Raw genomic sequence first — 57671 nt, forward strand, 5'->3', positions numbered from 1 at the left:
TGCAACAAGTGCATCCTTTACTTCATAAGCGCTCATTTCTGGCTTGAGGTCATAGGTTGCCACATCTGGAGAATTGATCAAGATACGGTCTTCACCAGGAAATTCTTCTTCACGTCCACCGCTCATAAAGAACGTCACGTGAGGATATTTCTCTGTTTCAGCAATCCGCAGCTGTTTCAATCCATTTTGCGCTAGCACTTCTCCTACTGTGTTATCCAAATTCACTGGTTTGAAGGCAACATAGCCATCAACCGTTTCACTGAAGTGTGTGAAGCAGACGAAGTGTAAATTCTTCGGATGTGCTTCTCCGCGATCAAACGAGCGGAAATCTTCATTTGTGAAAGTGTTCGAAATTTGGATCGCACGGTCTGGGCGGAAGTTATAGAAAATCACAGAATCGCCGTCGTTTACTTTGGCAACTGGCTCACCATTTTCTCTCGTGATGACAGATGGAATAACGAATTCATCGTAGATTCCATTTTCATAGGAGTCATCAACGACATCATAGATGTTTTGATAACTTGGGCCTTCACCATACGCCATCGCGCGATATGCTTTCTCCACACGATCCCAGCGTTTGTCACGGTCCATTGAGTAATAGCGTCCAGAAAGTGTTGCCACTTCTCCGACACCGATTTCTTTGATTTGTTCTTCAAGCTGTTTTAAGTACACTTTAGCTGTCTTTTGACCAACATCACGTCCGTCCAAGAAGCCATGAATGTATACTTTTGTTAAGCCTTCTTTTTTCGCTAGTTTCAGCAAGGCAAAAAGATGCTGGATGTGGCTGTGCACACCGCCGTCTGACAGAAGACCGAATAAATGAAGGGCCTTGTCATTCTCTTTTGCATAAGTCATTGCCTCTAGGAACGTTTCATTTTTCTCAAATTCCCCATCACGAATGGCAACATTCACTCTTGTTAAGCTTTGATACACAATGCGTCCTGCACCGATGTTCAAATGCCCAACTTCAGAGTTCCCCATTTGACCTTGCGGGAGGCCTACTGCCTCACCTGAAGCCGTTAAGGTTTGATGCGGGAATTCGTTCCAGTAGCGGTCGAAGTTCGGTTTCTTTGCTTGGGCAACAGCGTTACCGACTGTTTCGCCTCTTAAACCGAATCCATCTAAGATGATTAATGCAGCTGGTTTCTTACTCATATTGACCTTCCTCCAATAATTGAACGAAAGACTGAGGTTCTAAGCTTGCGCCGCCTACCAAAGCACCGTCAATATCGGATTCTGCCATATATTCTTTAATATTCGCAGGTTTCACGCTTCCGCCATATTGAATGCGAAGGCTGTCTGCCGCTTCTTGACCATATTCGCTTGCAACCGTTTGACGGATATGCGCGCAAACGTCGTTTGCATCTTTCGCTGTAGAAGATTTCCCTGTACCAATAGCCCAAATTGGCTCATATGCGATAACAGATTCAGCGACTTGCTGAGTTGTGAAACCAGCTAGTGCTTTCTTCACTTGATCAGCGACAAGTTCATTTGTTTTGCCAGCTTCACGCTCTTCAAGCGTTTCACCTACACAGATAATTGGAACGATGCCATGCTTGAATGCAGCATGTGCTTTTTTGTTCACTGTTTCATCTGTTTCAGCAAAGAACTCCCGGCGCTCTGAATGACCGATCACTGAGTAGCCGATGCCAAGATCTTTTAGTGCAGCAGGGCTGATTTCACCAGTGAATGCACCGTTTTCTTCAAAGTGCATGTTTTGTGCACCAATTTTAAGGTCTGTTCCGTTAGAAAGGCTGTTGAGCTTTTCAAGGAAAAGGGCTGGCGCACAGACAATTGCTTCCACTTTGTCAGGAGATGGAATGGATGACTTGACTTCTTCAACGAAGCTAACCGCTTCGCCAAGTGTTTTGTTCATTTTCCAGTTCCCAGCTATAATTGGTTTTCTCATGATTGACACTTCCTTATAGCAGTTTTGGTCTTATTTATCGTTTAATGCAGTAACACCTGGAAGCTCTTTGCCTTCCATAAATTCAAGTGAAGCGCCGCCGCCTGTAGAAATATGGCTCATCTGATCGGCAAGACCAAATTTCTCAACAGCTGCTGCTGAATCTCCACCGCCAATGACAGAATATGTATCTTTTGCTTCTGCCAGTGCTTCTGCGATTGCTTTTGTTCCTTTAGCGAATGCATCGATTTCAAATACACCCATTGGTCCGTTCCAAACAACAAGTTTGCTGTTTTTAATGACATCAGCATACTTCTCTCTTGTCTCTGTTCCAATATCAAGTGCTTCTAGATCACTTGGAATTTCAGAGATTGGCACAATGCTTGTATTCGCATCATTTGAAAAGTCGTCGGCTACCAGAACATCTGTTGGAATCAGGAAGTTCACGCCTTTTTCTTTTGCACGGTCCATAAAGGATTTCGCTAAATCTACTTTGTCTTCTTCTAATAGAGATTTCCCTACTTCGTGGCCAAGTGCTTTTACAAATGTATAAGCAAGTCCGCCGCCGATGATGAGGTTGTCCACTTTATCAAGAAGACTTTCAATCACACCGATTTTATCCTTTACTTTTGCGCCACCAATAATCGCTGTAAATGGGCGATCAGGGTTTGAAATGGCTTTTCCTAGAACCTCAAGCTCTTTTTGCATGAGGAAGCCCGAAACAGCCGGAAGATATGCTGCAATTCCAGCAGTGGATGCATGTGCACGGTGTGCAGCACCGAACGCATCATTGACATACACATCAGCTAAATCAGCAAATGCTTTTGATAGTTCAGGATCGTTCTTTTCTTCACCAGGATAGAAACGAACGTTTTCAAGCACTAGCACATCTCCATCTTTTAAGTCAGAGATTTGCTTTTTCACGTTGTCGCCGTAAGCTTCATCCGCTTTTTTCACTTCTTGTCCAAGAAGCTCTTGCAGACGTTTCGCTACAGGTGTCAGACGCAATTCTTCAGTAACTTGACCCTTCGGACGACCCAAATGACTAGCTAGTAGTACCTTTGCGCCTTGTCCTGTTAAATACTCAATCGTTGGTAATGCTGCGCGAATACGAGTATCATCCGTCACTTTTCCGTCTTTCATTGGAACGTTAAAATCTACGCGGCAGAACACAACTTTACCTTTTACGTCAATGTCTTTTACTGATTTCTTATTCATGCTCGTCAGGAGATCCTCCTTTATTCTGGTTTCCTTACGCATTGGACAAGTCTCTCTTTATCCTTTTCCCATTTTGCCCTCATCAAAACGAGAAATCGTGCAGAACGGATAAAAACAGAGAAAAAGGGAAAGGGATGCTTCCCCTTCCCTTGTCCGTCTTCATTATATCGTGTCTCTAGGAAAGAACCAAGTGAGTTCCTTCAGTGTGACAAATTAAAGACCTTGTTTTGCAATGTAAGCTGCAAGGTCAACAACGCGGTGAGAATATCCACTCTCGTTATCGTACCAAGAAATGACTTTCACCATGCTGCCTTCCATTACCATTGTAGAAAGAGCATCGATTGTTGAAGAGTTTGCATTACCATTATAGTCACCAGATACTAATGGCTCTTCGCTGTAGCCAAGGATTCCATTAAGTTCTCCTTCAGCTGCTTCTTTAAGTGCTGCATTTACATCTTCAGCCGTTACATCTTGGTTTAATTCAGCTACAAGGTCAACTAAAGAAACGTTAGGTGTTGGAACACGCATAGCGCCACCGTTTAATTTACCTTTAAGTTCAGGCAATACAAGTGAAACAGCTTTTGCAGCACCTGTAGAAGTTGGGATGATGTTTTCCGCAGCTGCACGAGCACGACGGTAGTCTTTGTGCGGAAGATCAAGAATTTGTTGGTCATTTGTGTATGAGTGAACTGTTGTCATCATACCGCGTTTAATACCAAATTTATCGTTAAGTACTTTTGCAAATGGAGCTAAGCAGTTTGTTGTACAAGATGCATTAGAGATGACATCGTGGCTAGCTGCATCGTATTTGTCTTCGTTTACACCCATAACGATTGTGATATCTTCTTCGTTAGCAGGAGCAGAGATGATGACTTTTTTAGCGCCAGCTTCTAAGTGTTTAGCAGCGTCTGCACGTTTTGTGAAGAATCCAGTAGATTCAACAACGATTTCTACGCCTTGTTTACCCCAGCTTAATTTCGCAGGGTCACGCTCAGCTGATACTTCGATTGTTTTACCGTTCACTACTAAGTTCGTACCATCTACAGAAACCTCTGCATCTAGTTTTCCGTGAACAGAGTCATATTGTAAAAGGTGTGCAAGCATGTTAGCGTCTGTTAGATCGTTAACCGCTACTACCTCAACTTCAGGATTGTTTAATGCTGCACGAAATACGTTACGTCCAATACGTCCAAATCCGTTAATACCGACTTTTACTGCCATGATGTTTCCTCCTTTTATAGGTCACAATGTTTTATATTGAGGGATCAATTGACTCCCTTAATAACTCTTTTGCGGCTCCTTCGTCTGTGACAAGAACCGTTCGGCGGGGTTTTTTGAAATAAGCTTCAATGGCCCCTGCCTTTGATGATCCACCTGCAACAGCAATGATGTGTGGAATGCTTTCTAAATCATCTAGCTGCATGCCGACGGAGTGCACTTTGTGGACGACCTCACCATCACGGTTAAAGTAATAGCCAAAGGCCTCTGTCACTGCGTCATGCTCATCAATCTTTTTTAAATCTTCAGCTGGTGTGTTTCGTCTCATCGCCATTGTTTTTGCTTCACCGATTCCATGAATGAGCATCGTGGATGATTTAATCGTTTGAAGCACTTCTTTGACGGACGGCTCTTCAATAATGGAAGAGTAAGCACCTTCTGACAACTGTCCTGGAACAAACAGCAGTTTGTAAGTACCGGAAGCTTTTTCAGCCATGTGGGCACAAATGGTGTTTGCCTGATTTTTTACATTCTCCCCAAGACCGCCTCTTGCAGGGACAAACATCATGTCTCTGTTTTTAGCATCAGGGGTCATCATTTCGGCAACGGCTTCCATCGTCGTTCCGCCAGTGACGGCGACGATATTATTTCCAGTAAACCTTTTTTTCATACATTGCACAGCAGCTCTTCCCATCTCTTGCTTCACCCACGGGGATTCGTCACTGTCACCAGAAACGATCATGACTTCTTCTAGGCCTAACTTCCTCTTTAATGTATTTTCCAAAAAGGTTAAACCTAAAACGTCCTTCATCATTCCTTCAAGCATTTCAAGCAAAGCGTGACCTTCACTCGTCAGCATCATGCCGCTCGTTTTGACATCCAGCAAATTTTGCTCTTTTAAAAACTGAACTTCAGCTCTTAAGATGCGTTCACTGAGACCTAGACTCGTCGCAAGGCTTCTGCGGCCGATTGGTTCAGCTAACCTGATGTATTGCAAAATGTCGTAGCGTTTTTGCATAACTGTGAGAAGATCTGGCAATAATTTTTTTTGAGCTTCCAATAAACGATTCATGGCTAACGACCCTTTCTTTTCACGTTGGACTAAAAACGTCCCACTGTGACAAAAAACGTCCCGCCACAGCCAAAAAAAATCAATCCCTGCTTTCTTTAATTATTTTAACAGGATAATCTTGCATTTTCAACTCCTACAAACACATTTAGACAAAAAATAGACACATTTTCACCGATAACCTGCTTGTCATCAAGGTTCTTGCTATGATATTTCTTTTCAAAATATTTTATTTTCTTCTATATTGAATGAATTCATCCATGAAAGTGTGCATGCGTAAGAGGTCCGCATGCACATTTTTTGTATAGTCGGTCTTTTATGTTTTTGGAATTCCTTCCTCTTCGGCGAAACGCTTTGCCTCTTCCTTCGGTTTGATTTTGAGATAATAAATGATGTAGCAGGCGGCCATAAACGGTACGCCGCAATAAAGGCCAATCCGCTGTTCCTCAATAAAGAATAAGCTGATAAGCACGATGCCAAAGGCAATGAAGCCTGCTAGTGGGACAAATGGATAGAGCGGTGTACGGAAGACGAGATCCTTTACATCTCCACCGTCTTTTATGAATTGTTTTCTAAAGAAATATTGAGACAAACAAATGGACATCCACACGACAACAAGAACCATTCCAGAAATTGAAATAAGCCACACATACACCGTTTTTGGTGCCACGACACTTGTAAGCAGAGATAGAGCAGATACACCCATTGTCACCAATAATGCATTGATCGGGATTTTACGCTTGGACAGTTTTTTCGTAAAGTCGGGTCCTTTTCCGTCCTTTGAAAGTGACCAGAGCATACGTGATGATGCATACAATCCAGAGTTTGCTACAGATAAGACCGCTGTGATGATAATAAAATTCATGATATCTGCAGCATATGGGATGCCGACCTTGTCCAGCACGACCACAAACGGACTGTCGACTGCGCCTGCTGTCTGCCATGGAAGAAGTGCGGCTAGAACCGCAATGGATAAAACGAAAAAGACCATTGTTCTCCAAATAATATTTCGTATTGATCGAGGCAATGTTTTTTCAGGGCTTTCACTCTCACCTGCTGCGATCCCTACAAGCTCTGTTCCTTGAAAGGAGAAATTGACCGTGACCATGGTTAATAAAATAGCAAAAACACCATTAGGAAATAGTCCGCCATGATCCGTCAAATGATGAAATAAAGGGGCTGGTTCTCCGCCTTTTAAATGAATCATTCCGAAAATTGCGCCAATTCCGATGATAATAAACAATAGGATGGCCGCAACCTTGATGGCTGAAAACCAAAACTCCGTTTCAGCGAAGCTGCGAGCAGAGATGGCATTCACGGCAAATAATATGACGCTAAATGCTAGACACCAAAGCCAAACCGGGATATCTGGAAACCACCTTTGGAGCAATATGCCTGCTGATGTAAACTCCAGACCAATTGTACACGCCCAGCTAAACCAATACAGCCAGCCGATCATAAAACCTGTGGACGGGCCGATATATTTGGTTGCATATTCCTGAAAGGAACCGGCGGTCGGCATCGCCACTGCTAATTCTCCAAGACACAGCATGACCAAATACATTAAAAATCCGCCAATGATAAACGATAGAATGGCTCCCCCTGGTCCTGCCTGATGGATAATCAGTCCTGATCCAAGGAAAAGACCCGTACCGATGACCCCGCCTAGGGCAATCATAAAGAGATGTCTGCTTTTCATGGAACGCTCTAATTCATTATGCTGTTCTTGCATCAAATCCACTTCCCCACTTTCTCTCTTCTATTCAGCATCCTTTGACAAAATTCGCTGTTTGTTGAAAAAGAAAGGGAGAAAGTGAAGCCTTCTCCCCCTTTGCCATTTAAGCTTGAAACAATGCTTCAATATGACCAATCGCCCAGTCTAAATCTTCTTTTGAAATGGTCAGCGGTGGTGCAAAACGGATGACGGTTTCATGGGTTTCCTTACATAACAAACCTGCTTGTTTTAGCTTTTCACAATAAGGTCTAGCTGCCTCTGTCAGCTCCATGCCTATAAATAGTCCGCGTCCACGCACTTCTTTAATCATAGGACTTTGAATGCGTGACAATTTGTCTTTGAAGTATTCACCAAGCTCCATAGAGCGTGCTGCAAGTTTTTCGTCGATTAAGACATCCAGTGCAGCAAGCGACACCGCACATGCAAGTGGATTTCCTCCAAAAGTAGACCCATGAGAACCGGGGTTAAACACACCTAAAATATCACGGTTTGCTACGACACATGAGATTGGGAATACTCCGCCGCCTAAAGCTTTCCCAAGAATCAGCATATCTGGCTCAATGTCTTCCCAATCACAAGCAAACATCTTACCTGTTCGTGCTAATCCCACTTGAATTTCATCTGCAATGAACAGCACATGGTTTTGTTCACAAAGCGCTTTTGCATCTTTCAAGAATCCTTCTGGTGGCATGACAATACCTGCTTCACCTTGAATCGGTTCTATGAGGAAAGCCGCTGTCTGTGGTGTGATTGCTTCACGTAACGCTTCAATATCTCCGTAAGGAATCAGCTTAATTCCAGGAAGCATTGGACCGAAACCTCTTTGATATTCTGCTTCTGAGGAAAGAGACACAGCCGTCATCGTTCTCCCATGGAAATTGCCAACACACGCAATGATTTCTGCACGGTTCTCTTCGATTCCCTTTACATCATAGCCCCAGCGTCTTGCGGCTTTTATGGCTGTTTCTACAGCCTCAGCACCTGTATTCATTGGGAGTGCCATGTCTTTATTCGTCAGTTTGCAAATTTTCTCATACCAAGGGCCAAGCTGATCATTATGAAAGGCTCTCGACGTGAGTGTCACACGGTCTGCCTGTTTTTTTAGCGCTTCAATGATGCGAGGGTGGCGATGTCCTTGGTTCACTGCAGAATACGCACTTAGCATATCCATATATCGATTGCCTTCAGGGTCTGTCACCCACACTCCCTCAGCCTCTGAAATGACAATTGGCAGTGGATGATAGTTTGCCGCTCCATATTGTTCTGTTTGTTGAATCAATTCTTTTGTCTGTGTCATCATCTATTCCTCCTTCTATCAGGTAGCTTCTTTCATTTGGATACATCTTCATCCATATGTTATGCAAGGATCGTGCCAACTTTCTGACCGCTTGATCACAAGGATCTAAATCACTCATTGAGCAAAATTTCTTTGCACATGCCAAATTTTTTAGAGGAAACCGCAAAATTTTTCATGTAAAATAGAAGTAACGTCAGGAGGTGGCGCAAGTGAAAAAAGATCTGCATACCGCAAAGCTTGAAAATGAGATTGATTTATATAAACAAATGCTCGATTTAATTGATGTCGGGGTTCATGCAATTGATGAGAATGGACATACGGTTGTTTATAATAAAAAAATGATGGAGATTGAGTCTTTAAAACGCTCTGATGTTCTCCATAAAAATGTACTCGATTTCTTCGCCTTTCAAGATGAAATGCACAGTACACTTGTCCAAGCGCTGCGTACCGGAAAACAAACCGTACATGCCAAGCAGACGTATCATAATTACAATGGAAAAGAAATTACAACGATTAACCATACATATCCGCTCGTTCGAGACGGTCTCATTCAAGGGGCTGTTGAAATTTCGAATGATGTCACCAAGCTGGAACGGCTGATTCATCACAATATGAAGAAAAAAGGAAGCACTCGCTTTACCTTCGAATCCATTATTGGACAAAGCCCTGCATTTTTAGAGGTGATTGAGCATGCGAAACGAGTGACACGCACCTCTTCTTATGTGCTCATTGTTGGCGAAACAGGGACTGGGAAAGAACTGTTTGCTCAAAGCATTCATAACGGCAGCAGCCGGTCATCTGGACCATTTATTACCCAAAATTGTGCGGCACTGCCTGATAATCTGATTGAAAGCCTGCTTTTTGGTACACAAAAAGGAGCTTTTACGGGAGCAGCTGATCAGCCTGGCTTATTTGAGCAGGCGCAAGGAGGAACCTTGCTTTTAGATGAGATCAACTCATTAAATCCTCATCTTCAAGCAAAACTACTGCGCGTCTTACAGGAGAAACGCGTGAGAAGGCTTGGCAGCACAAAGGAAATCGCTGTTGATGTAAGAGTGATTGCCAATATGAACGAGGACCCTGTGGATGCCATCGCAGGTGGACGCATGCGTAAAGATTTATTTTATCGTCTCGGTATTGTCACCTTATTTATTCCGCCGCTTTCTGAACGAAAAGAGGACATTCCTACGTTTGTGAATCATTTTATTCAAAAATATAATGAGCTGTTTCAAATGAAGGTGAAGGCAGCTGATGAAGAGGTACTTGCCCTTTTTAAGGCGTATGATTGGCCAGGCAATGTAAGAGAACTGGAGCATGTGATTGAGGCGGGGATGAATATGATGATGGATGAAGACGAATTAAGTATGCATCACCTTCCCTATCATTTTCGATTTAAGCAAATGGAAGGCCGTCCTCCTGCGCAATTGCAAACTAATTCTTTGCAGCAAACCGTAGCTGCTGACACCTTTGTCTATACAAGCCCTGAACAAACGACTGATTTTCAAACCCAAATGGAACGATTCGAAAAACAATACATCGTCCATTACTTAGAAAAAATGGACGATAATATTTCACAGACTGCTAAGTTATTGGGCATGAGCAGGCAAAGTCTGCAATATCGAATGAAAAAGCTACATATTTCTCGTCAATAATAGAGCTGTGCCATCATTCGGCACAGCTTATTGTGTATCTGACTGTTCTGCTGGTTTTTGTAGCACATCACCGAGCAAGGTTTCTACATTTTTCAAATGCGTAAGCATCGCTTTCTCTGCTTCTTCTGGCTGCCTGGCCATGACGGCTTTGTAAATTTGTTCATGTTCTTCGTAAAGCTTCCGAATCGAGGCTTTCGTTGAGAATAACACAACTTTTCTCGTTTCCCGCATCGTTTCGACTAACAAGGTTGAGACTTGATTCATTAACACCTTTAATATGTCATTCTTCGAGGCTTTGGCTAATGCAAGATGGAAGGTGAGATCTGCCTCTTCACCAATTTCTTCACGGGCTTCTGCTTGCTTCATTTGTTCGAGTGCATCACGCAGCTGATGAAGGTCATCGTCCGTCCGAAGCAGCGCCGCCTTTTTGACAGCACCTGTTTCAATAATCGTTCTCACTTCAAGGAGCTGTCTGACATCATGCTGCTTCATTAAAAATGCAGGAGATAAAGAAAATGCGAGCTGTTCCGGATCGAACTGCTTCACATATGTGCCTTCCCCTTGTTTCATTTCTATTAATCCGATTGCCTTGAGAGCAGACAGCGCCTCTCTCACAGCGGAACGGCTGACTTGAAAGCTTTCTGAAAGCGCTTGAACCGAATCTAATTTTTCTCCCGGAAGAAGCTCACCAGTACGAATGGATTCGATTAATGCATCCGCAATTTCTTCATATATTTTTTTGGTTTTTATTTGTTTATATTTCAATTGGTCTCACCTCATCACTGTTGTCTACCCTTCTCGGCTCATGCCCTATCTTATACTTTACCCCAAAATTTCCGTTCACACGTCTCCCCGATTTAATTTTCAAAAAATCTTCTGCGTACCTCGCTTCCAACTAAAAAAAGCACCTGCCATGTTTCTGGCAAGTACTTCATTTTAATCATAGCGCTTCCGCAGTGTAGATGATGGAAGATTCATTTGTTCACGGTATTTCGCAATGGTTCTGCGCGACACTCGGATGCCAAAGGTTTGCTGTAGTTTCGTCATCATTTGCTGATCTGAATACGGTTTTTTCTTATTTTCCGTTTGGATCAGCTCTGTGATGTACGTCTTGACTGTATAGCTAGATGCCTCTTCCAGCGAGGGTCCTTCTAGCTTTGCTTGGAAAAATTGTTTCATTTCCATGAGACCATAAGGGGTTTGCACCATTTTCCCTTTCACTGTTCGGCTGACTGTGGACTCATGCACTTGCAAGATATCTGCGATCCGCCTCATCGTAAGCGGTTTCATTTTATGTTTCCCTGTAAGGAAAAAATCTGTCTGGTGTAAGATAATCTCACGAACGACATGGGTCATCGTTTGTTTTCTTTGCTTCAGCGCTTGGACAAGCCAATTGTACTGCTGCTCTTTTTCCTTTAGATACACATATGCTTCATGACGCTTTTGGTCTTGAATCATGGCGAAGTATCTTTCATTCATTTCAACATCTGGGAAAGCGCGCTGATTCAGCTCAAATGTAATGTGATCCTGCACGACAGTAATTGTTACATCTGGCTCTATATACATATGATCTTCTTCGTATGAGAAATGGATGCCTGGTCTTGGTTCAAGCTGCGACACCTCATCTTGTACTGCTTGTAGTGTTTTCATGGAAATGCCTGTTTTCGCCGCGATTTCCTTCCAAGCCTTTCTTGCAAAGAGAAAAAAGTGCTCATCGATGATCAGCTCGGCTTCGTACCAGCGTTCCTTTTTTCTTCTTAGTTGAAGCAGGATGCATTCTTGTAATGATCTCGCCCCAATACCAGCAGGCTCTAGTGATTGAAGCTGATGAAGGACGGCTTCTACTTCTTCAGCTGACACCTTTAAGACAGCTGCCATTTCGTCAACCGGTTCATTTAAATAGCCGTTGGAATCAATGGACTCGATCATAAAATGAAAGATTTTTTGATTCTTTTCATTTAGATTTAAATCAATGGCTTGTTTCTTTAAATACATTTGCAGGCTTTCTTTTTGATGCGTTCGATACGGCTCTGTCATTCGGTCTTGAGATTTTTTATGATAAACTGGTTGATAGCTGTCCGTGTCTTTCCGCTCAATCAGAGGGTTCTCAAGCGCTAACTGGTCAAGATACTCGCCAAGCTCAGTGCTATTCAGCTGGAGCAATGTAATGGCCTGCCTGAGTTCTTGTGTGAGCACCTGCTTTAATACTTGTTCTTGTTGCAGATTAAGGCTCATTGTCTCCCCTCCCTCTCATCATTTTACATGAAGATTGACGGACCGTATATACGAAATAGGAGTGATTTCCATGTCTGAACTTTTTTCCGTTCCATACTTTGTTGACAACTTGAAACAGCACATCGCCATGAATCAAAATGAAGACAAAATTCATGCGATGAATGCCTATTACCGCTCAGTGGTGTCAACACTTGTACAAGATCAGCTGACCAAAAACGCTGTGGTTTTGAAGCGTATTCAGCATCTTGATGAGGCGTATCAAAAGGTGAAAAAAGAAAGTGAATGATTGAATAAGCACACCCTTTGTCATAATGGCAAAGGGTGTTTTTCTTTTGCAAAAAGTTTCTGATCAAGCCTTGATTTGTACATCATCAAAAAGCCAGACCGTCCAACTGTATAGATGATAAAGGAAAACCATAAACCATGATTGTGCCAAATAGGCGTAACTGCTGCTTGAACAACGATAAACAAGACCATCGCAAACAGCATCGAATTTCTGACAGGGGCAATTTCTGTTGCACCTGTAAATACGCCGTATATGACCAAACCGAAACAAGCGGCAAACGGATAGAGAACGAGCCAGTCTGCATAGCCTAATGTCACATCTAGAAGACGCGGAAGATTTGTAAACAAGCCCAAGATCGGCTCTTTTAAGAGAAAATAAACCGACGCAATGAGGCATGCCATAACAAGTGCCCACTGCCTTGAAAGGGTTAAAGTTCTCTCATAAAGGGTGCGGTCATTTGCTCCAACTGATCTGCCCACAAGGATGCTGGATGCATTGGCAAAACCATCGAACAAATAAGCCATGATGTAGTGAATTTGAAATAAGATGGCATTGGCCGCCAGCATCTCTGTTCCAAAAGAAGCTCCTTTTGCTGTAAACATGTTAATCACGACGAGCAGACAAATCGTTCGAATAAACAAATCTTTATTCACATGAAACATTTTCTGCACTGCCTGTGTATCCATGATTTTTTTAAGAGACGGCATTTGGAACCCGTTTTTTGAATGCTTCATGATGATCCATGCGCCTAGCACAAAGGCGGTTAATTCAGATATCAATGTCGCAGCCGCCACCCCTTTGACTGCAAACGAAAACACATGAACAAGCAGAAGGGCAAGTACCATATTCATGACATTGATCAAGATTTGTAAAGAGAGGGCTTCTTTCATTTTTGCCATTCCCATCAGCCAGCCTAATATCACATAATTCATCAAGGTAAACGGCGCACCCCAAATTCGAATATGAAAGTAATCTGCTGCAAATTGCCGAACATCCGCAGCGGGAGAGATCACGAGAAAAGCAGATTGAATAATAGGCCATTGCAGAGCAATAAAACAAAGGCCGACAATGATGGCGATTAAAAAGGGTCTTAGAAAAGCAAGTACGCCCTGCTCTTCACTCTGCGCCCCGTTTGCCTGAGCGGCAAACGCAGATGTACTCACCCGCAAAAAACCAAAGAGCCAATAGAGTGTACTGAAAATAAGACTGCCAACCGCGACGCCTCCAATATATGCGGGATTGGCAAGCTGACCGACAACAGCTGTATCAACAGCTCCAAGTAATGGAGTGGTCATCGTTGAGATGGTTAAAGGAATGGCTAAAGCTAAATACGCTCGATGGTTCACGATGCCACCTGCCTTTCATGAAAAATAGCCTCTTCTAAAAGAGGCATTGCTGAAATAAAGAATTATCGAAACGGTCTACCAATTGTTCGGGACAAAGGATGGTCTGCGAGCATTGCATCTCTCATTTTTTGCACCGCTTTCTCTTCTGATGAAAAGAAATCATCCTTTGATTGAAATTGAGCAACAAGTTCACCTTGATCCAATATCGCCAATTGATCACTTAAGTGATAGGCTGCTGTCATATCATGTGTAATAAATAAGTAAGCGACACCTAGTTCCTTCTTTAATTCTACTAATAAATCTAAAATGACACCCTGTGTGACCATGTCTAGACTGCTGACGGATTCATCCAGTACGACGAGCTTTGGCTGCAGCAATAAGGCTCTAGCAATGTTGATCCTTTGCAGCTGACCACCGCTGAATTGATGCGGATATTTAGACAAATCCTTTTCACTGAGCCCGACTCTTTCCAGCCAATGGATGAGCACGCTTTTACGTTCTTTTCGGCTCATGGTTTCATAGTTTTCAAGCGGCTCGGATAAAATTTGTTCGACTGTCCACCTTGGATTGACCGCCGAGTACGAATCTTGAAACACCGCTTGCACATGCCGGCGATAATGTTTGCGTGTTCGTTGATCTGCACAATATATATCCTGCCCTTCAAAGAGAACCTGACCGGCTTTTGGCTTCTCTAGACCAAGTATGATACGGCCTAGCGTGCTTTTCCCTGCGCCGCTTTGCCCCAGCAATCCGACGCACGTGCCTTCTTCAATGATTAAATCGACGCCGTTTAAAACTTGGTCTGCGCCTTTTTTTTTCATCAGAAACGACCGGTTGTTGTATGAATGACTAACTGCTTTCACTTCTAATAAATGCAAGGGTCTTCTCACCTCAAATCGGGCAAACAGCTGGGATGGATGGACGAGCTGCTAATAGTTTCTTTGTATAATCATGCTTTGGGTTTTCAAAAAGCTCCAGCACTTCTGCTTTCTCTACCATTTCTCCCTGCCTCATGACAACAACCTGATCTGCCATTTCTGCAATGACGCCAAGGTCGTGAGTAATGAGCAAAATGGCGGTTCCATACTCATGACGAATGTGGTTCAGATGCTCCAGCACCAGTTTCTGCGTGTGTACATCTAAAGCAGTTGTTGGTTCATCTGCTATGAGGAGAGGCGGGTGCATACAGGCAGCCATGGCAATCATGACACGTTGCAGCATGCCGCCGCTTAGTTCAAAAGGATACTTGTTTAATAGCTTGTCTGGCTGCGGCAGATTCATCTGCGCTAACGCATCCATCGCCTTCGCTTTTGCCTGCCTTTTACTAACAGTGGTATGCCGGCGGATGGTTTCAATCAGCTGATGACCGATCGTCCATACAGGAGTAAAGCTGTTCATTGGATTTTGCATAATATACGAGATGTCCTTACCCCGAATAGAACGCATATCCCTTTCACTCATACCGATCAATTCTCGTCCTTGTAATGTGATGCTGCCAGTAACATCCGTTGTTTTCCGGTCAAGCATATGTAAGATCGACATACTTGTGACTGTTTTCCCGCAGCCGCTCTCACCTATTAATCCAACGATTTGACCACGCCCTACTTCAAACGATACGTCCTGAATAAGAGAGGTTGTCCCATGAGGCGTTTTCGTCTGCACATGCAGGTTCTCTATTTGTAAAATGGACTCTTGCACATTGATCATTCCTTTACACTCGGCGTTTGATACCATATTTCTCTGAAAGGGCTTCTCCTAGTAAATTAAAAAGAACGACGACAGCCATGATGACAAGACCTGGATACAGCATCAACTGCGGATTCGTTTGAATATACGATTTTCCTTCATGGATCATCGCTCCCCATTCTGGCATAGGAGGCTGAACGCCTAATCCGAGAAAGGACATTGCTGAAATGTCCATAATCGCCCAGCCCATTTCAAGTGTGCCAATGACAGCGAGTGGCGGCAAGACATTTGGAATCATATGCTTTCTCATGATATTCCAGTGGGATGTCCCGCTAATTTTCGCCGCGGCAATAAAGTTCTGTTCCTTTAAACTCAGTACCATTCCTCTGAAGACGCGAGCATAGTATACCCATTGTACAAGCATCAAAGCCAGCACAACTTGAGACAGTCCAGGACCGAAGATGCCGACTAGTCCGAGGATCAGCACTAGGTTCGGGAATGCCATGATCCCGTCGCAGATTCTCATTAAGACGTGATCGATCCAGCCGCCTTTATAACCTGACAACACCCCAACGATTAACCCAATCAATAAAGAAGAGAGAAAGATTAATAACGCACAGCCTAGTGAAACACGGGCACCATATAAAATTCGTGATAAATTGCACCGGCCTAATTGATCTGTCCCAAGAGGATACTCCCACGAAGACCCCTTTAGCTTCATCGCTAGATTGACAGCCGCCGGATCATGCGGGGCAATCCACGGTGCACATATTGTGACAATCAGCAATAGACCAAGGAACACCACGCAGATCGAGATCATCTTTTGATGAGAGAAGAGATATTTTCCTTTTGTCATCATGACTGGCGGCCTTCCTTTCTGGAAATACGGGGGTCAATGATCAGCTGAAGTAAGTCCACAATCAAGCTGCTCAAGATAAAGATACATGCTGCCATGAGGACATAGAATTGAATGACCGGCAGATCCCGGTTAAAGATCGCTTCAATAAAGAAGCGTCCAAACCCTGGCCATGAAAAAACTGCCTCGACGATAATGGTTCCTGTGAGCAGCTTGCCAAGATTCACCCCAAGCCCTGTCAGCATGGGCGATATCGCAATTCTCAATACATGCTTGAACATGATTGACCGTTCCTTTAATCCTCTGATTCTCGCATATTGAACAAACGGCTCTTGTAGCGCCTCACTCACACTTGATCGTAATAGCCTTGTATACATCGCAATTAAAGGGACGGCCAGTGTGACCGACGGCAGGATGAGATGCGCCCATGTTCCGACCCCTTCAACCGGTAGAAGATCGAGCTTCACGGAAAAAAAGAAGATGAGCAAATACCCCAAGACAAACGTCGGGATAGATGCTCCTAAGAAAGAAACGAGCCGGCTCACATGATCAACAATTCCATTTTTCCTCATGCCGCTGAAAAATCCGAGTGGAATGCTGACACAGATAGCGATCAGTAGACTAGTCAGCGCCAACTGAATCGTCGCGGGTATTCTATAGATCACCTCATGAAGCACAGGCTGGTTAGACATATATGACTTACCAAAATCAAGGTGAATGACTTTTTCAATGGTGTGAAGATATTGCATATAAAACGGTTGGTCTAATCCAAATTCACTTCGTTTTTGCGATAATATTTCATCCGTTGGCTGGATATGAGCCGCTGCTAAATATGCCTCCGCCGGGTCAACTGGAGAAAGGTGAATCATACCAGTCGTGAAAAGAGTGGCTAATAAAAATACAGGGATGATTGATAGCATGCGTTTGACGATATAGCGGCCCATTTCCTAACCTTCCTTCTATTACTTCAGCTTAATACCTGTGAATGGATGTTCATCGCGATTTGCTGGGAACTCAAAGTCCTTCACATTTTTTTGATAAACGGCTGTCTTTTTAAAATAAGAGATTGGCACAATCGCTCCTTGATCCTGTAATGAAGATAAGACAGACGAATAAAGTGCTTTTCGTTTGTTTTCATTGGTTGTTGATGGAATTTCGCTCATTTCTTTGATCAGCTTGTCCTTATTTGGATAGGCTGAGATGGCTTCTTTGAATCCAAAACCATCTGATGAGACGACGTTCATAAATGTATGCGGATCATATGGCGCTCCGTAGTTGCTAAAGAAGTTCATATCAAACTTGTTGGCTTTAAAGCGCTGCACCTGTGTTGCCAGCTCCACACCTTCAAGTTTGACGCCAACACCGATGGCACCCCATTCTGCTTGAAGCGTCTCCGCCATCGCTTTTTGAATTGATTCTGCTGAATCATACATCATACTAAATTCAAGCGTTTTTCCATCTTTTTCACGAACGGTTTTTCCTTTTGGAAGTGTCCATCCTGCTTCATCCAGCAATGCTTTCGCTTTGTCTACATCATATTGGAACGACTTCACCTTAATATCGGATGTGTAAGGCATGTTGGTCGGCAATATGTGATCTGCTTCATCCTCTAAGCCAGAGGTGACACCTTCTACCATTGATTTCTTATTGATCGCATATTGAAGGGCGTGTCGCACTTTCTCATCTGACAGCTGATCGACTTTTGTGTTCATGACAAGCTGTCTCGTTGCTACAGGCTCTGACATTTTTGTTTCATACTTGCCGCTTGCCTCTAACTGTTTGTAGGCATCTAAGCTAATGGTTCCTTCTCCATAAAGGACATCTACATCACCTTTTTCAAATGCCATAACTCTCGTTTCCGCATCTGGGATGACCTTGACTTTGATTTCTTTGATCTTTGGTTTTTCTCCCCAATAATGATCATTCCGTTCAAAAATGGCATAGTCATCTTTTTGATATGTTTTTAATACCCAAGGGCCTGTCCCTACTGGTTTTTCAATTCCTTTTGATGTATCTCCGTTTTTAGGGAAGCCTGCTTCGCCTAGAAAACGAACCGGGCGGACAACGGCTAATTCTTGAACAGTTGGATAATATGGCTCTGTTAATGTGAGTTTAAACGTTTTCTTGTCTACTGCTTCTGTTTTTTTGATTTTTTTTATCACACCTAACCAGCTATGTATATCCTTGTTTTTCAAGATGGAATCAAAGTTCTTTTTCACAATGTTTGCATTAAACTCAGATCCATCTGAAAATGTCACTTTGTCTCTTAGATGGAACGTGTACACCTTGCCATCCTTTGACACATCCCATGATTTCGCTAATTCAGGTTTTAGCTTTCCATTCTTTTGATAGCTGACCAATGGCTCGTAAATCATTGATTGCGCGAACAATTGTGATGGGTTGTATACGTGCGGATTCATTTCGCCAATATCTCTCGGCCAGGCCATCGTGATCATGTCAGGATGATCCTTATCTCCACCTGCTCCATTGTTTGCTTGAGAGCAGCCTACTAATAAAAAGATAATCAGGAAAGGGATGACTGTATTTATTTTAATTTTCGGAAAAAAATGGCTCCAAATCGACATAAGATGTTCCTCCTAATTGATGCTGATAATCATTTTCATTTTAAGGAGGAAGGTCCTCGTTGTCAATATCATATTTAAATCGAATTGACAATACTTATTCCTATTTATCCCACTAAATGGTGAATTTGATAAAAAGAGAGGCAGGCTGCTTACGAGTGAGCAGCCTGTGAAGAGGGGATTGTTTTTTCTCGCAGGGCATGACGAAGTATGTCAATGATACGATCCTGTTCAGCTTCTGTCATACTTGTTCCAGAGGGGAGACAAAGCCCTGTTTCAAATAACAACTCAGATACGGGAGTGCCTTTCGCAGCCGAATAAAAGAGGCAATCACGAAAGAGCGGCTGCTGGTGCAGCGGCTTCCATACACGCCTTGCTTCGATCTGTTCTTTTTCTAGTGCAGCAATGATGTCCACTGGAGATGTTTGCTTTTCACAATCAATAGTCAATGTCGTCAGCCAACGGTTAGACTTGGTGTTTTTATATTCTGGCATGAAATAAAGACCTTCTACTTTAGATAATGCATCCTGGTACCGCTTGAAAATGTGACGCTTTTGTTCAACACGCTCGTCCAATATTTCCATTTGAGCGATCCCGACGCCTGCTAGCAGGTTGCTCATGCGATAGTTATATCCTATCTCTTGATGCTCATAATGCATCGCGGGCTCTCTAGCCTGTGAAGCGAGAAAGCGGCAGCGTTCGATCGCAGCTTCATCATCACTCACAAGCATTCCGCCGCCTGATGTTGTAATGATTTTATTTCCATTAAACGAATAGACACCGAACCTGCCCATTGAGCCGCTTTTTTCTCCTTTATATAGAGCGCCTAACGATTCAGCCGCATCCTCAATGACTGGTACATCGTATGCTTCACACAACGCCATGATCTCGTCCATTTTTGCGCTTTGTCCATATAAATGCACGACTATGACTGCACGTGGTCTTTTTCCGAGTCGTTTTGATTCCTCAAAGGCTTTCTCTAAAGCAAGCGGGCACATATTCCATGTATCCTTTTCAGAATCAATAAAAACGGGTGTCGCTTGTTCATATAAAATTGGATTTGCAGTTGCCACAAATGTGAGGGTGGAACAAAAGACCATGTCCCCTTTTTGAACACCAATAAGCTTTAATGCGAGGTGAATGGCTGCTGTTCCAGAAGATAAAGCCGCTCCTGCCTTCACTCCTGCATAGTGCGCAACTGCCTGCTCAAATTCATTCACAAGAGGTCCCAGCGGTGCAATCCAGTTGCTCTTGAAGGCTTCCTCTATTTTCAAATACTCTTTTCCGCTCATATGCGGAGGTGATAAGTAAATTCGTTTCCTTTCTTGCATCATTTCCCACCCTCTCTCCGATCTTTGATTTCTCTTGCAGGTATGCCTACAGCGACTTTCTGATCGTGTATATCTTTTGTGACTGTGGCTCCTGCGCCAATGATTGTCCAGCTTCCGATCGTTGTCCCGGGAATCACAACAGCACCTGCCCCTATATGTGTACCCTTTCGTACAGACACACAGCCAGTTAACACTGCTCCCGGTGACAGATGCACAAACGATTCGAGTATACAGTCATGCTCTACGATTGATCCTGTGTTGATAATCGCATGTTCACCGATTGCTGCATCTGCTTGAACGACTGCCGTTGCCATCACGACAGCTCCCCTTCCAATGATCGCTGATGGACTTACGACCGCCCGTGGATGGATGAGTGTGGCAAATGCCGTGTTTCCAAAAGCGAGGCGTTCCTTTACTAACTGTCTGCTCTCATTTTGTCCAATCGCAATCAGCCATTTCATATGCGGTATTGTCTCTCTCAGCTCTTGACTCATAGAGATCGGTCCATACAAGATACTGCTTTTAGTCGTAGTTTCTTCAAATTGATCATCTAATACAGCGCATAATGAGTAATCGGGATGGGCAGCAATCATTTCTTGAATGACTTTGCTATGCCCACCAGCACCAATTAAACCAATCGGTTGCTCTTTACATATCGGTTCCTTTGAATTTTTCAGCTGTGGCATGATGCGGCTGCTGCACCCCCTCTGTTTTGATCACTTTCAGCAAGGTCATCCATAAAATTTTCATATCAAGCCAAAATGATTGATGCTCGACATACCAGAGGTCATAGGTGAATTTCTCCTCCCAGGAGATCGTGTTCCTTCCATTCACCTGTGCCCATCCAGTAATGCCAGGCTTGACAAGATGGCGCCTTGCTTGCTCCTCTGTATACATTGGCAAATACTCCATCAAAAGCGGCCTTGGTCCAACGAGACTAAGCTCTCCTTTTAGGACATTGACTAGCTGCGGCAATTCATCAAGACTGAGCTTGCGAATCAAGGCGCCGGTTTTTGTTAATCGAAGATGATCTGGCAGGAGCACCCCATGCTCGTCGCGTTCATCGGTCATCGTCCGAAATTTATACAGCATAAATGGCCGGCCATATAGACCAGGCCGCTTCTGCCGAAACAACACAGGCTTCCCAATTTTCCACCGAATCAGTCCATACAGCAGAAGAAAAAGAAGACTGCCTGCGATGAGCAGCGTCAATGCCACCATCACATCTAACATTCTTTTCATCATGAAATCTCCTTATCTCACTAGCGGGAAACAGCTTGTTTCACCTTACTCACCAGCTGCTGCCGCTCTCGTTTTGTTCCTGCAAATTGATACAAGTAGCCCATATAAAGAAAGAAACAAAAACCGCCAATACAAAACAGCTCCCACCATGAGGTCACATTATAAATCGCTTGAATTCCTGCACAGACACCCCAAATCATGAGCGCTCCTGCAAGTGGAACGATTGTATGTTTATAAAAGATGGTCCGTTTCTGTTTCGTGATGCGGGCCGTATAAAATGGCAGAAACACGATATTTTTGATCAATAATACAATCGCTCCCGCTGATGCAATGCCATATAAACCAAGCTGAAGCATATGAGTCAATCCATAGGCAAAAAGCACATTGGATACACCTAATATGAGCGTGACCACCGCCGGAACCTTCAATCGATTAAAAGCGGTCGGCACATATGTCAGCGGTAAAAACATCAAGGTCAAGCATAAATAAGCAGCATGAATCATGAGAAGCCATTTCAGCTCTTCAAAGGCAGGTCCAAGCCATAAAAGCATGAGTGGACCGGCAAGTCCTCCGAGCAGAGCGGCTGGAAACGCGACAAATAAACCGCTCCACTTAATGGCACTCGCTGCATATTGGATGAGACCTTCTTCATCTTGATTCGAGTAAAATTTGGTAATCGTTGGGGCAAACACAACCGCCAATGTTCCTGCGAGTGTGCGTAATAGTAATGGAAATTGTAATATCGCCGCATACTGTCCCGTCGCTTCCGCTCCAATGAGCAGATTCGTCATCAATAAATCAATCTGTAGAAATAGTAAAATCCCCATTTGCTCAAAAGAATGCCAGACCCCTGATCGAACAAGAGTGAGACTAGAAGATAGTGAAACGTGCCGCCACTTAAACGAAAACCAAGGGATGAGTTTTTTAAAATAATAGATACCTATTCCCATAGCTGCCAAGCTTCCTATCACAGCCGCAAGTGGAATATGCCAGATGGCGGGTGCCGTCCATGTAAACAGCATCACAATCATCAGTGCCCTCAAAAACATTTGAATGGCCTGACCAATACTTGATACATATAACTTATTCGCATAAAACGGCGCAGCCCCAATGCCCGACATGACAAAATTGAGCATAAATAAAAGACCCCCTAATATAAAGGCGGTCTGTGTATCCTTTGCGAGATCACCAGGCACATGAAGCCACTCTACTAACTGGCGGGACATGAACAGACAAAACAGAAACAGACTGATCGATAAAAAAACAGAACTGACGAAATAAGATGAGAGATAGCGCTGCGCCTTCTCGATTTCCCCTTTATGAGCCGCCACAGAAAAAAAGCGCACCACAACAGCACTTAATGAAGCCGTGATAACCGATAAATAGTTGATCATATTTTGCGTCAGATGGATTAAGCCGAATGCTTCGACTCCAAGTGTATGAACGATGTACGGCGTTAAACAAACAGACATAAGCATCATCAAGACAAACGTCATGATGTTTGCACTGGCGTTGTAAAGAAATGCTCGATTCATTTTGATTTCACGCAGCGTGTAAAAGCCTTCATCCAGCTTCCTCTCCCTTTTGTCCGCTCGTTTTCATCAGTTGATGAATCGCCTCTTTCACAGACGCCTCATTCGGTTCTTTCAATAGCGTCAAAAAAGGAAGATGTGCCACCCATTCATACCCTTCCATCACCTTATGATCAAACGACCTGAGGACAACACACGGTGTTTTTGTAATCGCACAAAAAATCATACCGTGAAGCCGATCTGTGACGACGACCTGCGCCTTACGTAACTCTGTCCATAACGCAGATAATTCATCTAGGCGAGTCGTTCGATCAACTCGTTTGCCAATTGTCGTTGTAATCAAACCGACTGGATCATACGTCTCTTGAATATGCTGCTTTAGCTGCTGCCGCTCCTTTTCAGTGAGATACGCTTCCTTATCCTCTCGCAAACAAAGTAGAACCCCTTCACGTTTTGGTTCCTTAGTCGATTCATCTAATGTCAGCACCATATCAGGCTGTTTCCATACATCTTGATCAGGGAAGTGCTGTTTCATCCAAGTGTAGGTTGTTTGATCTCTTGCCATGAGAAGCAGCCTTGGATGGTGTTTGTATGTTTGAATGGCGCGGCGTTCCTCTCTTTTCCCTCTCTTTGTTTCTGTAAAATGGACAGTTGCCGGCAATTGAATCACGGGGTAGGACTTGAAGGTTTTCATGATAAATTGTCTCGTCCATTCTTCATAACGGTATAAGTCTCCCATATTGCCCCCACCGATGATACAAACGATGTCCTCTGGATGCCGCATACGCTTTAACGGACGGGCGAGGCGATAGATCTCTTTCATGTCCACTTCCATGATATCGTAGGCAGGAAAGTGCTCTTTTAAAAAACAATAACTCGCATAGGCAATGGCATGATCGCCTAAATTATCATGCCCTGGCAGCAGCGTGAGAATGATTTTCTTCTGATGACTTCGCTCTGGCAGGCTTTGGCGGCTTAGTCGGTATTCAAGTGGATATTTAACCTTTAAGAGCAGCCACTCTGCGGCGTGCGCCTTCAATTGCTGCAATGTCAATCTCATCACCCCTATTTCCTTGTTTGATATTCGATCCATTTTTGATAGCTAGAAGCGGCGGCAGATAGTGGATAGACCAGCCGGCACTTCGCAAGGAATAAAATCATTCGCTTTCGAGCGGTCAGCTTCGATGGTTCCACTTGTTTGACAGCATCCTGAAAAGCCTCGTGTGTCACCATTTCCCGCATGTGATCAAGTTTTTCCCGAAGAGAGAGTGCATTTTGGCTCTTCCATTCGTTGAGCATACAATGAAGGGTATGATTGACAATAAAAAAATCAAGTGCCTTCTCATACAAAGAGATGTCATCATATTCTGTCAAAAACAAGCGCTGCGCATGATAAAAAGTGAGTCCATGATGAAAATACTGCTTCTGATATCGTTGCACAATAGAAGACAGATGGACCCGGTAGTAATAAAGAGGTTCATGAACAAAGGCAATGCCGCGTGATAAAGAAAAACAGCGCAGCGTCACATATTGATCTTCTATGTTCTCAAGTTCCCCCCTCAGCGGAAATCGGATGTCGTGTTCTTCGATAAAGGCACGCCGATACAGCTTATTCCATGAGAACCCCGTGATGTCTCCGTGCAATAACGCTTCAATTAAACTTGTTTTTTCGGCTGATCGCTCGGCTAACAGCGTCGTTGGTATGGTTCGCTTTGACTGTTCAAATTGAATCCAGTATTCACTGATTACTAGATCTGCGCCGGTCATTTTAGCTTTTTCATATAAGGCTTCGCAGTAATGTGGTGCGAGAACATCGTCTGAATCAATAAAGGCAATATACGTGCCCTTTGCTTCTTCGATGCCCCGGTTTCTCACAGCGCCTAACCCTTGATTGGTTTGATGAATGACCCGAAACCGCTGATCTTGCGCAGCAAATGCTTCAAGATATTCTCCGCTACGATCTGTAGATCCATCATTCACGAGAATGACCTCAATATCTGAAAAACTTTGATCTACAATTGATTGAAGGCATTGCTCCAAATATTGACTCGTATTGTAGACTGCGACCAATAGACTGATAGCTGGCATGACAACATGCTCCACCTTTCTTAAAATCTACTTTGTAAATATCGTCCTATACGGCAACACAGATGAATCGAACGGCATCAGCATGATGCTGTACAGAATATAGCAAACAGCAATCCCTACATAGATAAAGACATTAGACCGCTGATCAAAAATACGTGTGAAATATGGCAGTAAAATAAGCTGATACAAACCAAAATAGATATGAAATCTTGCATAAATGACATCCTTTGTGGCAAGGATGCCAAACAAGAAACCGAGCAAACAAAAATTCACAACGTAATCACTCTCTGGCGTCAGCTCACGAAGCCGTTTTCGATAAAAGAAGGCAAGCAAAAGCGGCAAAATCAATACACCGATTTTTGTCACATTCATTCCATTTGTATTCGTTGTGAGCCATTCCTCGTAATGCCCATATGAACTGCCCTGTAGCATCACGACAAACACGGAAACAAAGCGGTCATAAAGAGCGGTTAACCCTAAGAAAATCATGCATAAGACAAGCATCATCCACGACCACGATTTAGTTCTCACGATAAAATACACAGGAATCATGATAAGAGCCGATGAATGAAACAAGGAACATACGAGGACAAGCGGAAAATACAATTTCCACTGACCATTGATCACAAGACGGATGGCATAAAAAAGAATCGCCGCCACCATATATTGACGCATGCCATTAAACGAAGCGTAATAATGAAAGGTGCCGAGAAAAAGCAGCATACTTAGCTCAAAGGGACGGCCATATTGAATGAGCGTCTTGATGATAAAAAAATAGGTGATCGCCCCAACTGAGATATACATAATTTGCGGATCATGGGACAGTTGATTGAGCATCCATAAAATAAACGTAAATCCTGGGTCAGTGGCCGCCTTATCCACACCAAATCCGAAGATATGCCAAGGCTTTTCATAATTGACGGAGAACTCATACATCTGTCCATACGTGACAAAATCGGTTCCTACTTTGTACCGAATACCAGCGACAATACAAAGAAACAAAAACGGAAATAACACGAGAATCTTGTTAGGTCGCCATCCGCTTTGAATGGTATCATCTCGCCTGCCGTAAAATGCAGCAAAGCTCGACCATAAATAGACCATGATCATGTTCACCAAATATACCGCCATCTGCCATTCCTTCCTTACAGTCCATATCCATTCATCACACGTGTGATGTTCTGTTTGACATCAAATCCTCTTTGTTCAAGCTGGGACGTAATGGTCTCTTGAAGAGGCGGCTCTGCATGATACGCTTCAAGCACCGCCTTCATCCATTCATGCGCGGAATCCCGAAGCGACATTCTTTTCACAAGACCGCAGCCCAAATCTACTTCCTCTGTAATATGATCTGAAATCACACAAGGCAATCCAGATGCCTGTGCTTCCACTAAAACGAGCGGAAGTCCTTCAAACAAGGAAGGCATGACAAAAACATCAAATGCTTTCATATATTGTGGAATGTCCGATACGACGCCTGTAAAGACAATGTCGTCTAACAAGCCGGCCTTGTCCGCATACGATTCAACCACCTGCTTCAGCGGTCCATCTCCTACAAGGACAAGCTGAAATGAGACCCCCTGCCTCTTTAAGGTCTGTGCCAGTTCCATAAAAAAAACGTGATTTTTTTGTTCATGAAAGCGGCCAATATGACCTATCACCATGCTCTTTTCGTGAAGACCTAGCTGCTTCTTGATCTTCACCTTTTCTTCTGGATCAGGCTGAAAGAAAAGGGATAAATCAATCCCATTCGGCAGCACCTCAACCTGTCCATTCTTCATTTTTTTCTGACCAAATAAAAAGGCACCGGCATCCTCACCACATGCAACAAGCTTTGTAGAAAATGCAAAAATCAGCCGGCGAAATCCTTTGAGCATCATATGGTCTATCCCATTTGGCGACTGTTTCCAAGCAGTATTATGCGAATGACAAATACGTACCTTCACACCCGCCAATTTCGCAGCAAGGGCAGAGAAGCCTGTTTGAAAATCTGTATGTGCATGCACTGCTTGATACGGTCCTGTTCGCTTGATTGTCTTTGTCAAAGTTCTGACAAATGCAAAAGGGGAGGAAGCTCCAATACTCGGGACATAAAAAATACGTCCACCGAGTTTCTGAATTTCCTCATCATAATCACAGACATCCTTCCGGTGGGTAATAAAGTCAAATTGAAGGACATTTCGATCGAGTGCACGATAGATGTTCATGATCATCGTTTCAGCTCCGCCGCGGTTCATCCCGCCCACAATATGAAGGACACGCTTTGGCTCACTCATCCCGAATCGGCCTCCTTTTCAACAAAGACGCCTCTAGCTTCCGCTGGTGATAAAATTTCATGATCTTCGGTGATAAACAGGCGCGGACTACCGGCTTTAGCGCAAACAGATAATGAATCGGCGACAATTTTAATATCCAGCATGCTTTTAAAACGAGCCAAGCATTATCTATCGAATATTGAAACTTACGACGATGAAAAGCCGCTTCATCCTCTCTTACAAGGTATAACGGCTCTTGTAAATTAAAGCCTTTTCTCCCCGCAGCAAAAAAACGAATCCACAGATCGATATCTTCCATCCGCCTCGTTGTTTTCACAGAGCGATATCCATTTAAATCCTTGTACGCAGTAGCTCTCATCATAATGGTTCCATGACAAAAAGGCGTTCCTCTTGCCAGCACTTTTCGATCAGGCGCTGAAATCAGTGCACGTACACCTTTTGTGCCCGATTCATCAAACACGGTCATCGCCGTCCCAACCACATCATATTCAGGATGTGATTCAAGGAAATGCACCTGTTTTTCTAAACGATCAGGTACTGATATATCGTCGCCATCCTGCCTTGCAATCAAGTCTCCCCTCGCTTCAGCTAGACAGCGATTCAGACTGGCAGCGAGCCTTTGATTATGCTCATTGCGGATAAGGCGAATTCTTTCAGGGTCTCGTTTTGTATAAGACAGCACTTTTTCATAGGTGCCGTCTGTTGATGCGTCATCACATATGATGAACTCCCAGTTGTCATATGTTTGCTGAAGAATGGATTCAATACTTTCTTCTACTGTGTCTTGGCAATTGTAGACGCCCATGATGATAGACACTTTTGGCTTACGCATGCTCACATCACCTTCTCTGCTTGATCCATATAAGTGGTATAAATTTCTTCCATCGCACTCACCGTCTGCTCCTGTGCAAATGCATGTGCTAAGGAGCGCCCTGCTTTTCCCATGAGGGGCAGCTGATCCCTTTTGTGATAAAGCTGGTGCAAATATTCAGCCAAGTCATTCACATCATGTGGTTTGACTAAAAAGCCATTCACGCCATGTCTGATCAGTTCACAGTGTCCTCTATTCTCTGTAGCAATGACCGGCTTTTCTGCAGACATGGCTTCAAGCAGATTCATGCCAAGCCCTTCTCTCAAACTAGTCGATACACATACATCACTCAAATGCATCCATTCTTCAATTTGTTTGCAAAAACCAGCAAATTGGACCTGCTTTTCAAGATGGAGCTCATGAACTAGCTTTTCATACGTCGGCCGCATGGCCCCTTCCCCGGCAAACACGATCTTCACATTTGGTATTTTCCTATATAGCTTGGCACATGCTTTGATGAGCATCCCTTGGTTTTTATTCGCATTTAATTCGCCAGCGCACAGCACAATAAAATCTGCTGAAGAAAAGCCATGGACTGCACGAAGACGCTGCTTTTCTTTTTCATTAACTGGTGCAAATCGTTTCATATCCACACCCATACCAGGAACATAATAAACAGATGCCCGCTCTTTTGATAGACGATCAGCTCTTTTAAAATCTTCTCCATTAATGGTGATCAGAGCGTCTGTATGGCGGGCGAGCCATCGCTCAATTGGATAATAGAGCAACCAGTTTTGAAGCGGCGCTCCTTGCCAAAAGTGAAAGCCATGTGCTGTGTAAAGTACCTTCGTCCCTTTTCTGCGCGCGCTTTTGGCTGCAAGTCTACCAATCACACTGCCCATTGGTGTGTGACAATGGATGAAGTCGTAGTGCTCTTTCGCTAACAGCTTCTTCAGCTCAACATACGCAAGCCGGTTGTGCACATGAAAAGGAGAGCGCTGAATCGGAATCGAGTGCGCTTGATCCACATAGGGAAGCTCCAGCTGACCATTTGCCGCTGTATGCACTTCCCATCCTTGTTCCTGAAACCACCGAAAATACGGAAGGTGAAATGCCTGAAAATGATAGTCAACCGTTGCGCAAAACAAGACTTTTTTCTTCATCGGCAAGCGCTTCCCCCTCTCTTGTCATCTGTTCAGACAACAAATCATGTGATTCGATGGCAGCAAACAATGCTTCTCTCATTTGCTCTTCACTCATCATGTCAAATTCATGGATAAAGCGGTTCAGCACATATGGGTCCCCATCCAGCGCATGGCCGATATGAATTTTCGGGAAAATTTGTTCCTGTGCTTTTTCATGTTGGTTGAGTAGTTCCTCATACATTTTCTCCCCAGGGCGAATGCCTGTGAACGTAATCGGAATCTGGTCTGTAGTGTAGCCTGAGAGGTGAATGAGGTTTTCTGCGAGGTCGACAATTTTCACTGGCTCCCCCATATCTAATACAAAAATCTGTCTTCCTTCTGCTAGGGCTCCCGCCTGAATGACAAGTCTTGATGCTTCTGGAATGGTCATAAAATATCTTGTCATGGCTGGGTGTGTGACCGTGACCGGCCCCCCTTGTTCAATCTGTTTCTTAAAAATTGGAATGACGCTTCCCCTGCTTCCGAGTACATTTCCAAACCGAACCGCGACAAATTTTGTGTCACTGCTTGCCCCCATTTGCATGATTAGCATTTCAGCAAATCGTTTTGTGGCGCCCATGACATTGGCAGGATTGACCGCTTTGTCAGAGGAAATGAGGACAAATGTTTCAATGCCATGCTCATGTGCAGCTTCTGCGACATTTTTTGTCCCGATAATATTGTTTTTCACGGCTTCTTTTGGACTGATCTCCATGAGCGGGACATGCTTATGTGCCGCGGCATGATAAATCATATCCGGCTGAAACTGACCAACGATTTCACTCATTTTTTGTTTATCTTGGATATCCGCAATTTGCGGATAGAGACTGATGGTGTCCCCATAAATTTCTTTCAGCTCTAGTAAAATAGAATGAATGCTAAATTCTCCATGTCCCACAAGCACAATCGCTTGAGGAGCAAACACACAAATTTGACGACAGATTTCTGATCCAATTGATCCGCCTGCCCCTGTAACCATGATCGTTTTCCCCTTTAAATGGACAGATAGACGGCTTGAATCTAATTGAATCGGTTCTCTCCCTAATAAATCCTCTGGCTGTACATCTCGTAATTGATTCAGCGCATGGGTTCCTTTTAAAATCTGCTCCATCTCCGGCATGATCTGCGTTTTGACCCCCGTCGCTACGCACTCCTTATACAGCCCTTTTAACGTATGACTGCTTTTGGACGGAATGGCGATGATGATCTTTTGTATATCCATCATCACAACAGCTGTTTGAATCTGTTCTTTTCCTCCTAGAACAGGCAGTCCCATGATTTCAAGCTTATGCTTCGTCTTGTCATCATCTATGAAGGCGACGGGTTCAATATGTACATCACTCGATTGCTGAAGCTGACGAACGATAATGGTCCCAGCCGATCCGGCGCCAATGATTAAAGCCCGCTCTTTTTCTACCTGTAGCCGCTTTGCCCCATCATGGAGTAGCCTGGACGCCATTCGAGATGCACCGATGAATAATACGTGGAAAAGCCACACGATGAATAAAAAACGAAAGGGCCATGTCTGCACGAAAAGGTACAGCATTGCCATTGAAAATAAAAAAGAACATACAAAGGTCTTCATTAAAGAAAATAACTCTCTTACTCCTGTATAAGCCCATACTTGCTTGTACACGTGAAAAATATACGAAAACAAATGGTGCCCAATGAGTAGACTGAGCGAAGAAATGACGAGCATTTCAAATGTATAAACAGTTAACGCCGCTTCTTGGACAAATTGAAAACCAAAAAAGACAGCCACTAAGATGAGATATGAATCTAGTGCCACGATGATTGATAATCTTTGGGCGTAAGTCAACGCTCCTCCCCCTTTTTAAAACATCACTATTCTTACGTAAAATGGGCATCAAACCCGTCCTCACATCCCACTATTGATGACGAGCATCTAAGGCATTGTCATGCCCACAGCAGGATCGAGTGCCTCCATTGTTAAAGATTAGGAGACATCACCTATCAATCTTGTTAATACATATACAGCCTTCCCTTTTTCTCTTTTTTTCCATTTAGCATAGCTCCAAGTAGTTTACCTGTTGTCCCGTCTAATACTTCTTTTGATTTCTTCACTGCAGCTATCTTTGTTTTGCCGCTTAAGACAACGAGAATGCTTCCATCTGTCCGGTTCGCCAGGATCTTTGCATCGGCCACTGGCAGAAGCGGCGCAGAATCCACAATCACCATGTCATATTGCTGTTCGATTTCATAAAACAGCTGCTTCATGACAGAAGAGGAGAGCAGCTCAGCTGGATTCGGCGGAATGGTTCCGCTCGGAAGCAGCTCTAAATGCTCAATGGGTGTGGGTAAAATGGCTTCCTCCAAGCTGCAATTATTTAATAGCACATTGGTCAAGCCCGTATGATGACTCAGGTCAAAATATTCATGAACAGCCGGCTTTCGCAAATCAGCATCCATCAGCAGCACCCGCTTTTTCTGCTGTGCAAAAACAGCTGCTAGGTTTGCAGCCGTAAATGATTTCCCTTCCTTCGGCAAGGAGGATGTCACCAATATAGATTTCAACCTTGTTTGGATGGATGTGAATTCAATGTTCGTTCGGATCGTACGGAATTGTTCTGCTATGACAGAGTGAGGATTTAATACTGAAATACAGGATAAATCTCTCTTTTCTCTTTTCTTTCTCTTAAAGATCAATGTTCTGTCCTCCCGTTATGACGGACTGCTTGTCTTTTTTTGCCCTCCTGTCTGCCTGCATCTGATAGACGCTGCCGAGCGACGGCAATCCGATCTCTTCTCTTATTTGATGTGTTCGTTTTACAGTATCATCGAGTAAGTTCATTAAGAAAATGAGTGTTACCCCCCCTAATAAAGAGGCGCCTAGTGCCAGTACGATATGAACGAATTTTCTTGAATTCATAAGAATCGTATTGGACAGTTTGGCTTCAGACAAAACATTAATGCGATCCATATTCATGGTTTTTTTGATTTCTTCTTGCAGCACCTCTGTTGCAGTATTCGCAATGGCAACTGCCTTTGCGCGATCCTCATCTTGTACAGAAATATTAATGACCTCTGACTCATTTTCTGTACTTGTGGCAATTTTGTGTTTTAATCCTTCAGCTGATTCTGTGAGGTTGAGTGTTTCTTTTACTTTTTCAATGACGATTGGACTTTTTAATAAAACTTGAAAGGTACGTGTATATTGAAGGTTCATCTGAATATCGTTTAAGTTTGCTTGTGCGTCATTGCTGCGTTTATGAACAAGAATTTGAGTGGTTGCCTGATATACAGGAGTCGAGACATAGAACTGATAGTAGGCTGAAATGCCCGTTACGATCAGGACAATCAGGATCAGAAGGGCCATTTTCTCTTTAATGACAGAAAACAGCTGCTTAAAACCTATATTCTCATTCATAGATACCTCCCGATTTCATCATAAAAAGGTTATATATGGTTTCTTTTTGTTAATGATTGGATTATAAAAGATAATACCCGCAAAGAAAAATGTCATAATAGGTCTTATAGTTCTTTTTAAAGAACGAAATCGTTCGTTTTCTTTTGTTTACTTCCTGATTCTTACGTTTTTGAATTTTATAAAGAACAATTTATTTCTTATAATGAACGAAAAGGTCGCACTACGATTAGCTAGGGAGAAGGGAGATCATTGATCGAATGATAGGAAAGGTGATACGCATTTACCGAAAGAGGAAAGGATACTCCATTCAGCAGCTGGCTGAAGATGCCCATGTCTCTAAATCGTATTTGAGTAAGATTGAGCGCGGTGTCCACAGAAATCCATCTGTCCAGTTTTTAAAAAAGGTATCCTCTTCGCTAGAGATTGATTTACAAGAGCTGTTTGATGCAGAGACGATGATGTTTCATGACGCTGAGAGTGGTGAACACGAATGGCGGGAGCATATCGTCAATGCCGTCCAATCCGGCATGCCAAAAGAAGAACTCTATCAGCTTCTCCAAACGTCTCGAAAGGAGCAGGAAGATAGAACGTTACATGTCACTCATAGAAAGCTGACGGATTCGAATATATCAGAGTGGAAGGGTCTGATGAGTGAAGCAAAGGCTATCGGCTTAAGCATTGAGGAAGTAAAAGCATTCCTTGCCAACATGGGAGAACGACGGGCGTAAGCCTTTCAGGAAGAGTCAAATTGCGGGGAGAGGCGTTTGACGCTTCGCTGAAAAAGAGCCTTTTATCATGAAAAGGCTCTTTTTCCTCTTATTCTGCTTTTTTTGTTCGTGCTTTTTTCGTTATATCATTGTTTTTCCAATAGGCCCAGAGAGATGTAATCCCAAGAAAGGCTAACGTGATGAATTGTTGAATACCTTCTTCATCAATAGGAATTGGGCTTTTTCCCGCAGCGGTTAGCGCACTGTTGACAAGTGCGAGCAAAAGCAGTACAAGCCTTGCGATTGTACCTGCACTAATTTTTTGAACCTCCAACTGTAACCCCTCCCTTTCTTCCCCTTCACGGGTGATACGGCTCGTTCTTTCTCATATGTATGCAAAAGCCGAATGAATAGAAGACCGGATCAAAAAAAGAGACATCATACCTATATAAGGAATGATGCCTGATTTCATCTTATTTTGATGTAGAGAACATCTCTTTCGCTTCATCCAATGCCATTTTATTGCCTAGTGCTGAGTAATCGAGCCATGGCTGATCGACAATCGGATAGACCTGATTGTTCTTCACAGCTTTTAGACCCTTCCAAATCGGTGTCTTTTCTAGTTGCTTGAATGCTTGCTGCGCTTTATCATCGCGGTTCACGACGACAAAGATAGCATCTGCATCATAGTCAGGAAGAACCTCTTGAGAAATCACTTCAAATGGACGCTTGCTGTCCAGTTTCTTCACACCATCGACAGGTGTAAGGCCTAAATCCTCGTACAAGATTGGACCCATTGGGCGCTTCATGCTAAATACTCGAAGCTCTTTTGCCGTCACACGGATCGCCATTACTTTTCCGTTTCCAATCTTTTGTTTGATGAGTGATTTGACTTCTTTTGCTTCTTGATTGTAATCCTGAATATATTGATCGGCTTCTTTCTCTTTATTGACGAGCTTGCCGATTTTTTTCAAATGATCGCGCCAAGTGCCGTTATTTAAATTAAATACTTCTGTTTTGGCGATTTTCTTATATTTCGATAAATCTTGTCCAGCTAGTTCTTCATCAACGTAAATAACATCTGGTTGTAGGGCAAGCAGAGACTCCATATCGGGATCGGCTGCGATACCAAGCTTCTTCGTACCACTCAGCTGCTTTTTCGCATGTGGAAGGAAATCCTTTAAATCCCCTCCTACAACAGAGCCTGCCGGCTTGATACCGAGTGCTAATAAGTCATTCGTTAAATGAATAGACAAGGAAGCAATTTTCGGTGTTCCATGATCATTTTGAGTTGCTTTATTCTTTGTTTCCTGTTGACCACAAGCAGCAAGTATGATGAAACAGAGCGTTAAACCAAGTACAAGTAATTTTTTCATGATGAGTTCCTCTTTCTTGTTTATTTCGTTTTTGCTAATAAATAGAGAAAATAAGGAGCGCCGATAAAAGCCACAACGACACCCGCTGGTATAGCATTTGGGGCAAAGATGGAACGTCCGATTGTATCGGCACTAACCAAAATCAACAAGCCGATGAGCCCACTAACAGGTAAAAAATATTGATGAAGTGAGCCGACAAGCCGCCTTGCCAAATGCGGGGCGACAAGTCCAATAAAACCAATACCACCTGTCATCGAAACACTTGCACTCGCCAAACCAACAGCTAAGGTTAGCAAAAGGAGACGCTGACGCTGGACACGTACACCGACACTTGAGGCAACAGCATCTCCTAATGTCAACGCATTGAGCGTGCTTGACTGCATCAACGTAAGCGGTACAAGACATACAATCCAAGGCAAAAGCGCTAACACATGAATCCAGTCTCTCCCCCATACATTGCCAACAAGCCATCTTGAAGCAAATGTATAAGTATCTTCATCTAGCTTGAGTGACAAAAATAATGTCAAAGCACTGAATCCCGCTGCCACCGCAATTCCTACTAGGATCAGCCGAATGGGAACGAGACCTTCCTGCCGGTCATACGCCAAAAGCACGATGACCGCTGCCGCAAGAAGTCCCCCGCCAAATGTGAAGAGCGGAATAAGAAGAGAGGGATTGCCTTCTAGTGCGTGAAAATACGTCACAAACACGATTAAGCCAAAAGCGGCGCCTGCATTCAGTCCAATAATCCCTGGATCGGCCAGCGGGTTACGAGATAGACTTTGCAAAATGCCTCCCGCAATACCAAGACCAATTCCCGCTAGCATCGTTACCACGATTCGGGGCAGACGATAGTCAAACAGCACCGTTTCACTTTGAAAATCTCCAAAGCCGAATAACGTTTTGACGACCACAAGAGGATTCAGTTTCAGCGTACCGGTATTTAAGCTATACAGCACAACAGCCGCACTTAGACAAAGCAAAACGACTGTCACAGCAAGAGCTCGCTTTTTCTCTCTCACGACAGGTTCCTCCCTTCTTTTCTGGCAATATATAAGAAGAAAGGAACACCGACAAGTGCCACCATCACGCCAATAGCAAGCTCTCGCGGCGGATTAACGGTGCGGCTGGCAAGGTCAGCAAAGACAAGCAGCACCGCGCCTAATATCGCTGACATCGGAATGACGAAACGATAGTTTACACCAACCAGCTTTCGTGCGATATGCGGGATAACAAGACCGACAAATCCAATGGAGCCGACTGCTGATACAGAAACCCCTGCTAATAATACAGCAGCTACCATTCCTAGTATTCGCACTTGTCGCGTTTTCACCCCAAAATTTGCCGCAACATCTTCACCAAGCGACAGTAGCGAAAGTGACCGTCCTAATAGCATCGCCCATACGATCACTATGAGAATGACCGGGGCAAGAATAGTCAGCTGCGGCCATTTCACACCAGCCACTCCGCCTGCATACCAAAACGCAAGGTCCTGACTTAAGTCAAAATAAATCGCGATTCCAGAGCTAAGTGCATGAAGCAATGCAGCCACTACGGCTCCTGCTACTGTTAAGCGCAGTGGTGTCAAAACGCCACCAGCCGCACCAATCGCAAAGATCAGCAGCGTACTAAGCACTGCACCAATAAAGGAAAACAACATCAATGCCGAATAAGGGATGCCTGGGAAAAAAGCAAAACAGAGAGCGACCACAAACATCGCACCGCCATTGATGCCCAAAATCCCCGCATCGGCCAGCGGGTTTCTTGTTATTCCCTGCATGAGCGCACCCGCTACGGCAAATGCCGCTCCAACAAGAGCTGCTCCTAAAACACGTGGAAGTCTTAATTCATGGATGATCTGTTGCTCTGTGACATCTGACTGATAATTAAATACAGCTGTCCAAACCGTTTGCAGAGACAATGTTTTGGCACCATATGACACAGCCAAAAACATGGCAGCCGCCAAACCAATGACGGCGAGAAAAAATATCAAAAAGAACAAAATATATGATGATCGTTTTTGTTGAGGTGTTCGCTTATCCTGCAAAATCGGTGTCATCCTTTTCTTCATTAAAAGTCTGTTTGAAAATGAGAATCATAATCATCAAAATTATATCTGCCTGCCTGTCAAAAATCAATCTACGCCTTATTTTTTAATTAATGAAGGTATTCAGGTGACAGCCTTTGCTCATTTCAAACGGCCTATCATTTTTTCTCATAGTTTAATAGGAAAATAGTTGACATTCCGCCTGGATATCCTCTAAAATTACAAAAGTAAGTCAAATGTTATAAAAATATTACAAACAGATGTCAAACTGATAAAGAATGGCCCGTCTTGAGAGGAGATTTGAACGTTGTGTCACTAAAGGGAAAATGGAGTATCGGCCTATTTGCACTTGCGATCGTCATTGGAGTCGTTGCTTTCTTTCAGAATCAACAAGCAAGTGGAACCGAGAAGAAAAATGTAAAACAGGATACGAACTATAAAAACGTCGAAATCGTTACTCTCGTAAATGACGGGAAATTTATGAGATATGCAGTCAACTATCCTCTTTTTCATCAAAAGAAGCTAGATGACAAGATTCAAAGCTACGCCAATTCAGCTTTAGAGCATTTCAAAAAGACGTTTAGTGAAGCCAAGGACGTCGATGAAAACAAACGCTTTGAATTGAATATTGATTATGATATGGTGCATTATGCGAAGCAGTCTGCTGCGATTCGCTTTACCACTTATACCTATACAGGTCAGCAAAATGGGACCACTAATCATCTCACGATCAACTATGATTTTCAGAAAAAAACCTTTCTTGACACAAAAGATCTATTTCTGCCTAAAACCAACTTTTTGAAGAAATTATCCTACATTACATATTCGGAGCTTCAAAAGGACAAAACCTTATCTAAGGATCAAGCGCTCCTTCAGAAAGGAACAGCCCCGACTGCTCAAAACTTCAGTCAATTTGCCTTGAAAGAGAAATATGTAGAATTTTATTTCCCAGCCTCGCAAGTCGCCGACGAGGATCTTGGTCCGCAAACACTCGCGATTAAAAAGACGCTGCTGAAAGATATAATGAAGCCAGAATATATGAATAAAACCAAAAATCAAAATGAAATGAAAGAACCAAATCCGAAAAGAAAAGCCGTCAAGCTGCCGCAAAAATCAAAACTTGATCTAAATCAAAAAGCCATTGCCCTTACATTTGATGATGGTCCGAACCCTGCGACCACCTCAAAAATTTTAGAAGCACTGAAGGAAAATAAAGGACATGCGACCTTTTTCGTATTAGGCAGCAGGGTGCAGTATTACCCTGGTATGCTTGCCGATATTCTAAAAGGCGGGAATGAAATCGGGAACCACTCTTACAGTCATCCTTTATTAACAAGACTTCCTTTAAAAGAGGCGGTGAAACAAGTAAAGGACACTCAGAAGCTGATTGAGAAAGCGAGCGGCTATACACCTACTCACTTTAGACCGCCATATGGTGGAACAAATCAAAACATCAATCAAGCGGTTGGGATGAAGGTCTCTTTATGGGATGTTGATCCAGAGGATTGGAAAGTTCGCAACAGCCAGCAGATCACAAACCACGTTCTCTCACATGCAGCAGATGGTAGAACGGTATTGATGCACGATATTTATGACAGCTCAGCTCAAGCAGCAGTGAAGATCATTCATGAACTCACCAAACAAGGGTATCAGCTCGTCACAGTCAGCGAACTTGATGAATTAAAAAAAGAGCGACATGAACAAGCCCCTGTGCAATAACACAGGGGTTTTCTTTATGACTCCAAAGATTTTTTTTGTTTCAATAATGCTTGAAATGTCTCCTCCAGCTCCTGAGACGGCTCAATACTTAACCGGCTGAGCACTTCAGACAGCTGTAAATCAATTAACAGCAGCTCCTCTTCTCTTTGGGTCACAGCTGGTTTGTCGTCTTTTTGTTTATACGCTTCATATGTTCCGTCAAATGCTTCAATACGCTTTTCATGAACATGAAAAATGCGAGTTGCCACCTTCTCAATCAGTCTGCGGTCGTGGGAAATGAACACAACAGTACCTGGGTAATCCCTCAAGAGACCTTCAAGCGCTTCAACTGCCGCCAGATCTAGAAAGTTCGTCGGTTCATCCAGCATAAGAACATTGGCATCGCTGACAAGTAAGGACGCCAGCATGGTCTTCACCCGTTCTCCCCCGCTTAACACCCCAACAGGTTTATGCACGTCATCTCCTCGAAATCCAAGTCTCGCTAAAACCGTTCGTACCACTGTCTCATCTTGAACTGCCTCTTTCAGCGCATTTTGTAAAATTGATTCATCTACCGTTAATCCTGAAAGATCTTGACGAAAATAGCCTAGCTTGACAGCTTCTGAGCGAGAAACTCCGGGATGTCCATTCACCAGCATTCGGAGAAATGTCGTTTTTCCGCTCCCATTCTTGCCAATGATGGCAACCTTGTCCCCGCCTCTCACTTCCACATTCGCCTGCTTCCAAAGCAATTGATCGCCAACCTTGCCATCTACATTTTTCACTCGCAAAATGGTACGGCTCGCTACTTCCTTCATTGAATGCTGCGTCATTTGAATGGGCTGAATGTCTTTTACTTTTTCAACTTTTTCTAATTTCTCCATCCTTGTTTCAATTGATTTGGCGGTTTTTTGCAGCTTTTTTTGCTTATTTGCATAGTAGGGCTTTGCAATTTTTGGCCCTGAGGATTTCAGCTTTTGAGATGGCTTTGTCGCTTTGTCGGCTTTTTTCTTTTTCTTTTCCAGCGCATGCTCTAACTGTTTTTTCTTTTGTGTATAAGCTTCATACGCTTCCATCTGCTGACGATGCGCTAACTCTTTTTGCTGTGCAAAATGCGTGTAGTTGCCTTTGTATTGATTGAGACGTCCATGATCCAGCTCCCAAATTTCCGTACATACCGCATCTAAAAAAGCACGATCATGTGAAACGACGATGAGAGCTCCTTGATAAGTGTGAAGCTTTTCTTCCAACCACTCAATGTGCTCAGTATCTAAATGAGTCGTTGGTTCATCTGCTAATAAAAGGGCAGAAGGACGATTTAACGCGCGCTCAATATAAGTCTGGGTCATCTCACCACCACTCTGTGTGCCTTCTGCTTGTTTTAGCTGAGGTAGCAGTGTGCAGGTCGTTGTGGCAGCAAACGTGCCACTGTCTGGTTTCTCTTGCCCCGTGAGCACGTGTAATAGTGTCGTTTTCCCGCTTCCATTTGCCCCGACAAGTCCAATACGGTCACTTTGATGGATGGTAAGTTCCTCAATATCAAATAACAATCGGTCTTTTCGAAATACTTTTAACTGATTGGCTTTTACTAACATCCAACCCTCTCCTTTCGTATCAGGAGACATGAAAAAGCCTCCCATTCTCAGAATAGGAGGCAAAATGGTGTACAAAAATAAGCGGATCAATCCCGGATGACGTGCCGTTCCTACCTGAACACACACATCCCCCGTATCAATCACGTCATTCTTTGATTCCCATGCTGTACCATCCTATTCCGAAGCTAAAAAATGAAAACGCAGCAAACATGGCAAACTAATTGTTTGCTCACTGCCTTTGTTTTTTCATTTTGCTTACAGGTCATAGGATTAGTACTTCATTGCATTGGGTCACCCTTCCGTCGTTTGTTACGTATACGATAAAAGATTGGTTATTTTTTGTCAAGTTGAAATGGCATAAGTGAGTCCATTAATTTCAGCGTAAATGGATGAACCGCATCAAGCAGTTCATTCTTATTACATTCTTCCACTATGCTTCCTTCATGTAAGAAAAGGAGACGATCACATAGATACACTGCCGCTTCTATATCATGAGTAATCATAAGGATGGTCATGTCTAGCTCTTGTTTTAATGTCTCGAGCAGCTCCAATATTTGCACCTGAACAGAGACATCTAGTGAGCTCAGAACTTCGTCTAGTATGAGAATGGATGGATGCGTTGAAATTGCTCGTGCGATACACACTCGCTGGAGCTGACCACCGCTTAGCTGATGAGCATACTGATTTAGTAAAGAAGAGGGTAATCTGACTTGTTCAAGCAACGATAAAATCTTCTGATCCACATTTTTTTCCTGCTTTAACAATCGCATAGGTTCCGCAACGATCTCTTTCACCGTAAAGGAAGGGTGAACTGAAGATCGATAATCCTGAAAGACAACACTCATTTTTCCACGGTTCATCTTCCGCCATGTGTCAGCTGACTTCCTATCAATCTGCACCTTGCCGTGATCTATTTTTTCTAAACCGAGCAGGATTCGTGCCAATGTACTTTTACCGCTGCCGCTTTCACCGACTAATCCGGCACATTGTCCCTTTTCGATTTCAAACGAAACGTTTGAGATGCGTGGTGTTGACCGCATTTGCCGAGGAAAGAAACCTTTCTTCTCTCCATGTTTGATGAGACTATCAGCTGTGATCAACATGGAAATGCCCTCAACCTCTGCTGCCGCAACGTTTCCAGGGGGGCAGATAATCGGCGCCTCGTCTCAAGTAGATGCTTCGTTTGTTGATGCTCAGGCACTGTGAATATCTTCTCAGCTGGGCGATGCTCAAGCATCTCCCCTTGATGCATCACCAACACCTCGTCAGCAATTGCCTGAACGACGCCTAAATCATGCGAAATGATGATCAAGACCGCGCCTGTTTCTTCTTTCAGCCTCTGTAATTGCATGATAACTTCACGCCGATTATACGAATCAAGCGACGAAGTTGGCTCATCGGCAATAATCACATCAGGAGAAAGCATCATCGCGATTGCAATCATCACTCGCTGAAGCATACCTCCAGATAATTCATGAGGATATTTCTTCAATAATTCATTTGGATTATTCAAATGAACTCGCTCCAGTCCCGCGATGGCATGTGCTTTCCCTTTATTTCCGTGTAAGCCCAAATGTCGCTGGAATGTTTCCATCATTTGATGACCAATGGTTTCGATGGGGTTGAACGCATTCATCGCATCCTGTGAGATGAAGCCAATTCGCTTGCCTCGCCACTGCTCAGCCGTCTGAATTGTCAATGTTTCGTCATCAAATAGGATCGTTCCCTCTACTTCTAGCGAAGGTGGAATCAAGCCAATTAACGCTTTTGCGACGGTTGATTTTCCGCTCCCACTTTCTCCAATTATGGCTAAACAGTGTTGCTGCTGTAGGGAGAATGTCATGTTCGTCACGATACTCTTTTGCTGGACTGGATCATGTACGGACAGGTTTTTTACGTCGATGAAAGGCAAATGGTCTCGCTCCCTTCTTATTGTGATGATACATCGCAGGGGTCGTAGCCTGTTGCAGGCTGTCTCCTAAAAAGTTCAGCGCCATGACCACAAATAAGATGGCGAGCCCAGGCGCAAGCATATGGGCTGGATGGGTCACCATGACATTTTTCGCTTCGTTGAGCATCATCCCCCATTCCGGGGTAGGTGCGCTCACACCTAATCCCAGAAAAGACAAGGCTGATATATTTAAAATGACCCATCCCGCATCAAGTGTCGCAAAAACAGCTATTTCTCCTGAAATGCGAGGAAATAAATGCTTTCTCAGGATGTAAAATGAAGAGCCGCCAGACACTTTTACAAACTGAACAGATGGTTCATTCACATATTGTAGAACAGATGAACGAATCATCCTTGTATACCAAGCCCATTTCGCTAGGACATTTGCCAAAATTATATTGAACAGTCCAGGCCCCAGTATCCCGACAATCGCTAGAATCATCACTTCTGCTGGGAAAGAGAGCATGACATCACACACCCTCATCAACAAGCCGTCCACCTTTCCTCGGTAAAAACCCGCCATGATTCCAAGTAAACTGCCAATGAGCATCGTTATACACATCGTCAGCATCGCCGTAAGCATTGTGGTGCGAACCCCATATAAAAGCCGTGACAATACGCACCTCCCGAGCTGATCCGTTCCAAGCGGATAAGTCAGACTGATGCCGGCATATTTTTGAAGAATGTTCGTTTCGGTTGGGTCATGTGGTGCGAGCACTGGTGCAAGCAGTCCTGCTAAAGCGACAAGTACTAATAACCAGATAGAAACAACCGCCATACGATCTTTTTTTAATTGTTGCCAACCTATCTTCACTTTCACGCCTCCTTTCGCAGTTGAGGATTCATCATCATTTGTACAACATCAGCCACGAGGTTACACACAACAAAAAGGAACCCCATCACAAATAAATAAGCTTGAATAATCGGAAAATCAGCGTGAAAAATAGCTGTTACACACAACCGGCCAACCCCTGGCCAAGCAAAAAGATTTTCAATAATAACCGTGCCAGCAATAAGCTTAGGAATAGACATACCAAGTGCTGTAACTGCTAATTGAAGCGCATGTCTCATTACTTTCAATTGAATAGCGCGTTCCTTTAACCCGCGAGCTCTTGCATAAAAAACAAAGGGCTCGTGCTGAAATTTCAGGATTTGATTTCGGATCAGTCTCACATAGGTGGATAAGTAGCCAAGCGATAGTGTGACAGCTGGGAGAAGAAGCGATTTGAACCCTTCCATACCACTTGTATTAACCCAATTGAATTTGACAGAAAAAAGCCAAATAAATAAAATCCCTAACCAAAAACTAGGCATTGAAGCAGCGATAAACACAAAGGCTCTCAGTACTCGGTCCAACCAGGTATGCGCTGCATACGCACAGATCACTCCGAATAACAAACTCAGCACAATGATGAAAAAGAGCGCTGCTCCTGCAAGCTGCAATGTAGCAGGCATCGCCCCCATGATGAGATCAAAAACCGGTTCTTGTGTGACATAACTCCTGCCAAAATCACCTGATAATCCATCTTTAAGCCATGTGACATACCGTATTAGAAATGGCTGATCTAAGCCTAGCTCCTGCCGCATCGATTCAATCATGTCTTCTGTTGGAGTGACTTGATTCACCCGCAAAGCGACTTCAGCTGGATCACTTGCCCGCATCGTCAGCAGGACAAAGGCAAAGAAAGTAATGAACACCATGAGTGGGAAAAGAAGCAATATTCGTTTGAAGAGATAGCGTGTCATGTGTGCGCCTCCTCTTTATGACGAAAAATACATACGGTCAAAGGGAATTTCATACTGTGACACGTGAAAACCAATGCCTTTCAGGCGCTTATTATAAACAGCCTTTGTCACAGAATAAGAGATTGGAATGTAGACATTTTCATCATGAATATACGTCAAGACGTCTCGATACATTTGTTTCCGCTTTTTCTCATCTGGTTCTACCAATACTTTCGTAATCGTCTCGTCCAGCCACTTTTTCTTCTTCAACCCTAATTGGGCTTGGTAATCAGCATGTGATGCTACGCGGAACGAAGAAACATAGGTTTGAGGATCATAAGGAAGTCCCCATGATAGTGAGTACATCAGGTCGAATTTCCCTGTTTTTTGTCGATCTAGAAATGCCTGTTTTTCTTCTCCTCTAATATCCAGATTAACTCCAACCTGCTTGAAATCTTGTTGAATCGATTCACTTATCGTTCTTTCGCCTGCATTATCGGAATTATAGTAAATGGCGACACTCAGCCTTTTGCCATTTTGATAGCGGTAGCCATCTTCTTTCAGCTTCCAGCCTGCCTCATCCAATAATGTCTCTGCTTTCTCTTTTTGATAGGTTTTCTTTTTCAGAGGGATATCCGCGTAAGGGACTGACGGGGCAAGCAGCGTATGGGCCACCTGTTCCGTTCCATTTAAAATGCCTTTTGTGATCATCTCTTTTTGAATGGCATATTGAAACGCTTCTCTGACTTTCGGATCTTTTGTCATTGGCTGGTTTGAATTGATGACAATCGACCTCGAACCAACAGGTGGACTCACGGTCACACCATATTGACCTGCTTCCTTTAAAGCCTGGAATGAGTCTCCGTCGATCATGTCACCATCCGCTCCAAATAAGAGATCTATTTCTCCTTTTTGCAGAGCAAGTAAAATCGTTTGATGATCCGGCATGACTTTCCATTTCACTGTTGAAATGTTTGGCTTTCTCCCCCAGTAGTGGTCATTCGCTTTAAAAACGGCATATTGATTTTTTTTATGTTCCTTTAGCACATAAGGACCTGTGCCTGCATAGCTTTGAACTCCTTTTGCAGTCGTTCCATCAATGAAGCTTTTTGGAGAAATAAAACGGAAGGGACGTGTTAAGCCCAATTCTTCTAACGTAGGATAATAAGGCTCTTTTAATGTGAGAATAAAAGTATATTCGTCCACCGCCTTTGTGGATTTGATTTCGGATACGAGATTCAGCCAAGCGTTCTTTTCAATGTTTTTAACGACGGCGTCCATATTCATTTTCACTGCCTTTGCATTAAAAGGCTCACCGTCTGAAAAAGTCACGCCTTTTCGAAGGTGAAAGGTGTAGGTCCTCCCATCCTTTGAAATGTCCCAACTTTTGGCTAAGGCAGGCTGAACGCCCTTCTCTGTATTGACGACAAGCGATTCAAACACCATATTTTGAGCGGCCATCTCTCCGCCATATAAATGGGGATTGATATCCCTTATATCTTTTGTACTTGCATACACCAGCTCATCTTCTTCTCTGTCATTCATACCGGAAGATGCTTTGTTATCAGAACATGATGCCAACAAAAAACAAGCCATGACTGAAAAAAGCATCAAGGTGTATGTCACATAGGTTTGCTTTTTCTTTATGTAAACAGGCTGATCACTCATATGTACTACCTCCGAATCTTGTATTATCGTAATCATTACGATTATTAATCGAAATGATTACGAATTGAATAATAGCATACAGGAATCGGGAATACAATCACTTTTTTCATCAAAAAACAGACTCATAATTGAGTCTGTCAGCTTGTAGACAAAGTCTACAAGCTTTTTTGTATAATAAGGGTAATAACAATAATCTGTGGGGGATAAACATGTTATCGAAACGTGAAGAAGAAAGAAGAAATCAATTAGAAGTAGTGGCTTTAGATGAATTAGTGCCTGAAGATCATCTTGTGCGGAAAATTGAACAAGCAATCGATTTCGACTTCATTTATGATCTTGTCAAAGATCATTATAGTTCTAATAATGGTAGACCAAGTGTTGATCCTGTTGTTCTCATTAAGATGGTCTTAATCCAATATCTATTTGGTATTCGCTCTATGCGTCAAACCATTAAAGAAATTGAAACCAATGTGGCTTATCGTTGGTTTATTGGGTATGGATTTTCGGAGAAAATTCCGCACTTTTCTACCTTCGGTAAAAACTACGTGAGACGCTTCCACGATACAGATTTATTCGAACAAATTTTTTATCGAATCTTAAGAGAAGCGATGAAAAAAGGGCTCGTTGACCCGTCTATCGCCTTCATTGATTCGACTCATGTCAAAGCGAACGCCAATAAGAAAAAACTTGAAAAGAAAATCGTTCGAGTTGAGACAAGAAGTTATCAAAATCAGCTTCATGAGGAGATCAATATTGATCGTGAAGAACATGGAAAAAAGCCCTTACCCCTACAGAATAAAGAAGAAACAAAAGAAATCAAGGTCAGTACAACTGACCCAGAGAGTGGCTATTATGTAAAGTATGAACGTGAAAAGTCATTTGCTTATTCATTTCATACAGCTTGTGATTCAAAAGGATTTATTTTAGGCTCGCTGGTCACAGGCGGAAATGTTCATGATAGTCGTATGTTGGATTCACTCGTATCAAAAGTGACAGAGAAAGTCGGAAAACCAAATGTAGTCGCAGTAGATGCGGGATATAAAACACCTTACATCGCTAAGTTCTTAATGGATCAAGAGATAAGACCTGTCATGCCCTACACTCGTCCAAGAACAAAAGCTGGTTATTTGAAAAAGAATGAATACGTATATGATGCATATTTTGATTGTTACATTTGCCCCAACGGGCAAATTCTCTCTTATCGTACAACGACTAGAGAAGGCTATAAGCAATATGCATCCGATTCAGAAGTATGTGAGTCCTGCTCGTTTTTAGATAAGTGTACCCAAAGTCAAAACCACACCAAACAAATTCATCGGCATATTTGGCAGGATTATCTAGATGAAGCAGACAATCTGAGACTCACTGAAATAAATAAGAGCATCTACGCAAAACGGAAAGAAACGATTGAACGCGTTTTTGCGGATGCAAAAGAAAAGCATGGTATGCGTTGGACGAAACTTCGTGGACTAAAAAAAGTTTCAATGCAAGCGATGCTTACTTTCGCTGCCATGAACCTTAAAAAGCTAGCAAACTGGACATGGAAAGTACCATGTCCAGCGTAAAACACATGATGTTTTTTCAAAAAATGTGAAAACCCCACTTTTACTTGAAGTAAAAGTGGGGTTTGTCTACGGTCTGACAGACTCATAATTGAGTCTGTTTCGTCTGCATCCATTGATCGATCGTCCGCAATGCTTTATCGGTTCCACCTGCTGTTTGGAAGCTTTCTTCAATTTTTTCAATTCCAGCACGGTACGTGTCGCTTCCTAGAACAGATTCTACGGTTTCTCTTAGCTGCTTTGCTGTCAGTTGATCTTTATCAAGTGCTCGGGCAGCAGATAGCTCGGTCAGTCTTTGTGCGACCATCGGCTGATCTTTGTCGACCGGAATGACAACCATTGGCACGTGATAATGAATGCCTTCATTGACACTGTTCATTCCGCCATGTGTCACAAACACGTCTGTCAGTTCAAGCACTTCAAGCTGCGGCACATAAGACTCGATCAGAAAATGAGAAGGTGCTTCTTTTAAGAGAGACCGATCCACTTTTTCACCTGTTGCGAGTACCACTTTTCCATCAAAATCGGCAAAGGCATCAATACACATATTAAAAAATGCCTCTGTATCTCCAAGAACAGTTCCCATCGAAATAAAGACAACTTTTTCTCGCTCAAGAGCTTCCAGCGGGAAATCATGCTGATCTGCCCTTTTTAGAAAGCTCGGTCCAATGAAAACAAATGAGTCGTTCACTGCATCGACAGAAGGCTGAAAATATTCACTTGTATACACGATATTCAGTTCTCCGCGATTTTTCATAAATTGCATCAAACGCGTTGGCTGAACGCCAAAACGCTCTTGTATGCTTTCTAACAGATGATCAGCTCTCTCATCCTTTCTGTATAGCGGTGTATCAAAATGCGCCTCTTGCAGCACAAAGGATGGATTTGAACCGATCCCTGGAATTTGTAAGTAATCTCGAACAAGCTCCCCTGCCCCAAACATATCAAAATAGACAAAATCAAATGAATGCTGCTGAGATAGTGTTTCCACCACCTCTAAAATATCAAATGATGTTTGCAGCATGGCATGAAAGAACGGCTGCATGGAATCAAGATTTCCTTCATCCACGTGTAATGTCCGAATATAGTCTGGATGTTTATGTACGTGAGCGCCTAAGCGTTTCATTCGTTCCTCATAATGTACAGTTGTGACCGCATGCACTTCATCTCCACGATCTACCCATGCTTTGATAATTCCTAACATAGGATTCACATGCCCTTCAGCAGGAAATGTAATCAATAAAACCTTCGCCACAGAAATACCTCCTCATTGTCAATTCTCTTCCATGTTAATCATATACAGCCAGCAGGCTCAACAAATACGCCTGTAAAGGGAAGAAATGAGTCTTATGGCTAGTATTTCATGATAAAGTGGCAGGAAAAAAGACAAAGTCTCCTAATAAGAACTTTGTCTTTTTCACATTATGATTTGAGAAGCATTTTTTTTAAATACATCAGACTGTTTTTTCAATGGAGATCGGATCTAATGTTTTGATATTTATTCAAAGCACGCTGAATACACATTTCCTATATTGAAAAATTCAAGCAGTGCTCTTTTTGCTTCAGGACTAGCATTTTTCGCTGCTTTATTTACAGCTGCCTTTACAGCATTCCACTTACTTTTCCCCGCCTGTCTGGCGGCTTTATACGCTGGAATCAATGTTTTAACAAATTTTGTCGCGCCTCCTGCAGCTTTTATTGCGGACTTGACTTTTGCAATTTTTGCTATTGGTATAACATTGGTTATAATAGCAGTTCCAACCGCAGAAATACAACCAACTACACCCATAGTAACAACCTCACCATGTCGTTGAAGAGGGATATTAGAGTTCTCTTTCAACCATTTAACTACGGCTTCATCTCCTTTTGCAATAACGCTGTCAGGTAAAGCTTCAATCGTCAATAAAACCTCTAGCAACTCTTGATACTCTTCATCCACTTCTGAATTAGGACTAATTGCTGTTGCATTCGCTGTAAAAATCGTTGACAATAACATGAAAAGAGCTGTTATGAAGCATATAACACTCTTCTTATGAAAAATAGTTGTCATCCAATATACCCCTTTCTTGTTTATTTTTTGTATATGAGGTAAAAATATCATATTATAATAATTGTTTCAATTTTATAGATTCATATTGGAGGGATATTTTGTGAAAGTCTTGGAGAAATACAGTTATTTAATCATCATTCTTTGTCTGGCGGCAATGATCGTGACAAACTTCACTGTGAATGACAATACAATAAAAAATACTGTATCCGTGATTGGATTTATCATTGTTCTTCTTACAATTATACCTGCGGCTATTTACAGGAAAGGCCAAAAAGGCAGGTAACCCCTTTATAGCAATAACCCCCATTCTTATGTTAAGAGTGGGGGTTATTTTATTATACTCGGATAGATGTTGCTGTGTTGCTACAAGATCATTTTTTCACTAACGATCAATCCGATTGAACATACAAAAAACCCTCATCAAATGAAGAGGGGTTCATGAAAGACCTTTATCATCGTAAACAAGGTCAAGTACGCGCTCGGAGGGATTCGAACCCCCGGCAGACGTGGTACCGGAAACCACCGCTCTATCCAACTGAGCTACGAGCGCACGATATGTTTTTGAACGTCAGCATATCAAATTATAAGGGAAATGCTGCAAGAAAGCAATGATATTCTGATGTCTTCAAAGAAGAAGCCTGCACCGAAAAGATGCAGACATGTCTACTTATGCACTTTTAACTGATGCAATAATTTTTCGTTCTATGTTTTCATTTACTTCATCCACTGTTTTGACAAGACAAATGATCCCATCAATAAATGGCCAAATGAACAATGTCAACCATCCTAGTAGAAGCATAGTCACTGCATAGCCTTTCTTTTCATCAAGATAAAAACGATGAACGGCAATCGCTCCAAGGAACCACCACAAAATAAATACAACTAATTTCGACTTTTTTTTGGCTTGAAGTTCGGTTGATACAACAATACGTTGTTGATCAGTCAAATTACTTTTCTCCAAAAGATTATCCACTCTTTTTCCTTCTTTCTGACTATATAATGATGACATAGGTAATATTACCTCATAGCAGAAAGTTTTACCATATTTTTTTAAAACTTTTCCATGGTTTAAGAAAATAAATTTTGGGAAAAATAACATGTGGTTGTCGAATTTTTTGATTGCGTTTTGTTTGACCTTTATTGACCAAAAATGTATCATTGAATTACATACTTACCTAAAAGGTGAAGGAGGAACATTATGAATTTAATACCTACAGTCATTGAACAAACAAATCGTGGGGAAAGAGCTTACGACATTTATTCTCGTCTTTTAAAAGACCGTATTATCATGCTTGGTTCTGCGATCGATGACAATGTTGCCAACTCCATCGTGTCACAGCTGCTTTTCTTAGAAGCTGAAGATCCAGAAAAAGATATTTCTATCTACATTAACAGCCCTGGCGGTTCAATCACAGCTGGTATGGCCATTTACGATACGATGCAATTTATTAAACCAAAGGTATCAACCATTTGTATTGGTATGGCTGCATCTATGGGTGCGTTCCTGCTTGCTGCTGGTGAAAAAGGTAAGCGTTATGCCCTTCCAAACAGTGAAGTCATGATTCACCAACCACTAGGTGGTGCCCAAGGTCAAGCAACAGAAATTGAAATTGCGGCAAAACGAATCCTTTCTTTACGCGATAAACTGAACCAAGTACTTGCTGAACGTACTGGTCAGCCAATTGAAGTCATTGAGCGCGATACAGATCGTGACAACTTCAAAACAGCGGAAGAAGCACTTCAATACGGACTCATTGACAAAGTCTTGACCCGTAATACAGAAGAACAAAAATAATATGACAAAATAAACCGTCTGCTCCTTGAACAGACGGTTTTTTGTGTTGAAAATACGCTTTACGACAACTCCGTCCATTTCTGCTCAAGAGTTGGTGTTTGATAAGAAGACATCTGTGTAATTAATTCCTCCGGTTCGCTGGAAGCATGTAACAATTGAAGATGTGATTCATTCGAAAAACCTTCCTGTACACTAAACTTCACCATGTCTATAAGCGGATTGAAATAGTCATTCACTTGATACAAGCCGATTGGCTTTTGGTGAATGCCGATTTGAGCCCAGCATAGCACCTCAAATAATTCTTCATATGTACCAAAGCCGCCTGGCATTGCAATAAATCCATCAGCCAGCTCACTCATTTTCGCTTTTCGTTCGTGCATTCCTGTTACTTCGATTAATTCTGTCAGCTCTTGATGCACCACTTCTCCTCTAAAAAGCCCTTTAGGCATCACCCCAATGACTTGCCCGCCATGTCTTAAGATCTCATCTGCAATGGCACCCATTAATCCAATTCGTGAACCGCCGTATACAAGTCGGATGTCTTGCTCTGCCATATAAGCCCCTAGCTCTACAGCCTTTTCTTTGTAGACGTCCTTCACGCCTGGATTCGAACCAGCAAACACACAAATCGTTTTCATCAAAAACAGCTCCATCTCTCTCTATGATTTCTTCACCCACTCATTCTACTATAATTGTTTTTCAAAAAACAGCCGCTCCATCTATATATAGTGTAAAATCAAAAGGTGCACACCATATAAGGAGCTGTTTAAAGAGAATGCAAACAAATGAGATGGAGAAATGGATCAAGGATTTTTACAAAAAGAGAAATTGGGCAGAATACGGACCGTTTATCCGGTTAGGGTTCCTGATGGAAGAAACAGGCGAACTCGCGCGCGCTGTTAGAGCCATTGAGATCGGACGTGACCGGCCTGACGAGCAAAAACAAAAATCAGCTGAGTTGAAGAGAGAACTCGTTGAAGAAATGGGAGATGTATTAGGGAATCTACTTATTTTAGCCGATCTCTATGATGTCACAGTAGAAGAGATTTTCTCCTCGCATCAACAGAAACTCACAAAGCGTTTTTCAGAACTGAAAAGCACGTGACCACATTGTCACGTGCTTTTTTCCACCCCTATAGATGCTGAGGTGAAATATCATCAGTTCGTTCAAAGAAATACTGTTTTCCAATATGATGGAAAAGACCTGTTCGACGCAAAAGCTCTTTCGGCTGTGATTGAAGTCCGACAATCATCAGCTTACCATTATGATGCTTTAACCGATTGGAGATATTCATCAGCACCGCTTCTGCTGATGTGTCCATATAATTGACTTTATTCATGAGCAGAATGAGCGTTTTCGGCTTTGTCTGAACATGGTCCAAAATTGAATTTTCGAGTGAATCTGTTGTTCCGAAAAACAGCGGCCCTTCAATGGCGTACATACTGATGCCTTGCTGGTCTGTCTGTTTTTCTAAAGCAGCTGCCGTTTCCATTTGGGGAACCACAACATTTGGACGAATGCTGGTTATCTGGCTCATTTTTTTGATAAAAGCGATAAAGGCTAAAATGAGCCCTGCGGTGACGCCAATTATCAAATCACCGATGACCGTCAGCAAGAAGGTAACGACAAGTACAAGGGAATCCGCATTTTTCACTTTTACAATATTGATAAACTCTTTTTTCTCACTCATATTCCAAGCTACAAACATTAAAATCGGTGCCATCGCAGCAAGTGGAATCATCGACGCATATGGTGCAAATAGCATTAAGATAAGCAAGACGACGACGCCATGCACAACACCTGAAATCGGGCTTGCTCCGCCATTTTTGATGTTTGTTGCCGTACGGGCAATCGCCCCAGTCGCTGGAATTCCTCCAAACAACGGTGCCGCCATATTGGCAATTCCTTGCCCGACAAGCTCTTTATTGCTGTCATGCTTTGAGCCTTTCATATTGTCTGCGACCATTGCGGATAAAATTGATTCCACGCCGCCTAAAAGCGCAATGATAATCGCTGGAGGGAGGAGATAGATCATTTTTTCAATCGTTAATTCAGGAAAAGCAAAGCTTGGTAGCTGACGAGGAATTTCCCCGTATGCCGAGCCGATCGTTTCAACTTGTCCTTGGAAAAAGAGAACAGCTAGAAACGTTGAAGCCAATAAACCTAATAGAGCACCAGGTATTTTTGGAATGTATTTTTGTGCCGCCAAAATCACAATGAGCCCAATCACAGCTGTGAGGATGGCAAGACTGTTTACGGTACCGAGATGGACCACAATTTCTCTCATATTGAGGAAAAAGCTTTCATGCTTTTCAACACCCTTTAATCCGAGGAAGTTGGCAATCTGCCCTGAAAAAATAATGACAGCAATGCCAGCAGTAAAGCCGATGATAACCGGACGAGGAATAAATTTCATGAGCTTTCCTAGTTTGAATATTCCGAATAAGACAAGTATACACCCTGCCATAAAACCGGCAATGAGTAAGTTTTCGATACCATATTGGCTGACGATACCAAATAAAATCGGAACAAACGCCCCAGTCGGCCCGCCAATCTGATACTTTGAACCACCAAACAATGAAATCAAAATGCCGGCAACGATGACTGTATATAATCCATATTCTGGTCCGACACCAGATGCAATGGCAAAAGCCATGCCTAAAGGAATTGCCACAACGCCCACGACAAGCCCAGCGATTAAATCACGTCTCAACTTTGATGTATCATATCCTTCAAATCTTCCATAAAAACGCATGGTATGTGTTGGCCTCCTTCAAGTATGTGTAGATGATTTAGGTATACTGCGCGTCAATCTGTTTATCTTTCACAACGACATCCAGCTTTCCCGTTGCTGGATGAATGACAAGTCCATGAACAGCCACATCACTTGGCATAAGTGGATGCTCTTTGACCAATTTCACACTTTGGGACACGCTCTCTTCAACCGAATCAAAGCCTGTCAGCCATCCCTTTAAATCAACCCCTGAGTTTTTCACAATGCTCAAACATTTCTCTTCAATACCGCGCGCTTTCGCCTTTTCAAGTAAAGGATCTGCCGCAAGACCTGCCATTCCGCATTCATGATGTCCTACAATGCATACCTCTTCTGCCTTTAGTTCATAGATAGCTAGAAGAATACTCCGCATCACACTGCCAAAAGGATGTGTGACGATGGCGCCCGCATTTTTAATGACCTTCGCATCACCGTTGCGCAGTCCCATGGATTGCGGCAATAATTCCAAAAGACGTGTATCCATGCAAGTTAATATAACGAGTTTCTTTTCGGGAAATTTCCCCGCTTTGTAAGGCTCATAATGTCTCTCATGTACGAACTCTGAATTGTGCTGAAGAATCTGTTCTAATTTTGATCCCATTTTGCCATCTCCCATCTCTTTATAAGTCACGTAAGCTCCTGCTTGGCCTCCTTTTCTTTCGTGTGTTCTCAAGCATAAAGAGGAAAAATGATAGAAAAAAAAGAAAAAAATGAGAAAACGATGAGAAGACTTGTGATCATTTTCTATCATTTACGATTCATCGCAAGAGGGGCGCGGCATTCCTTTCAATCTATCGTTCTCTGATCGCCAAAAGACGATGAAATGGTTTAGTAGAAAACAACCTTCCCGTTTAATATGTTTCAAATATAATCATTTTTCTATCAAAAAATCTCGATCTATTTTCCAGTTTGTTAGATAATCTCTCAGAAAAACAAGCTTTTTCATATGTCACATCTCCCATTAGCTGATTTCCATATAAGTAAAAAATGCATCAGATGGCATATGAATATACCTTTTCACTAAGAAACTGTCTCTCTTTTCCGTTATTTTAGTATATTAAATATTGAGCAGATAACCTTCAAACGTGTTCAACCGAAATGGTTGCTTTATAATAAAAGGAGCAAGATGATCATGTGAAAGGAGCGAGTTGACATTGACACCACACATTTTTGTCGCCAAACCATTACCCGCCTCATTTGAGGAATTACTAAAGGAACACTGTACATACGAGGTGTGGCAATCCAAAGACCCCATTCCAAAAGATATTTTGTTTCAAAAACTGCAGCATGCTGATGGTCTTTTAACGTCTGGAACGAAAATCGATCAAGAGCTATTAGATCACGCTCCCAAACTTAAGGTAGTGAGCAATAACTCTGTTGGCTATGACAATTTCGATATAGAAGTGATGAGGCAAAGAGGCGTAATTGGGACGCACACGCCCCATACACTCGACCATACTGTCGCAGACCTTGCATTTTCACTCATTCTTTCCTCTGCACGAAGAATTGCCGAGCTTGATCGTTTTATCCGTGAGGGGAATTGGACGAAATTTGTACAGGAAGAAGATATTTTTGGCATCGATGTCCATCATCAATCGCTTGGCATTATTGGCATGGGACGAATCGGAGAGCAAGTCGCCAAACGAGCTGCTCATGGTTTTGATATGAATGTCCTGTATCATAACCGCAGCCGGAATGAAAAGGCTGAATCAGCATATGGCGCTTTATATTGCACACTTGATGACTTGTTAAAACAAGCTGATATCATTGTCTTGATTACACCGCTGACCGATGAAACGTATCATATGATTGGCGAACGAGAATTGAAGTTAATGAAGCAAACGGCTTTATTTGTAAACATCTCCCGCGGGAAAACAGTGGATGAAAAAAGCCTCATTCAAGCACTTCAAGAGGGATGGATTAAAGGTGCAGGTCTTGATGTGTTTGAACAGGAACCGCTTCAGGAGAATCATCCTTTCAAAGAAATGAACAATGTCACCCTTGTCCCTCACATCGGTTCCGCTACTGAAACAACACGGGATCTTATGCTGAAACGAGCCATTCATAATGTGATTCATGGAATTGATGGCAAAGCCCCTATAGATATTGTGAAAGAGCTTGCTTGATTTTAATCGGAAAAGACGCAGAATTAAGAGCTGCGTCTTTTTCTTTATTTCATCAGAAGGGTATCAGGAGAAAAGCCTCATTTTAGCAAAGATCCTGTTTCTTTACATTTCCTTCATGTTCGGGTGCTATAATATGAGGTAGACAAGCATCAAGAGGACAGCTTCCGATTTCCTTAATAGGAGGATGAAGATGAAAAAAATCAGTTCGGTTTTTACTATGTTTGCTCTGATCGCTGCTATTCTGTTTTCTGGTTTTATTCCGCAGCAAGCCTATGCTGAAACACCACTTACACCGACCGCCACAAATGAAACAGCTTCTATTCAACTGACATCAGATGTCCATACTCTTGCCGTCATTAATACGTTTGATGGTGTAGCCGATTATTTGATTCGCTACAAACGACTGCCCGATAACTACATCACAAAATCACAAGCAAGTGCCCTTGGTTGGGTGGCGTCAAAGGGAAATCTAGCAGAGGTTGCCCCAGGCAAAAGCATTGGTGGAGATGTTTTCTCTAACCGGGAGGGGCGTCTTCCTTCAGCAAGCGGACGCACATGGCGTGAAGCAGATATCAACTACGTCTCAGGCTTCCGCAATGCTGACCGCCTCGTGTATTCAAGTGACTGGCTCATTTACAAAACAACAGACCATTACGCAACATTCACACGTATTCGATAATCAATCAAAAAAACAGCCCATTTGACGCAGGGCTGTTTTTTTAATGCTACTTCGGCAACAGGGTTTTCACATATTCGTCAAAAGGAAGGGGTAGCGGTTTTTTCGACACTTCTTCGTGTTCATGTGTGGTGACATGTTCCTCCGTGACAATGACACGTCCTGTTGGTGTAAGCTTTGAAGCAAGCGGTCTTTTGTTAAAAGGAGAGGCTTCATTTTCATAAATCTCCTGTCTCATTTGGACCAATGTAGGCTCGCTCACCTCTTGCAATGTGAATGCGTAGCCTATTTCAGCGCCTTCTCCTCTATCTAATTGGAGAAGATGTGTCCCTTTTTCGGTTTCCTCCTCTTTGACTCGAAACCGAATAGACGCTCCTTTGATCCATTCTTCCGTAAAAGGTACAGGCTGGAGAGGTAAATTCACACCAAAACCCGCATCAATCAGATACCGTTCGTTGTGATGATTCAACGTCATGGCTACATGTGTACCATCAATTGCCCATGCTCCTGCTTCCTTGTTATACACAGTCCCTTGAACGAGCTGTACAGCAAGTCCTGTCTCTTTTAACACATAATATAAAAGAGGATTGAGATCGTAACAAAGACCTCCTCTGTTTCCTTCAATAAGATGCTGATTCAACCCTTCTTGATTCAGGGCATAGGATTGTTTGTTCAGCACAGATCTATTTTCAAATGGAAAGGTGTAGGCCATCTTTTTTAATAAAGCAGGTAGGTCATCAAAGGTGATGGACTGTCCTTCGTATCCGATTTTCTGTAAAAATGCTGATTGCATCATGTTCATTCCCTTCTAAAAAAACTGAGTCTATGAAGAGACTCAGTTTTCTTGATTGATAAAATCCGTTAACGCATCAATGGCTTCTTGTTCATCTGCACCATCTGCTATCAGTGTAACAGTGACCCCAGAGCTGATCGCAAGGCTCATGAGACCCATAATGCTCTTCGCATTGACTCTTTTTCCGTCC

General features: G+C 42.9%; 55 protein-coding genes and 1 tRNA gene (2 of these 56 running past the window's edge). 9 read left to right on the forward strand and 47 right to left on the reverse strand.

The annotated features are described in order from the left end of the window. The 7 genes from gpmI to GPS65_RS04065 form a co-directional block, all read right to left on the reverse strand. Positions 1-1155, reverse strand: the 5' portion of a protein-coding gene (gpmI, locus tag GPS65_RS04035; RefSeq protein WP_012011301.1) for a 2,3-bisphosphoglycerate-independent phosphoglycerate mutase. The gene continues 381 nt to the left of window position 1, outside the view; the window shows 1155 of its 1536 coding nt (coding positions 1-1155); the start codon lies at positions 1153-1155; its stop codon lies beyond the left edge, outside the window. Beyond that, entirely contained in the window at positions 1148-1909 is a 762-nt protein-coding gene (gene tpiA / locus GPS65_RS04040) for a triose-phosphate isomerase (protein WP_119125386.1), read from the reverse strand. The genes gpmI and tpiA overlap by 8 nt, the downstream gene beginning before the upstream one ends. A gap of 30 nt (positions 1910-1939) precedes the next feature. Further along, positions 1940-3124, reverse strand: a complete 1185-nt coding sequence (locus tag GPS65_RS04045; protein ID WP_012011303.1) for a phosphoglycerate kinase — start codon at positions 3122-3124, stop codon at positions 1940-1942. 213 nt (positions 3125-3337) lie between these two features. After that, positions 3338-4345, reverse strand: coding sequence for a type I glyceraldehyde-3-phosphate dehydrogenase (gene gap / locus GPS65_RS04050; RefSeq protein WP_012011304.1), 1008 nt, complete (start codon positions 4343-4345; stop codon positions 3338-3340). A gap of 31 nt (positions 4346-4376) precedes the next feature. Continuing rightward, the gene (locus GPS65_RS04055; RefSeq protein ID WP_012011305.1) at positions 4377-5414 is read right to left on the reverse strand and encodes a sugar-binding transcriptional regulator; all 1038 of its coding nucleotides are present in this window, start codon (positions 5412-5414) and stop codon (positions 4377-4379) included. Between the two features lie 313 nt (positions 5415-5727). After that, on the reverse strand, positions 5728-7143 hold the full coding sequence (locus GPS65_RS04060; protein WP_012011306.1) for an amino acid permease: 1416 nt from the start codon (positions 7141-7143) through the stop codon (positions 5728-5730). A gap of 106 nt (positions 7144-7249) precedes the next feature. Continuing rightward, entirely contained in the window at positions 7250-8443 is a 1194-nt protein-coding gene (locus GPS65_RS04065; RefSeq protein WP_119125388.1) for an ornithine--oxo-acid transaminase, read from the reverse strand. 209 nt (positions 8444-8652) lie between these two features. Here GPS65_RS04065 and GPS65_RS04070 point away from each other — a divergent pair, with 209 nt between their 5' ends. Then, positions 8653-10095 carry a sigma-54 interaction domain-containing protein gene (locus GPS65_RS04070; RefSeq protein WP_161985344.1) on the forward strand — a complete coding sequence of 481 codons (1443 nt, stop codon included), beginning with the start codon at positions 8653-8655 and terminating at the stop codon, positions 10093-10095. Positions 10096-10122: 27 nt separating this feature from the next. Here GPS65_RS04070 and GPS65_RS04075 read toward each other — a convergent pair whose 3' ends face one another. Together GPS65_RS04075 and rpoN are read right to left on the reverse strand one after the other, a co-directional pair. Beyond that, entirely contained in the window at positions 10123-10860 is a 738-nt protein-coding gene (locus GPS65_RS04075) for a FadR/GntR family transcriptional regulator (RefSeq protein ID WP_119125390.1), read from the reverse strand. 171 nt (positions 10861-11031) lie between these two features. Beyond that, positions 11032-12330 carry an RNA polymerase factor sigma-54 gene (gene rpoN, locus GPS65_RS04080; RefSeq protein ID WP_119125391.1) on the reverse strand — a complete coding sequence of 433 codons (1299 nt, stop codon included), beginning with the start codon at positions 12328-12330 and terminating at the stop codon, positions 11032-11034. A gap of 70 nt (positions 12331-12400) precedes the next feature. Between rpoN and yvfG the strand changes: the two genes are divergently transcribed. Further along, positions 12401-12616 carry a protein YvfG gene (gene yvfG, locus GPS65_RS04085; RefSeq protein ID WP_003213121.1) on the forward strand — a complete coding sequence of 72 codons (216 nt, stop codon included), beginning with the start codon at positions 12401-12403 and terminating at the stop codon, positions 12614-12616. Between the two features lie 20 nt (positions 12617-12636). On the opposite strand, the gene GPS65_RS04090 is transcribed toward yvfG, so the two are convergent. The 19 genes from GPS65_RS04090 to GPS65_RS04180 form a co-directional block, all read right to left on the reverse strand. Then, positions 12637-13962 carry an MATE family efflux transporter gene (locus GPS65_RS04090; RefSeq protein ID WP_119125392.1) on the reverse strand — a complete coding sequence of 442 codons (1326 nt, stop codon included), beginning with the start codon at positions 13960-13962 and terminating at the stop codon, positions 12637-12639. 62 nt (positions 13963-14024) lie between these two features. After that, positions 14025-14840, reverse strand: a complete 816-nt coding sequence (gene nikE, locus GPS65_RS04095) for a nickel import ATP-binding protein NikE (RefSeq protein WP_119125393.1) — start codon at positions 14838-14840, stop codon at positions 14025-14027. Between the two features lie 13 nt (positions 14841-14853). Next, positions 14854-15669 carry an ABC transporter ATP-binding protein gene (locus tag GPS65_RS04100; RefSeq protein ID WP_186312748.1) on the reverse strand — a complete coding sequence of 272 codons (816 nt, stop codon included), beginning with the start codon at positions 15667-15669 and terminating at the stop codon, positions 14854-14856. A 4-nt stretch (positions 15670-15673) separates the two neighbouring features. Then, entirely contained in the window at positions 15674-16507 is an 834-nt protein-coding gene (gene nikC / locus GPS65_RS04105; protein WP_119125394.1) for a nickel ABC transporter permease subunit NikC, read from the reverse strand. Beyond that, on the reverse strand, positions 16504-17448 hold the full coding sequence (nikB, locus tag GPS65_RS04110) for a nickel ABC transporter permease subunit NikB (protein ID WP_088001181.1): 945 nt from the start codon (positions 17446-17448) through the stop codon (positions 16504-16506). The genes nikC and nikB overlap by 4 nt, the downstream gene beginning before the upstream one ends. An 18-nt stretch (positions 17449-17466) precedes the next feature. Further along, positions 17467-19089, reverse strand: coding sequence for a nickel ABC transporter substrate-binding protein (gene nikA / locus GPS65_RS04115; protein ID WP_119125396.1), 1623 nt, complete (start codon positions 19087-19089; stop codon positions 17467-17469). Positions 19090-19238: 149 nt separating this feature from the next. After that, positions 19239-20417, reverse strand: coding sequence for a DegT/DnrJ/EryC1/StrS family aminotransferase (locus GPS65_RS04120; protein ID WP_119125722.1), 1179 nt, complete (start codon positions 20415-20417; stop codon positions 19239-19241). After that, entirely contained in the window at positions 20417-21103 is a 687-nt protein-coding gene (locus GPS65_RS04125; protein ID WP_161985345.1) for an acetyltransferase, read from the reverse strand. Before GPS65_RS04125 ends, GPS65_RS04120 begins: the two co-directional genes overlap by 1 nt. Beyond that, positions 21066-21659, reverse strand: a complete 594-nt coding sequence (locus GPS65_RS04130) for a sugar transferase (RefSeq protein ID WP_274379582.1) — start codon at positions 21657-21659, stop codon at positions 21066-21068. Before GPS65_RS04130 ends, GPS65_RS04125 begins: the two co-directional genes overlap by 38 nt. Before the next feature lie 20 nt (positions 21660-21679). Further along, positions 21680-23194 carry an MATE family efflux transporter gene (locus tag GPS65_RS04135; protein ID WP_119125399.1) on the reverse strand — a complete coding sequence of 505 codons (1515 nt, stop codon included), beginning with the start codon at positions 23192-23194 and terminating at the stop codon, positions 21680-21682. Positions 23195-23222: 28 nt separating this feature from the next. Next, positions 23223-24251 carry a polysaccharide pyruvyl transferase family protein gene (locus GPS65_RS04140; RefSeq protein ID WP_119125400.1) on the reverse strand — a complete coding sequence of 343 codons (1029 nt, stop codon included), beginning with the start codon at positions 24249-24251 and terminating at the stop codon, positions 23223-23225. Between the two features lie 5 nt (positions 24252-24256). Further along, on the reverse strand, positions 24257-25279 hold the full coding sequence (locus GPS65_RS04145; RefSeq protein WP_088001173.1) for a glycosyltransferase family 2 protein: 1023 nt from the start codon (positions 25277-25279) through the stop codon (positions 24257-24259). A 27-nt stretch (positions 25280-25306) separates the two neighbouring features. Then, complete coding sequence (locus GPS65_RS04150; RefSeq protein WP_012011323.1) at positions 25307-26410, reverse strand: EpsG family protein; 1104 nt, start codon at positions 26408-26410, stop codon at positions 25307-25309. Between the two features lie 14 nt (positions 26411-26424). Continuing rightward, on the reverse strand, positions 26425-27555 hold the full coding sequence (locus tag GPS65_RS04155) for a glycosyltransferase family 1 protein (protein WP_119125401.1): 1131 nt from the start codon (positions 27553-27555) through the stop codon (positions 26425-26427). Next, entirely contained in the window at positions 27548-28387 is an 840-nt protein-coding gene (locus GPS65_RS04160; RefSeq protein ID WP_119125402.1) for a glycosyltransferase EpsE, read from the reverse strand. The genes GPS65_RS04155 and GPS65_RS04160 overlap by 8 nt, the downstream gene beginning before the upstream one ends. Positions 28388-28389: 2 nt before the next feature. Continuing rightward, positions 28390-29529 (reverse strand): glycosyltransferase family 4 protein, encoded by a 1140-nt coding sequence (locus GPS65_RS04165; RefSeq protein ID WP_119125403.1) that lies wholly within the window; start codon positions 29527-29529, stop codon positions 28390-28392. Continuing rightward, positions 29495-31369 carry a polysaccharide biosynthesis protein gene (locus GPS65_RS04170; protein WP_012011327.1) on the reverse strand — a complete coding sequence of 625 codons (1875 nt, stop codon included), beginning with the start codon at positions 31367-31369 and terminating at the stop codon, positions 29495-29497. Before GPS65_RS04170 ends, GPS65_RS04165 begins: the two co-directional genes overlap by 35 nt. A gap of 164 nt (positions 31370-31533) precedes the next feature. Continuing rightward, the gene (locus GPS65_RS04175) at positions 31534-32217 is read right to left on the reverse strand and encodes a CpsD/CapB family tyrosine-protein kinase (RefSeq protein ID WP_119125404.1); all 684 of its coding nucleotides are present in this window, start codon (positions 32215-32217) and stop codon (positions 31534-31536) included. Further along, complete coding sequence (locus GPS65_RS04180) at positions 32207-32938, reverse strand: YveK family protein (protein WP_003213148.1); 732 nt, start codon at positions 32936-32938, stop codon at positions 32207-32209. The genes GPS65_RS04175 and GPS65_RS04180 overlap by 11 nt, the downstream gene beginning before the upstream one ends. A gap of 257 nt (positions 32939-33195) precedes the next feature. Here GPS65_RS04180 and slrR point away from each other — a divergent pair, with 257 nt between their 5' ends. After that, on the forward strand, positions 33196-33666 hold the full coding sequence (gene slrR / locus GPS65_RS04185; RefSeq protein ID WP_012011329.1) for an HTH-type transcriptional regulator SlrR: 471 nt from the start codon (positions 33196-33198) through the stop codon (positions 33664-33666). 88 nt (positions 33667-33754) lie between these two features. Here the strand turns inward: slrR and GPS65_RS04190 are convergent, their stop codons facing one another. The 4 genes from GPS65_RS04190 to GPS65_RS04205 form a co-directional block, all read right to left on the reverse strand. Continuing rightward, positions 33755-33979 (reverse strand): phage holin, encoded by a 225-nt coding sequence (locus GPS65_RS04190; protein ID WP_012011330.1) that lies wholly within the window; start codon positions 33977-33979, stop codon positions 33755-33757. Positions 33980-34118: 139 nt separating this feature from the next. Beyond that, positions 34119-35024, reverse strand: a complete 906-nt coding sequence (locus tag GPS65_RS04195; protein ID WP_202914165.1) for an iron-hydroxamate ABC transporter substrate-binding protein — start codon at positions 35022-35024, stop codon at positions 34119-34121. 17 nt (positions 35025-35041) lie between these two features. Continuing rightward, a complete protein-coding gene (locus GPS65_RS04200; protein ID WP_012011332.1) occupies positions 35042-36043 on the reverse strand; it encodes a FecCD family ABC transporter permease in 1002 nt (333 codons plus the stop codon). After that, positions 36040-36975, reverse strand: a complete 936-nt coding sequence (locus tag GPS65_RS04205; RefSeq protein ID WP_238389147.1) for a FecCD family ABC transporter permease — start codon at positions 36973-36975, stop codon at positions 36040-36042. Before GPS65_RS04205 ends, GPS65_RS04200 begins: the two co-directional genes overlap by 4 nt. 402 nt (positions 36976-37377) lie before the next feature. On the opposite strand from GPS65_RS04205, the gene GPS65_RS04210 reads away from it, so the two are divergent. Beyond that, complete coding sequence (locus GPS65_RS04210) at positions 37378-38787, forward strand: polysaccharide deacetylase family protein (protein WP_012011335.1); 1410 nt, start codon at positions 37378-37380, stop codon at positions 38785-38787. A gap of 14 nt (positions 38788-38801) precedes the next feature. Here the strand turns inward: GPS65_RS04210 and abc-f are convergent, their stop codons facing one another. The 6 genes from abc-f to nikA (GPS65_RS04240) all read right to left on the reverse strand — a co-directional run bounded on the left by abc-f (position 38802) and on the right by nikA (GPS65_RS04240) (position 45705). Next, positions 38802-40361: a ribosomal protection-like ABC-F family protein gene (abc-f, locus tag GPS65_RS04215; protein WP_192841753.1), complete on the reverse strand. Its 1560-nt coding sequence runs from the start codon at positions 40359-40361 to the stop codon at positions 38802-38804. 332 nt (positions 40362-40693) lie between these two features. Continuing rightward, positions 40694-41464: an ABC transporter ATP-binding protein gene (locus GPS65_RS04220; RefSeq protein WP_119125405.1), complete on the reverse strand. Its 771-nt coding sequence runs from the start codon at positions 41462-41464 to the stop codon at positions 40694-40696. Further along, complete coding sequence (locus tag GPS65_RS04225) at positions 41458-42273, reverse strand: ABC transporter ATP-binding protein (protein WP_161985347.1); 816 nt, start codon at positions 42271-42273, stop codon at positions 41458-41460. Before GPS65_RS04225 ends, GPS65_RS04220 begins: the two co-directional genes overlap by 7 nt. Further along, positions 42236-43126 (reverse strand): nickel/cobalt ABC transporter permease, encoded by an 891-nt coding sequence (gene opp1C / locus GPS65_RS04230; RefSeq protein ID WP_119125407.1) that lies wholly within the window; start codon positions 43124-43126, stop codon positions 42236-42238. Before opp1C ends, GPS65_RS04225 begins: the two co-directional genes overlap by 38 nt. Before the next feature lie 2 nt (positions 43127-43128). Beyond that, the gene (opp1B, locus tag GPS65_RS04235) at positions 43129-44058 is read right to left on the reverse strand and encodes a nickel/cobalt ABC transporter permease (protein WP_012011340.1); all 930 of its coding nucleotides are present in this window, start codon (positions 44056-44058) and stop codon (positions 43129-43131) included. 15 nt (positions 44059-44073) lie between these two features. After that, positions 44074-45705 (reverse strand): nickel ABC transporter substrate-binding protein, encoded by a 1632-nt coding sequence (gene nikA / locus GPS65_RS04240; RefSeq protein WP_119125408.1) that lies wholly within the window; start codon positions 45703-45705, stop codon positions 44074-44076. 209 nt (positions 45706-45914) lie between these two features. Here nikA (GPS65_RS04240) and GPS65_RS04245 point away from each other — a divergent pair, with 209 nt between their 5' ends. Further along, positions 45915-47270, forward strand: a complete 1356-nt coding sequence (locus GPS65_RS04245) for an IS1182-like element ISBpu1 family transposase (protein WP_119125409.1) — start codon at positions 45915-45917, stop codon at positions 47268-47270. An 82-nt stretch (positions 47271-47352) separates the two neighbouring features. Here the strand turns inward: GPS65_RS04245 and GPS65_RS04250 are convergent, their stop codons facing one another. From GPS65_RS04250 to GPS65_RS04265, 4 genes are all read right to left on the reverse strand, one after another. Further along, positions 47353-48522 (reverse strand): macrolide family glycosyltransferase, encoded by a 1170-nt coding sequence (locus tag GPS65_RS04250; RefSeq protein ID WP_119125410.1) that lies wholly within the window; start codon positions 48520-48522, stop codon positions 47353-47355. 243 nt (positions 48523-48765) lie between these two features. Beyond that, the gene (locus GPS65_RS04255) at positions 48766-49317 is read right to left on the reverse strand and encodes a hypothetical protein (RefSeq protein WP_012011343.1); all 552 of its coding nucleotides are present in this window, start codon (positions 49315-49317) and stop codon (positions 48766-48768) included. A 474-nt stretch (positions 49318-49791) separates the two neighbouring features. Then, a tRNA-Arg gene (locus GPS65_RS04260) sits at positions 49792-49867 on the reverse strand. Positions 49868-49984: 117 nt separating this feature from the next. Further along, positions 49985-50326: a TM2 domain-containing protein gene (locus GPS65_RS04265; protein WP_119125411.1), complete on the reverse strand. Its 342-nt coding sequence runs from the start codon at positions 50324-50326 to the stop codon at positions 49985-49987. Positions 50327-50515: 189 nt separating this feature from the next. On the opposite strand from GPS65_RS04265, the gene clpP reads away from it, so the two are divergent. Then, positions 50516-51112, forward strand: a complete 597-nt coding sequence (clpP, locus tag GPS65_RS04270; RefSeq protein WP_007500118.1) for an ATP-dependent Clp endopeptidase proteolytic subunit ClpP — start codon at positions 50516-50518, stop codon at positions 51110-51112. Positions 51113-51171: 59 nt separating this feature from the next. On the opposite strand, the gene GPS65_RS04275 is transcribed toward clpP, so the two are convergent. Beyond that, positions 51172-51750 carry an LOG family protein gene (locus GPS65_RS04275; protein WP_041815945.1) on the reverse strand — a complete coding sequence of 193 codons (579 nt, stop codon included), beginning with the start codon at positions 51748-51750 and terminating at the stop codon, positions 51172-51174. Positions 51751-51887: 137 nt separating this feature from the next. On the opposite strand from GPS65_RS04275, the gene GPS65_RS04280 reads away from it, so the two are divergent. Continuing rightward, complete coding sequence (locus GPS65_RS04280) at positions 51888-52217, forward strand: MazG nucleotide pyrophosphohydrolase domain-containing protein (RefSeq protein WP_012011348.1); 330 nt, start codon at positions 51888-51890, stop codon at positions 52215-52217. 28 nt (positions 52218-52245) lie between these two features. On the opposite strand, the gene GPS65_RS04285 is transcribed toward GPS65_RS04280, so the two are convergent. Further along, positions 52246-53868, reverse strand: coding sequence for a SulP family inorganic anion transporter (locus tag GPS65_RS04285; RefSeq protein ID WP_144482157.1), 1623 nt, complete (start codon positions 53866-53868; stop codon positions 52246-52248). Between the two features lie 37 nt (positions 53869-53905). Then, on the reverse strand, positions 53906-54487 hold the full coding sequence (locus GPS65_RS04290) for a beta-class carbonic anhydrase (protein WP_144459785.1): 582 nt from the start codon (positions 54485-54487) through the stop codon (positions 53906-53908). Between the two features lie 553 nt (positions 54488-55040). Here GPS65_RS04290 and GPS65_RS04295 point away from each other — a divergent pair. Together GPS65_RS04295 and GPS65_RS04300 are read left to right on the forward strand one after the other, a co-directional pair. Next, complete coding sequence (locus tag GPS65_RS04295) at positions 55041-56012, forward strand: 2-hydroxyacid dehydrogenase (RefSeq protein ID WP_144468285.1); 972 nt, start codon at positions 55041-55043, stop codon at positions 56010-56012. 238 nt (positions 56013-56250) lie between these two features. Beyond that, positions 56251-56691 (forward strand): ribonuclease, encoded by a 441-nt coding sequence (locus GPS65_RS04300; RefSeq protein WP_371869438.1) that lies wholly within the window; start codon positions 56251-56253, stop codon positions 56689-56691. A 46-nt stretch (positions 56692-56737) separates the two neighbouring features. On the opposite strand, the gene GPS65_RS04305 is transcribed toward GPS65_RS04300, so the two are convergent. Then, the gene (locus tag GPS65_RS04305; protein ID WP_144459784.1) at positions 56738-57484 is read right to left on the reverse strand and encodes an arylamine N-acetyltransferase family protein; all 747 of its coding nucleotides are present in this window, start codon (positions 57482-57484) and stop codon (positions 56738-56740) included. Between the two features lie 39 nt (positions 57485-57523). Next, positions 57524-57671: the 3' portion of an HPr family phosphocarrier protein gene (locus GPS65_RS04310; protein WP_144459783.1), read on the reverse strand. 110 nt of this gene lie beyond the right edge of the window; the window shows 148 of its 258 coding nt (coding positions 111-258); its start codon lies beyond the right edge, outside the window — the gene reads right to left on this strand; it ends in the stop codon at positions 57524-57526.

The organism is Bacillus pumilus, from assembly GCF_009937765.1.
In the GTDB taxonomy this organism is placed as follows: Bacteria; Bacillota; Bacilli; order Bacillales; family Bacillaceae; genus Bacillus; species Bacillus pumilus_O.

Coding starts and splice junctions, on each gene's coding strand:
- tpiA (WP_119125386.1), bottom strand. CDS start 1,909: ATGAGAAAACCAATTATAGCTGGGAACTGGAAAATGAACAAAACACTT.
- GPS65_RS04045 (WP_012011303.1), bottom strand. CDS start 3,124: ATGAATAAGAAATCAGTAAAAGACATTGACGTAAAAGGTAAAGTTGTG.
- gap (WP_012011304.1), bottom strand. CDS start 4,345: ATGGCAGTAAAAGTCGGTATTAACGGATTTGGACGTATTGGACGTAAC.
- GPS65_RS04055 (WP_012011305.1), bottom strand. CDS start 5,414: ATGAATCGTTTATTGGAAGCTCAAAAAAAATTATTGCCAGATCTTCTC.
- GPS65_RS04060 (WP_012011306.1), bottom strand. CDS start 7,143: ATGCAAGAACAGCATAATGAATTAGAGCGTTCCATGAAAAGCAGACAT.
- GPS65_RS04065 (WP_119125388.1), bottom strand. CDS start 8,443: ATGACACAGACAAAAGAATTGATTCAACAAACAGAACAATATGGAGCG.
- rpoN (WP_119125391.1), bottom strand. CDS start 12,330: ATGAGCCTTAATCTGCAACAAGAACAAGTATTAAAGCAGGTGCTCACA.
- yvfG (WP_003213121.1), top strand. CDS start 12,401: ATGTCTGAACTTTTTTCCGTTCCATACTTTGTTGACAACTTGAAACAG.
- GPS65_RS04100 (WP_186312748.1), bottom strand. CDS start 15,669: ATGATCAATGTGCAAGAGTCCATTTTACAAATAGAGAACCTGCATGTG.
- nikC (WP_119125394.1), bottom strand. CDS start 16,507: ATGATGACAAAAGGAAAATATCTCTTCTCTCATCAAAAGATGATCTCG.
- nikB (WP_088001181.1), bottom strand. CDS start 17,448: ATGGGCCGCTATATCGTCAAACGCATGCTATCAATCATCCCTGTATTT.
- nikA (WP_119125396.1), bottom strand. CDS start 19,089: ATGTCGATTTGGAGCCATTTTTTTCCGAAAATTAAAATAAATACAGTC.
- GPS65_RS04120 (WP_119125722.1), bottom strand. CDS start 20,417: ATGCAAGAAAGGAAACGAATTTACTTATCACCTCCGCATATGAGCGGA.
- GPS65_RS04125 (WP_161985345.1), bottom strand. CDS start 21,103: ATGCCACAGCTGAAAAATTCAAAGGAACCGATATGTAAAGAGCAACCG.
- GPS65_RS04130 (WP_274379582.1), bottom strand. CDS start 21,659: ATGAAAAGAATGTTAGATGTGATGGTGGCATTGACGCTGCTCATCGCA.
- GPS65_RS04135 (WP_119125399.1), bottom strand. CDS start 23,194: ATGAATCGAGCATTTCTTTACAACGCCAGTGCAAACATCATGACGTTT.
- GPS65_RS04140 (WP_119125400.1), bottom strand. CDS start 24,251: ATGAGATTGACATTGCAGCAATTGAAGGCGCACGCCGCAGAGTGGCTG.
- GPS65_RS04145 (WP_088001173.1), bottom strand. CDS start 25,279: ATGCCAGCTATCAGTCTATTGGTCGCAGTCTACAATACGAGTCAATAT.
- GPS65_RS04150 (WP_012011323.1), bottom strand. CDS start 26,410: ATGGCGGTATATTTGGTGAACATGATCATGGTCTATTTATGGTCGAGC.
- GPS65_RS04155 (WP_119125401.1), bottom strand. CDS start 27,555: ATGAGTGAGCCAAAGCGTGTCCTTCATATTGTGGGCGGGATGAACCGC.
- GPS65_RS04160 (WP_119125402.1), bottom strand. CDS start 28,387: ATGCGTAAGCCAAAAGTGTCTATCATCATGGGCGTCTACAATTGCCAA.
- GPS65_RS04165 (WP_119125403.1), bottom strand. CDS start 29,529: ATGAAGAAAAAAGTCTTGTTTTGCGCAACGGTTGACTATCATTTTCAG.
- GPS65_RS04180 (WP_003213148.1), bottom strand. CDS start 32,938: ATGAATGAGAATATAGGTTTTAAGCAGCTGTTTTCTGTCATTAAAGAG.
- slrR (WP_012011329.1), top strand. CDS start 33,196: ATGATAGGAAAGGTGATACGCATTTACCGAAAGAGGAAAGGATACTCC.
- GPS65_RS04205 (WP_238389147.1), bottom strand. CDS start 36,975: ATGTTTTTGGCTGTGTCATATGGTGCCAAAACATTGTCTCTGCAAACG.
- abc-f (WP_192841753.1), bottom strand. CDS start 40,361: ATGTTAGTAAAAGCCAATCAGTTAAAAGTATTTCGAAAAGACCGATTG.
- GPS65_RS04220 (WP_119125405.1), bottom strand. CDS start 41,464: ATGTTGATCACAGCTGATAGTCTCATCAAACATGGAGAGAAGAAAGGT.
- opp1B (WP_012011340.1), bottom strand. CDS start 44,058: ATGACACGCTATCTCTTCAAACGAATATTGCTTCTTTTCCCACTCATG.
- nikA (WP_119125408.1), bottom strand. CDS start 45,705: ATGAGTGATCAGCCTGTTTACATAAAGAAAAAGCAAACCTATGTGACA.
- GPS65_RS04245 (WP_119125409.1), top strand. CDS start 45,915: ATGTTATCGAAACGTGAAGAAGAAAGAAGAAATCAATTAGAAGTAGTG.
- GPS65_RS04255 (WP_012011343.1), bottom strand. CDS start 49,317: ATGACAACTATTTTTCATAAGAAGAGTGTTATATGCTTCATAACAGCT.
- GPS65_RS04265 (WP_119125411.1), bottom strand. CDS start 50,326: ATGTCATCATTATATAGTCAGAAAGAAGGAAAAAGAGTGGATAATCTT.
- clpP (WP_007500118.1), top strand. CDS start 50,516: ATGAATTTAATACCTACAGTCATTGAACAAACAAATCGTGGGGAAAGA.
- GPS65_RS04275 (WP_041815945.1), bottom strand. CDS start 51,750: ATGAAAACGATTTGTGTGTTTGCTGGTTCGAATCCAGGCGTGAAGGAC.
- GPS65_RS04280 (WP_012011348.1), top strand. CDS start 51,888: ATGCAAACAAATGAGATGGAGAAATGGATCAAGGATTTTTACAAAAAG.
- GPS65_RS04285 (WP_144482157.1), bottom strand. CDS start 53,868: ATGCGTTTTTATGGAAGATTTGAAGGATATGATACATCAAAGTTGAGA.
- GPS65_RS04290 (WP_144459785.1), bottom strand. CDS start 54,487: ATGGGATCAAAATTAGAACAGATTCTTCAGCACAATTCAGAGTTCGTA.
- GPS65_RS04305 (WP_144459784.1), bottom strand. CDS start 57,484: ATGATGCAATCAGCATTTTTACAGAAAATCGGATACGAAGGACAGTCC.